This window comes from Pantoea sp. sgz302252 (genome assembly GCF_047713085.1).
GTDB lineage: Bacteria > Pseudomonadota > Gammaproteobacteria > Enterobacterales > Enterobacteriaceae > Scandinavium.
On the sequence record NZ_JBLFJW010000036.1, the window covers coordinates 1 to 51,404 of the forward strand.

The 51,404-nt window shown below is 53.9% G+C and carries 46 protein-coding genes and 4 pseudogenes; 42 read left to right on the top strand and 8 right to left on the bottom strand.

The features are described from left to right. The 29 genes and pseudogenes from ACLW56_RS21250 to ACLW56_RS21390 all read left to right on the top strand — a co-directional run. The coding region (locus ACLW56_RS21250) for an IS3 family transposase (RefSeq protein ID WP_330985694.1) at positions 1–883 on the top strand (883 nt) is incomplete at its 5' end. Positions 884–1,382: 499 nt separating this feature from the next. Further along, on the top strand, positions 1,383–1,964 hold the full coding sequence (gene tssL, locus ACLW56_RS21255; RefSeq protein ID WP_330985695.1) for a type VI secretion system protein TssL, short form: 582 nt from the start codon (positions 1,383–1,385) through the stop codon (positions 1,962–1,964). Positions 1,965–1,991: 27 nt separating this feature from the next. Next, the gene (locus ACLW56_RS21260) at positions 1,992–4,376 is read left to right on the top strand and encodes a type VI secretion system tip protein VgrG (RefSeq protein ID WP_330985696.1); all 2,385 of its coding nucleotides are present in this window, start codon (positions 1,992–1,994) and stop codon (positions 4,374–4,376) included. A 9-nt stretch (positions 4,377–4,385) separates the two neighbouring features. After that, on the top strand, positions 4,386–5,144 hold the full coding sequence (locus tag ACLW56_RS21265; protein ID WP_330985697.1) for a DUF4123 domain-containing protein: 759 nt from the start codon (positions 4,386–4,388) through the stop codon (positions 5,142–5,144). 4 nt (positions 5,145–5,148) lie between these two features. Next, a complete protein-coding gene (locus ACLW56_RS21270; RefSeq protein ID WP_330985698.1) occupies positions 5,149–5,664 on the top strand; it encodes a DUF3304 domain-containing protein in 516 nt (171 codons plus the stop codon). Positions 5,665–5,716: 52 nt separating this feature from the next. Continuing rightward, entirely contained in the window at positions 5,717–6,223 is a 507-nt protein-coding gene (locus ACLW56_RS21275; RefSeq protein WP_330985699.1) for a DUF3304 domain-containing protein, read from the top strand. Then, the gene (locus tag ACLW56_RS21280) at positions 6,208–8,505 is read left to right on the top strand and encodes a DUF2235 domain-containing protein (protein ID WP_330985700.1); all 2,298 of its coding nucleotides are present in this window, start codon (positions 6,208–6,210) and stop codon (positions 8,503–8,505) included. The genes ACLW56_RS21275 and ACLW56_RS21280 overlap by 16 nt, the downstream gene beginning before the upstream one ends. Before the next feature lie 2 nt (positions 8,506–8,507). Continuing rightward, positions 8,508–8,765 carry a PAAR domain-containing protein gene (locus ACLW56_RS21285; RefSeq protein WP_330985735.1) on the top strand — a complete coding sequence of 86 codons (258 nt, stop codon included), beginning with the start codon at positions 8,508–8,510 and terminating at the stop codon, positions 8,763–8,765. After that, positions 8,762–9,907 (top strand): hypothetical protein, encoded by a 1,146-nt coding sequence (locus ACLW56_RS21290; protein WP_330985701.1) that lies wholly within the window; start codon positions 8,762–8,764, stop codon positions 9,905–9,907. Before ACLW56_RS21285 ends, ACLW56_RS21290 begins: the two co-directional genes overlap by 4 nt. Further along, the gene (locus ACLW56_RS21295; RefSeq protein ID WP_330985702.1) at positions 9,888–13,241 is read left to right on the top strand and encodes an ImcF-related family protein; all 3,354 of its coding nucleotides are present in this window, start codon (positions 9,888–9,890) and stop codon (positions 13,239–13,241) included. The genes ACLW56_RS21290 and ACLW56_RS21295 overlap by 20 nt, the downstream gene beginning before the upstream one ends. After that, entirely contained in the window at positions 13,238–13,780 is a 543-nt protein-coding gene (locus ACLW56_RS21300; RefSeq protein WP_330985703.1) for a DUF3304 domain-containing protein, read from the top strand. Before ACLW56_RS21295 ends, ACLW56_RS21300 begins: the two co-directional genes overlap by 4 nt. Next, positions 13,768–14,274 carry a DUF3304 domain-containing protein gene (locus tag ACLW56_RS21305; RefSeq protein WP_330985704.1) on the top strand — a complete coding sequence of 169 codons (507 nt, stop codon included), beginning with the start codon at positions 13,768–13,770 and terminating at the stop codon, positions 14,272–14,274. The genes ACLW56_RS21300 and ACLW56_RS21305 overlap by 13 nt, the downstream gene beginning before the upstream one ends. Beyond that, entirely contained in the window at positions 14,259–16,571 is a 2,313-nt protein-coding gene (locus ACLW56_RS21310) for a DUF2235 domain-containing protein (protein WP_330985705.1), read from the top strand. Before ACLW56_RS21305 ends, ACLW56_RS21310 begins: the two co-directional genes overlap by 16 nt. An 8-nt stretch (positions 16,572–16,579) precedes the next feature. Next, the gene (tssJ, locus tag ACLW56_RS21315; RefSeq protein ID WP_330985706.1) at positions 16,580–17,104 is read left to right on the top strand and encodes a type VI secretion system lipoprotein TssJ; all 525 of its coding nucleotides are present in this window, start codon (positions 16,580–16,582) and stop codon (positions 17,102–17,104) included. A 32-nt stretch (positions 17,105–17,136) separates the two neighbouring features. Then, complete coding sequence (locus ACLW56_RS21320; protein WP_330985707.1) at positions 17,137–17,739, top strand: CDP-alcohol phosphatidyltransferase family protein; 603 nt, start codon at positions 17,137–17,139, stop codon at positions 17,737–17,739. Beyond that, positions 17,732–18,661, top strand: a complete 930-nt coding sequence (locus tag ACLW56_RS21325) for a phosphatidate cytidylyltransferase (protein WP_330985708.1) — start codon at positions 17,732–17,734, stop codon at positions 18,659–18,661. The genes ACLW56_RS21320 and ACLW56_RS21325 overlap by 8 nt, the downstream gene beginning before the upstream one ends. 9 nt (positions 18,662–18,670) lie before the next feature. After that, entirely contained in the window at positions 18,671–19,303 is a 633-nt protein-coding gene (locus ACLW56_RS21330) for a lysophospholipid acyltransferase family protein (protein WP_330985709.1), read from the top strand. Then, positions 19,300–21,063 carry a bifunctional alpha/beta hydrolase/class I SAM-dependent methyltransferase gene (locus ACLW56_RS21335; protein ID WP_330985710.1) on the top strand — a complete coding sequence of 588 codons (1,764 nt, stop codon included), beginning with the start codon at positions 19,300–19,302 and terminating at the stop codon, positions 21,061–21,063. The genes ACLW56_RS21330 and ACLW56_RS21335 overlap by 4 nt, the downstream gene beginning before the upstream one ends. After that, positions 21,056–22,378 carry a phosphatase PAP2/dual specificity phosphatase family protein gene (locus tag ACLW56_RS21340; protein WP_330985711.1) on the top strand — a complete coding sequence of 441 codons (1,323 nt, stop codon included), beginning with the start codon at positions 21,056–21,058 and terminating at the stop codon, positions 22,376–22,378. The genes ACLW56_RS21335 and ACLW56_RS21340 overlap by 8 nt, the downstream gene beginning before the upstream one ends. Beyond that, a complete protein-coding gene (locus ACLW56_RS21345) occupies positions 22,360–22,764 on the top strand; it encodes a hypothetical protein (protein ID WP_330985712.1) in 405 nt (134 codons plus the stop codon). Before ACLW56_RS21340 ends, ACLW56_RS21345 begins: the two co-directional genes overlap by 19 nt. A gap of 6 nt (positions 22,765–22,770) precedes the next feature. Next, complete coding sequence (gene tssF, locus ACLW56_RS21350) at positions 22,771–24,555, top strand: type VI secretion system baseplate subunit TssF (RefSeq protein WP_330985713.1); 1,785 nt, start codon at positions 22,771–22,773, stop codon at positions 24,553–24,555. Beyond that, the gene (gene tssG, locus ACLW56_RS21355) at positions 24,552–25,586 is read left to right on the top strand and encodes a type VI secretion system baseplate subunit TssG (protein WP_330985714.1); all 1,035 of its coding nucleotides are present in this window, start codon (positions 24,552–24,554) and stop codon (positions 25,584–25,586) included. The genes tssF and tssG overlap by 4 nt, the downstream gene beginning before the upstream one ends. Continuing rightward, the gene (locus ACLW56_RS21360; protein ID WP_330985715.1) at positions 25,573–27,045 is read left to right on the top strand and encodes a hypothetical protein; all 1,473 of its coding nucleotides are present in this window, start codon (positions 25,573–25,575) and stop codon (positions 27,043–27,045) included. Before tssG ends, ACLW56_RS21360 begins: the two co-directional genes overlap by 14 nt. A 36-nt stretch (positions 27,046–27,081) precedes the next feature. After that, entirely contained in the window at positions 27,082–28,251 is a 1,170-nt protein-coding gene (locus tag ACLW56_RS21365) for an IS256 family transposase (protein WP_330985716.1), read from the top strand. A gap of 775 nt (positions 28,252–29,026) precedes the next feature. Next, positions 29,027–29,647, top strand: a complete 621-nt coding sequence (locus ACLW56_RS21370; protein WP_330985717.1) for a DNA-binding protein — start codon at positions 29,027–29,029, stop codon at positions 29,645–29,647. Between the two features lie 265 nt (positions 29,648–29,912). After that, positions 29,913–31,034, top strand: coding sequence for a cupin domain-containing protein (locus tag ACLW56_RS21375; RefSeq protein ID WP_330985718.1), 1,122 nt, complete (start codon positions 29,913–29,915; stop codon positions 31,032–31,034). A gap of 150 nt (positions 31,035–31,184) precedes the next feature. Continuing rightward, positions 31,185–32,151, top strand: a pseudogene (locus tag ACLW56_RS21380) (IS5 family transposase). Between the two features lie 70 nt (positions 32,152–32,221). Then, positions 32,222–32,317, top strand: a pseudogene (locus ACLW56_RS21385) (hypothetical protein); the annotation flags it as partial. Positions 32,318–32,408: 91 nt separating this feature from the next. Then, positions 32,409–33,059, top strand: coding sequence for a helix-turn-helix domain-containing protein (locus tag ACLW56_RS21390; RefSeq protein WP_330985719.1), 651 nt, complete (start codon positions 32,409–32,411; stop codon positions 33,057–33,059). Between the two features lie 70 nt (positions 33,060–33,129). Here the strand turns inward: ACLW56_RS21390 and ACLW56_RS21395 are convergent, their stop codons facing one another. After that, positions 33,130–34,218 (bottom strand): cellulase family glycosylhydrolase, encoded by a 1,089-nt coding sequence (locus ACLW56_RS21395; protein ID WP_330985720.1) that lies wholly within the window; start codon positions 34,216–34,218, stop codon positions 33,130–33,132. A 198-nt stretch (positions 34,219–34,416) separates the two neighbouring features. Between ACLW56_RS21395 and ACLW56_RS21400 the strand changes: the two genes are divergently transcribed. The 9 genes and pseudogenes from ACLW56_RS21400 (at position 34,417) to ACLW56_RS21440 (ending at position 43,362) form a co-directional block, all read left to right on the top strand. After that, positions 34,417–35,430, top strand: a complete 1,014-nt coding sequence (locus ACLW56_RS21400; RefSeq protein ID WP_330985721.1) for a LacI family DNA-binding transcriptional regulator — start codon at positions 34,417–34,419, stop codon at positions 35,428–35,430. Between the two features lie 362 nt (positions 35,431–35,792). Further along, entirely contained in the window at positions 35,793–37,217 is a 1,425-nt protein-coding gene (locus ACLW56_RS21405; RefSeq protein WP_330985736.1) for a mechanosensitive ion channel family protein, read from the top strand. Then, the gene (locus ACLW56_RS21410; protein WP_330985722.1) at positions 37,214–38,341 is read left to right on the top strand and encodes a BamA/TamA family outer membrane protein; all 1,128 of its coding nucleotides are present in this window, start codon (positions 37,214–37,216) and stop codon (positions 38,339–38,341) included. The genes ACLW56_RS21405 and ACLW56_RS21410 overlap by 4 nt, the downstream gene beginning before the upstream one ends. A 29-nt stretch (positions 38,342–38,370) precedes the next feature. After that, positions 38,371–39,327, top strand: a complete 957-nt coding sequence (locus ACLW56_RS21415; RefSeq protein ID WP_330985723.1) for a hypothetical protein — start codon at positions 38,371–38,373, stop codon at positions 39,325–39,327. Next, a complete protein-coding gene (locus ACLW56_RS21420; RefSeq protein WP_415378057.1) occupies positions 39,327–40,457 on the top strand; it encodes a BamA/TamA family outer membrane protein in 1,131 nt (376 codons plus the stop codon). Before ACLW56_RS21415 ends, ACLW56_RS21420 begins: the two co-directional genes overlap by 1 nt. After that, positions 40,457–41,563: a DUF4056 domain-containing protein gene (locus ACLW56_RS21425; RefSeq protein WP_330985724.1), complete on the top strand. Its 1,107-nt coding sequence runs from the start codon at positions 40,457–40,459 to the stop codon at positions 41,561–41,563. Before ACLW56_RS21420 ends, ACLW56_RS21425 begins: the two co-directional genes overlap by 1 nt. A gap of 136 nt (positions 41,564–41,699) precedes the next feature. Further along, positions 41,700–41,814 (top strand): annotated as a pseudogene (locus ACLW56_RS21430) (hypothetical protein); the annotation flags it as partial. Positions 41,815–42,008: 194 nt separating this feature from the next. Further along, complete coding sequence (locus ACLW56_RS21435) at positions 42,009–43,052, top strand: DUF2157 domain-containing protein (protein WP_330985725.1); 1,044 nt, start codon at positions 42,009–42,011, stop codon at positions 43,050–43,052. A 142-nt stretch (positions 43,053–43,194) separates the two neighbouring features. Then, positions 43,195–43,362, top strand: coding sequence for a hypothetical protein (locus tag ACLW56_RS21440; RefSeq protein ID WP_330985726.1), 168 nt, complete (start codon positions 43,195–43,197; stop codon positions 43,360–43,362). Positions 43,363–43,399: 37 nt separating this feature from the next. Here ACLW56_RS21440 and nfsB read toward each other — a convergent pair whose 3' ends face one another. The 3 genes from nfsB to ACLW56_RS21455 form a co-directional block, all read right to left on the bottom strand. Continuing rightward, the gene (gene nfsB, locus ACLW56_RS21445; RefSeq protein WP_330985727.1) at positions 43,400–44,053 is read right to left on the bottom strand and encodes an oxygen-insensitive NAD(P)H nitroreductase; all 654 of its coding nucleotides are present in this window, start codon (positions 44,051–44,053) and stop codon (positions 43,400–43,402) included. Between the two features lie 121 nt (positions 44,054–44,174). After that, on the bottom strand, positions 44,175–44,543 hold the full coding sequence (locus ACLW56_RS21450) for an MmcQ/YjbR family DNA-binding protein (protein WP_330985728.1): 369 nt from the start codon (positions 44,541–44,543) through the stop codon (positions 44,175–44,177). Continuing rightward, entirely contained in the window at positions 44,540–45,121 is a 582-nt protein-coding gene (locus tag ACLW56_RS21455) for a TetR/AcrR family transcriptional regulator (RefSeq protein WP_330985729.1), read from the bottom strand. The genes ACLW56_RS21450 and ACLW56_RS21455 overlap by 4 nt, the downstream gene beginning before the upstream one ends. Positions 45,122–45,311: 190 nt before the next feature. Here ACLW56_RS21455 and ACLW56_RS21460 point away from each other — a divergent pair, with 190 nt between their 5' ends. From ACLW56_RS21460 to ACLW56_RS21470, 3 genes are all read left to right on the top strand, one after another. Continuing rightward, on the top strand, positions 45,312–46,412 hold the full coding sequence (locus ACLW56_RS21460; protein ID WP_330985738.1) for an MBL fold metallo-hydrolase: 1,101 nt from the start codon (positions 45,312–45,314) through the stop codon (positions 46,410–46,412). A gap of 32 nt (positions 46,413–46,444) precedes the next feature. Beyond that, positions 46,445–46,786: a RamA family antibiotic efflux transcriptional regulator gene (locus ACLW56_RS21465; RefSeq protein ID WP_330985730.1), complete on the top strand. Its 342-nt coding sequence runs from the start codon at positions 46,445–46,447 to the stop codon at positions 46,784–46,786. A gap of 129 nt (positions 46,787–46,915) precedes the next feature. Further along, positions 46,916–48,235 (top strand): alpha/beta hydrolase-fold protein, encoded by a 1,320-nt coding sequence (locus tag ACLW56_RS21470; protein ID WP_330985731.1) that lies wholly within the window; start codon positions 46,916–46,918, stop codon positions 48,233–48,235. On the opposite strand, the gene ACLW56_RS21475 is transcribed toward ACLW56_RS21470, so the two are convergent. Together ACLW56_RS21475 and ACLW56_RS21480 are read right to left on the bottom strand one after the other, a co-directional pair. Then, complete coding sequence (locus ACLW56_RS21475) at positions 48,221–48,460, bottom strand: DUF1158 domain-containing protein (RefSeq protein ID WP_415378058.1); 240 nt, start codon at positions 48,458–48,460, stop codon at positions 48,221–48,223. The two genes, ACLW56_RS21470 and ACLW56_RS21475, sit on opposite strands and share 15 nt — an antisense overlap. A 53-nt stretch (positions 48,461–48,513) precedes the next feature. Beyond that, positions 48,514–49,629, bottom strand: a complete 1,116-nt coding sequence (locus ACLW56_RS21480) for a YbdK family carboxylate-amine ligase (protein ID WP_330985732.1) — start codon at positions 49,627–49,629, stop codon at positions 48,514–48,516. Between the two features lie 128 nt (positions 49,630–49,757). Here ACLW56_RS21480 and ACLW56_RS21485 point away from each other — a divergent pair, with 128 nt between their 5' ends. Then, on the top strand, positions 49,758–50,459 hold the full coding sequence (locus ACLW56_RS21485; protein WP_330985733.1) for a GNAT family protein: 702 nt from the start codon (positions 49,758–49,760) through the stop codon (positions 50,457–50,459). Here ACLW56_RS21485 and entD read toward each other — a convergent pair. Both entD and ACLW56_RS21495 read right to left on the bottom strand, forming a co-directional pair. Next, on the bottom strand, positions 50,439–51,092 hold the full coding sequence (gene entD / locus ACLW56_RS21490) for an enterobactin synthase subunit EntD (protein ID WP_330985734.1): 654 nt from the start codon (positions 51,090–51,092) through the stop codon (positions 50,439–50,441). The genes ACLW56_RS21485 and entD overlap by 21 nt on opposite strands. Positions 51,093–51,184: 92 nt before the next feature. Further along, positions 51,185–51,404 (bottom strand): annotated as a pseudogene (locus ACLW56_RS21495) (IS110 family transposase); the annotation flags it as partial.

Consider the following 51,404-nt stretch of genomic DNA (forward strand, 5'->3'; position numbering starts at 1 on the left):
CCGCGACATACTTCGCGAAGCGCCTGAAATGAAGTATGTCTTTATCGAAAAACATCAGGCTGAATTCAGCATCAAAGCGATGTGTCGGGTGCTGCGGGTCGCCCGTAGTGGCTGGTATGCCTGGCGTCTGCGTTGTCATCAGACAAGCCCGGGTCAGCAGTTCCGGCTTGTCTGCGATGAGGCTGTCCGTAAGGCATTCACTGAGGCAAAACAACGCTATGGTGCGCCGCGTCTCGCTGAGGAGTTGCCGGAGTACAACATCAAAACCATTGCCGCCAGCTTGCGTCGTCAGGGACTGCGGGCAAAAGCGAGCCGGAAGTTCAGCCCGGTCAGCTACCGCGCACATGGTCTGCCGGTGTCAGAGAATCTGCTAAAACAGGATTTTTACGCCAGCGGCCCGAACCAGAAGTGGGCAGGCGACATCACGTACTTGCGTACCGATGAAGGCTGGCTGTATCTGGCGGTGGTGATTGACCTGTGGTCACGTGCCGTCATTGGCTGGTCGATGTCGCCGCGAATGACGGCACAACTGGCCTGTGATGCGCTGCAAATGGCACTCTGGCGGCGTAAACGTCCGGAAAATGTGATTGTTCATACGGACCGTGGTGGTCAGTATTGCTCATCGGATTATCAGACCCTGCTGAAACGCCATAATCTGCGCGGGAGCATGAGCGCAAAAGGCTGCTGCTATGACAATGCCTGCGTGGAAAGCTTCTTTCACTCACTGAAAGTGGAATGTATCCACGGAGAACGCTTTGCCAGCCGTGAAATAATGCGGACGACGGTATTTAATTATATCGAGTGTGATTATAATCGCTGGCGTCGCCACAGTGCGTGTGGCGGTCTCAGCCCGGAACAATTTGAAAACCTGAATCTCGCTTAGGGCTGTGTCCACATTACGTGGGTAGGATCAATAGCGCCAAAGGAACAATATAACTAATCTGACAAGCCACCTCCATACATGCACAATCGTTGTTATTGGGAAGTGGTCCTTAAGTTTTAGTTAGGGCTGCTAAAATATTTTCAGGGAATGATTTTCAATAATATATATTTCGTGAATGTATTTGCTTTCTGAATAAAGTGGTAAATTATTGAATTGTCTTTTGGGATATTTTCAGATTATTTCCAGTTCCGCCTGTGGCAAGGCTTGTGAGGTTGAAGTACTATTCCAGTTACACTTTGTAACACCCGTTTCATTGCTCGTCCGATTGCGCACAAATACCATCATTGATAATGAGCCTCATTCTAATCATGGACATAGCTGCGTGACTTTAACGAGTTCCGGGACGGATATACAGGCACAACCCATCACACCTTCATTCATCGATATTATATTTCAGGATACGTGGCTCCTCGCTTTAGCCATCAGGAATATTCCCGGTGTGGTTGTTGATAAAGCCCTCTATCAGCATTGTGAAAAAATGGTCGAGCAAGTTCAGGAAAAACTCCACTCCGCTGGTGCGTCCAATACTTTTGCCGACGAAATTAAATTTGCACATTGTGTATTTCTGGATGAGGCAGTAATGACTCAGCCAGATACCGATGTATCTGTTTGGTGGGCTGAGACGCCATTGCAGGGGCGTTTTCTGGATAATATTCATGGCGGCGAATACTTCTATGAACACATCAAAAAGCTGCTGAGAGAGCCTGCGCCATCTGAAGCCATTCTTACTTGCTATCACCGCATGCTGACGCTGGGCTATCAGGGGAAATATTACCGGGATGGTGGCGAAGAAAACGAAGAACGGCAATCTCTTCTGAAGCAGCTGCGTGAGCAGTTACCTGTCAGCAAAGACAAAATCAACCATCAGATATTTGTTTGCAACCGCCGCCCGGACATTCGTTTCTGGCGACGTTCGCCGTGGGTGATGCAACTTTTGGGATTACTGGCGATTGTGGCCGTGTCCTGTGCGATGAGCACTCATCTGCACTATTTGCTCGGTCAGTGGTACACGCTGAGCTGATAACAACTGACCAGGGAGAAGCAGGTCATGAGCGAAAATACGTTTACCCTTCAGGGGAGCAAAACTCCGGTCTACAACCACTATCAGCTGAAAGTGCCGGAGCTGCAAAAACAACGCCCTGACATTCAGCTGTCGGTGCTGCGATTCAGCGGCGAAGAAGTCCTGAATACCCCGTGGCGCTACTCGATTGAGCTGACCAGCGCGACTCCCGATATTCCTGCTGATGTGCTGATCAATACCACGGCGCAACTCCTGTTTTACCCCGATGGCAAGCCCTGGCAGGCCGTAACCCCGCGAGTGATGCGGGGGGTCATTACATCATTCCAGCAGTGTGAGCGTTCTGCCGATACCACGCGTTATGTGGTGGTGCTCGAAGCCAGCCTGGCATTGCTGCGCAACAGCCTGACCTATGCGGTGTACCAGAACAAAAGTGTCATTGGGGCCGTCGAAGATATCCTGAAACGCTGGGAGTTCTCCAGCCTCGACTACCGTTATCAGCTGAACACGCAGTACCCGGTGCGGGAGTTCTTTATCTCCTACGCTGAAAGCGATCTGGCCTTTATTCAGCGCCACCTGGCCCGTGTTGGCGTGTTCTTCTATTTCGCCTGGGATGCAGAAAATCAGCGTGATGTTCTGGTGCTGGGCGATTCCGGTTACGCCTTTAACGATGGCCCGAAAATCGCGTTTCGCCACCCATCCGGTCTGTTTGATGGGGGGCTGGAATCGCTGTGGGATGTGACGGTCAACCGCCATACGGTTGCCGGGCAGACGCGGGTGAACGATGAATACTACCGCGAAGCCCAGAGTGATATGCAGGTACAACTGGAAACCGATCTGGATAAGCCTGCGCTCACCGGCGAAGAATACCGCTACGGCGAGCACTACAAAGAGCAGGGCAGAGAAGCCGCAGAGCAGCCGGAACAGGGGCGCTGGTTCGTTAAACGCCGCCGTGAGCGTCTGGTCACTGAGCAGGTAGTCTTTGACGGTAAATCTAACGGCATGGACATTCGTCCGGGCATGATTATCCACCCACAGGGTAAGAACTGGGAGGATGCACCGAACGGATTGTTAGTGGTATCGACTTCATCACAGCGCGTTTCCCGTGATACCGCCTACATTATCAGCTTTACTGCCGTTCCCAATCGCCAGCACCTTTCTTACCGGCCTCCTTTGCTGGCCCGGCCACACATCGCCGGTACGCTGCTTGCCAGGGTGACGAGTCCGGTAGAAAACGCGCAGTATGCCGAGCTGGATGAAACCGGGCGCTACCGGGTGCGTTTCCAGTTTGACCTCAACACGACCTGGCAGGCTGGCTTTGAAAGCCTTCCTGTACGGCTGGCAAAACCTTACGCCGGTAACGTTTATGGCTGGCATTTCCCGCTGATTGCCGGAACAGAGGTGATGATTGCCTTCACCAACGGTGATCCTGACAGGCCGTACATCCTCTGTGCCATGCATGACTCCCGGCATGAGGATCATGTAAATCTCTATAATTATCAACGAAATGTACTAAGAACTCCTGCTAACAACAAACTGAGATTTGAGGATCGGCGCGGGGCTGAGCACGTAAAAATTTCGACGGAGTATGGCGGCAAAAGCCAGCTGTCACTTGGCCATATCGTTGACAGTTCTCGTAATAAACGCGGCGAGGGTTTTGAGCTGCGCACCGACAGTACCGGTACACTTCGCGCCGGTAAAGGGCTGTTCCTTACCGCAGATGCGCAGGCTACGGCCACCGGTCAGGTGCTGGAAATGTCTTCGGCGATAAGCCTGGTCAAAGGGGCTATCAGCCAGATGGCTGACTGGCACACTATCACGCAGTCACACCACAACCTTCAGCCAGATGCCACGCACCTGAAAGCCTATCTTGCTGCTGCCGATCAACTGAAGTCTCCGGCCATGCTGCTGAGCGCCCCGCAGGGCATTGGCGTGGTCAGCCCGGAAACCGTTCTGGTTAACAGTGGCCAGACGCTGCACTTGCAAAGTCAGGGTGAAGCCAATATTGCCAGTGGGGAGCGACTCTCCCTGAACGCCAGCCAGACCATTTCACTGCTCGCGCAGCAGGAAGGGATGCGCATGGTGTCCGGTAAAGGGCCGCTGACCCTCGAATCGCATGGCGACCTTATGGGGCTAACGGCTCTGAAGGATGTCACCGTGCAGTCCACGCAGGGGGGTCTGCATCTTTCCGCAAAAAACGGCATTGTGCTGGGCTGTGGTGGCGGGTCGATTCGCATCACCCCGCAGGGCGCGATTGAAATCCATACCCCAGGGAAACTGAGCCTGAAAGGCCAGCACGTCTGGGATGCGCCAGCGAGCGTTGAAACACAGCTGCCGGAACTGCCGAAATCGGTGTGTAAGGACTGCCTGAAGAAAGCGCAGGAAGCCGCTGCCGCCTTTGCGGCGCGTGGATAAGGACAGGTAATGACAACGACACCGCCGGTAACGCTCAAAAAGCACATGCTCTGGATGCAACAGGCTGAATCCCTCTGTTCCGCAGCCGGGCAGGACTATATCGATGTTCTGGTAGATCAGGCCGGAACCGACCAGCCGCTGCAAAATGCCCTGCGCCAGTTATCGCCAGAGGCTCTCTGGTTTGAGCTGTTCGAGGGAACCCCGGAAGGGGGAACGTTGGAGTATTCCCCGATCGTCATGCGGCTGCATTTTGCGGTAACGAGTCACCGAATGTGGCTGGAGCAGCTGCTGGAATACTTCTCGGACACGCCACGCCTGACGCTGATTATCTCCCCCCTGGCCTTTGATCTGCTGTGCCGCCACTTGCAGGCCTTGTCGCAGGTGCAGTGGGAGGAACAAACCGGTCTGCTGCGGTTTTACGATAACCGCGTATTCCCCTCCTTGCTGGCCCACGTCCTCACCGCAGAGCAACAGACCGCGTTTACTGATATCGCGCTGTTCTGGGGCTGGAGAGACAGAGACGGCGAGATCGTCTGGAAGACGGGCAGTTTCTTACCGACGCGCACGTTGGCCGATAACCCGGAGTTAAGCCGGGTAGATGATGCTCAGGTTGGCCTGATGGGTTGCATCGGTGATGCCGAAACGCTGATGAAAGAAAAAAGCGTCAGCAATATCAGCCGGGAAAGCCATTTTGCGCAGTGCCTGGATATCGCCTTCAAAGCTAACGATGCAGGGTATTTCGGTGCGTTACAGGATTTTGAGGGATAACGCGATGAGGCTGCTCCGCAGTGCTTTACTGCTTAACAGCATGCTTATGGTCGCGCTGCTGAGTACGGGATGTTCACCGTCAGCGCGTTCGCCATCGAGCGCGGCAAACATCAGTGGCATCAACCATGTTGCGGGGCAGACCGTGAACTCGTTTACGGTCAACGGCTACGGCGGTTCGCTAACCGGTAACAGCTGCTGCATCATGCTGCCCGATACATGGCAGGCTGGCTTAAAAGCCAATATCCAATGGGAAGTCGACCCCCAGACTGCACCGTCATTTCCCGGCTATAAAGACCGCGTGAAATTTGATGCATGGAAAAAGGCTCTTGAAGGAAGTTTTCAGCTACATGAAACGACCGTTGATATTCCCAAATATGACCAGGCATGCGGCCTGACGGTTCACTTCTTGCCTTGTAATCAGGTCAAAGTGACCACCTCTTGCTACGGCTATGGTGCGCCTGAATATCCGGTGAAGGAGCCACTCAATATGAAGGAGCCTGTGTCATGTCCAGTGAATTAAGCCTGATTGTGCGTTTATCAGGACAACAAATTGATAAGGAAGGATTTCCGGGATGAAAATAAATCGCATGCTGAAGGTGTGTTGCGCATTCCTGATGGTTTTGGTTGCAGGGTGTGCAAGCGCGACTGATACGGCATCCAGTGCGGCTAACATCAGTGGCATCAACCACGTAGCGGTGCAGACCGTGAACTCATTTTCCGTGAATGGTTACGGCGGCACGTTAACCGGAAACAGTTGCTGCATTATGCTGCCCGATAAGTGGCGGCCTGGTTTAAAAGCCAATATTAATTGGGAGGTAGACCCAGATGCATATGCATCCCTTCCACCTTTGGGTACAGAAGAATACAAAAAGGCGTATGCGCAACATGCTGCTAAATACCAGCAGCACTCCACTATCGTAGATATTCCAAAATATGATCAAGCTTGTGGCCTAACGGTTCACTTCCTGCCTTGTAATCAGGTCAAAGTGACCACCTCATGCTACGGCTATGGTGCGCCTGAATATCCGGTGAAGGAGCCACTCAATATGAAGGAGCCTGCGTCATGTCCAGTGAAATGAGCCTGGCTTTACCCTGCTGGGCACCACCTGAATTCCCTGACGGTGGTCGCTTAACGCTGTCAGAAGCACAGGTAAATGCCAATTATAAAAAGCAGATGAAAGAGGCCGATGATTTTAAGGCGCAACTGAGTGCGCAGGTCGGCGTTAAGCTGGGCTTCACCTGTAGTCAGAGCCTGCACATCAGCCTGTTTTTCGATGGCACGGGCAACAATGAGCACAACGATACAAACGCCTCACCCTCTCACCCGACGAATATCGCCAAGCTGTTTCATGCCACTTACGCGAAGACAGCTGAAGCCGATGGCTATTTTGCCTATTACATTCCGGGTGTGGGTACGCCGTTCCCTGATATTGGGGAAATGGATTACAGCACCGATGGCCTGGCCTTTGCTGCCGGTGGGGAAGATCGTATTAATTGGGGCTTATTGCAGCTGGCCGACGCGCTGACTTTTGCCATTACAAAGCAGCACATTCCTGCACCCACGATGAAAGCCAGTCTGGCAGGGATGCGTGAGCCGTTGCCCTTCACGGGTGAAGTGAACCGCCGTCTGGCGATGAATAAGTTTTTGCAGCCGCTGGAAGCGCAAATCCCCACTCATCAGCCACACCTGATTAACGTCAAATTGTTCATCTACGGCTTTTCCCGTGGTGCAGCGGAAGCCCGTGCTTTTGTCAGCTGGTTGGCGCAGTTGCCCGATCCGAAAACGAAACTTCCATACGACAAACTGACGCTGGCCGGATTGCCGGTGAGTATCGAATTTTTGGGGCTGCTCGATACTGTTCCTTCAGTGGGTGCGGCGCACATCCTGCCTGGAGCCGCAGGTCATATGGGTTGGGCTGATAATACTCAACAGCTGCCCGATGAGGGCAAATTCCTTGGCCTGATCAAATGCTGTCGCCATTTCGTTTCTGCGCATGAGCAGCGCCTGTGCTTCCCGTTAGACTCCATTCGGCGGCCAGATGGCAGCTACCCGCCAAATACCCAGGAAGTTATCTATCCTGGAATGCACTCGGATGTAGGCGGTGGTTATCCTCCGCGCGATCAAGGTAAATCCTGTGGCGGTAGAGGTGAAATTCTTTCCCAAATAGTGCTGCATGATATGTATCTCGCAGCGTTTGAAGCTGGAGCACCACTAACCGTTCAGCCCTCTTCTACAACCGAATTGATAAAAGATAAATCGCCCTCACGGCTGATGAACGTCAGCACACGGGACGAATTCGAGTTCAGCAAAGAACTTATTAATCGTTTTAACATCTGGCGACAAACCCTCCTCAACACCACGTTGCAGGGCAATAGTGCTGATGCCGAAAGGCAGGAGGGGTATCGTGCCTATCAGCTGTCGCAAACCCTTGAGAGTGCCGTCACTGAGCAGATTGGCTGGATCACCGCCTGGCGTATTGGGCGCTATGCCCACGGCAGTCTCACCGCGCAATATTTCTACAAAAATGCGCCACAGCTGGATGAAGCTGGACTCGAAAAAGAGGCCGAGACGCATGATGAAAGAATGAAAGTCATCAGAGCGGGAAGGGCCAAAGTGCTAAAGGATCGCAAAACGCCTGATGTGAATAATCAGGGTATTCCAGACCTCGATCCAACCACTGCGCAGTACCAGCTGCGTGAAGCCGCCCGTGAGTTCCAGAGCGACTACAAAGAGTGGGGGCGCGACATCAACGGCAGCTTCATTGAGAAAACCAAACAGGTCGTTCTCGATGTGATCCCTAAACACGCTGTTTTCCTGATTAATGGCGATGATGAAGCCGCTGAATATGAGGAAATGAAGGCTGACGGCAACCGGTTATACCCACAGCTGTTCACCGATAAGCTGGGTACGGGAATCCGCACCCAGCCTCGCGCCGAATTACTGGCCCTCTACGACGAGCAGATCCACGATTCACGCGCCTGGTTTATGCAAAGTTCGCTGGGTGGCCGTGAACCCTGGGGCGGCTACTTCCGCTATCGCATGATCTACTGCGGCAACAAGGCCAATAAAAAGCTGCAACTGATCTCCGTGGAGGGCAAAGTCGTTGGCGCACAGCCGACCTCCAATCGGGTTGTGTATCTGGTCGAGCCAAAATCGGCGTACAAAGGTGAAGTCCACAAGGTGACGGATCTGGCTACAGGCACGACGCAGACCCTGACCGCCGGTGCGCAGTCGGCAGCAGGATATGAACCCGGCAGTGTCGCATCACAGACCCGCTCAGACACCATTAATGAGCAGCATCAGGCCATGATGAGTTCCTCCATCGATATGCTGAAAGCCTCGGGGGTGAAAGTCCTGTGAGCCTGAAAAAGCTGATTCGAGTAGGGGATGTGCTCAGGGAATACGGCGGCGAAGTGCTGAGCGGCAGCTATGAGGCCTTCGGTAAGCCGGTGGCCTGCGTGGGGGATAAAGCCCGTTGCAATAAGCATGGCATGACCAGCATTGTGCAGGGTACGTCCGGCAGTACGGTTAACGGCAAGGCTGTAGCCCTCGACGGCCACAAATGCGCCTGCGGCTGTACGCTGGTCAGTTCACTCAGCACGATGGATGTTCATGGATGATCTTCCCGCCGCGTTACCCTGAGTATGCCGAGCTTCATCCCGCTCGCTGGCGGCGATGGTGGATTGCACTGCCGGTAATTTTGTTTCTGGCCGCGATGGCGACGATGTTGCTGTGGCCGGAAGGTAAGCCCACCCGAACCCCTGACTTCTGGTTCTGGAGCCTGGTGTGTCCGTTGATTGTCTGGACTGTGGCCGTCGCGTTGCGCTGGCTGGTCTGGCTTCAGTCCGTTTCGAACCGTGAGACGCACAGGGAGGAAATAGCGTCTTCTGTCCGGGCCTGGTGGCGACACCGTTCGCGTGTGTTGCCGGTGGAAACCGTGATGCTGGTTACGCCAGTGGGCGATAAAGAGGCTGACCATCAGGCGCTTCTGTCGCCGCCGTTTCCCGTTGTGCCGGTATCGGTCGATGACACTTCGGGTAGTGCGCTGTTGCATTGCCCGAAGGTATTGGGGCTGGCAGGCCGGGAAAACCGCGCTGTACTGCTGGGCCGCTATCTGGCCCGTCTGGTGCTGACCCGCTTGCGCGAATCCAATGAAACCCGACCGGTACAGGTGTTTTGCTGGCTGGGCGATGAGCAGAGCCTCAACGCGTTCAGCCTGGTGCTGGAATCCGATGGTATTCGCCTGCCGGAAGACGTGCTTCAACTGCAAAGCGCAGCCGAACTGGATAAGGTCATTGATGCCATGCCCGACGATGAACAGGCGCTGCTGCTGTGCGCGGGTTTCGGTGAGGCAAAACCGTCAGCGGAATACACCGCTTCGGAGGCCGGATTTGCCTGGCTGTGTGGACACCAGGCAGAAGCCATCGTGACGCGCAGCGAAATACTCCAGCCTGATGCGGGGGAAACTCCGGCGCAGCTGACAGAGCAGCTTAGCCGCTATGCCAGTCTGCGCGGTTTGCCTGAAGGTATGCTGGCCGCAGATTCATCCTCGATGGATGCGCTTTTACCGTCCGGCTGGTCAGCTGTCGATTACGTTCTGATGCCGTGGCTGGGTAACGCCGGGCCGGTTACGCCTTTTGTCATGCAGTCTCTGGCCGTGCTGTCAGCCCTCCAGGGGCAGACCTGCGGCTGGACGGCGACATTGATGGAATCTCAATTTATTACAGGAGTTTGCGTTCCCCGTGGAAACCTCCCGCACTGAACCCCGTCATTCATTATTCTGGCTGGTCACTGGCTACGTCATCGCGATCACCCTGCTGGTATTGCTCGGGGCGCTGCTCTATTACTTTGCGGGAAGCAGCTTTGACCTGCCGGAACTGTTACCGGGGCAGATTGCTTTCCGGGCCGCGATGGTCTGGCTGGTGCTCATCTGGTTCTGTGCGCCGTTCATCCTGTGCTGGAAAGCGCTGGTTAAGCTCAAGGCTCGGGAAGCCACCGGCGTTACCGGGAATAAGAAACAACGGCCACCTGAAAATCAGCTGGTGAAAGACATTACCACCCAGTTGCGATTCCAGTACGGCAGGCGCTGGCGCAGCAAGGTGCGGATCATGCTGATTGTCGGGGAAGAAAACGAGGTGGAGCAGGCCATTCCGGGGCTGACGACGCAGCACTGGCTTGAAGGGCACGGGGCGCTGTTGCTGTGGCACGGTAGTCCGGTAGATGAACCGGATGCGGCCCAATTAAAAGCCCTGCGCAAAATTCGCCGCCGTCTTGCCGATGCGTTTATCTGGGTCGTGAATGCGCAGACCACTCTTTCTCATGACACCCTCGATACTGTCGCTCGCCAGCTGCAAAAACAGTATCACCAGTTGGGCTGGGAAGTGCCGCTGTGGTTGTGGGAAACCCACGCGCCGGATTGGGAACAACCCGGCCTGCCGATACAGGCCACTGGCTTCCTGTCAGCGCCGGGCGATGAGGCCGGGGATTTTCGTCATTCCCTGAACCAGCTTGAAGCAGCCCTGGTACGGCAGGGGATGCAGCAGACCCTCAATGACAGAAGACATACCTTCCTGTTGCAGCTGGCCCACAGCCTCCGTGATGGCGGCACCGAACGCCTGACGCACACGCTTTCACTGCTGGCAGAAGGCGCACGTTCTCTGCCGCTCGGCGGGATGGTTTTCAGCCCGGTCATCACCTCGGGAGCGGCCTCCTTACGGCATGCCTGGCAACCGGGTAAAGCCTGGCTTGATTTACTCGCGCAGCGCTGGCGAAAGCCGGTGGCAACCGGCGTGTCGTGGCGTAAATCCTTACTGCTGGCCTGCACCTGCCTGCTGGCGTTCTGGCTGGCGGCAACGGTCTTTTCCTGGGCGGCGAACCTGCGTCTGATGCAGGCCGATCAGCAGCTTGCACAGAAAGCCACGGATACACGTCAGCCACTGCCGAAACGGCTGATGGCGCTTTATCAGTTGCAACATGAAATTGAGCGCCTGCAACACCGTCAAAAATACGGTGCTCCGTGGTATATGCGCATGGGCCTCAGTCGCAACGATGATGTGCTTGAAGCTCTCTGGCCGTACTGGCAGCAGGCGGCGATGCCGTTACTGCGAGATGCGTCGGCACAGCACCTCTCTTCACTGATGAATACCTGGCGCAATCTGCCCCCTGATGATCCGCAGCGAGCCTCACAGTCGAAAGTGATGTATGACCTGCTGCGGGCCTATCTGATGCTCTCCCGCCCGGATAAAGCAGACCCGGCCTTTTTTAGCGCGACAACCATACAGTACTGGCCGCAGCGCGAGGGTGTGCAGGACGGCACCTGGCGCATGGTCGGCAACAGTATGCTGGCCTTTATGATGCAGAACCTTCCGGCCCATCTGGACTGGCGAACCACGCCTGATATGCGCCTGGTCAGCGGCATGCGTTCTGGCCTGTTGCGCCAGATTGGGGTCAGCAATGCGGAATCCACACGCTACCAGAAGATGATTGAGCAGGTATCCCGTGATTATGCGGATATGACGCTGAGTGCGATGGTGAACGGCACGGACAGCAGCCAGCTGTTCAGTACCGATGTCACCGTACCCGGCGTATTTACGCGTAAGGCCTGGGAAGAAGAAATTCAGCCTGCCATCGAGAAGCTGGCGAAATCACGGCGGGAAGAAATCGACTGGGTGCTGAGCGATGCCCTGCATTCCGGCGATGCCACCGGCACGGTTTCCCCTGACACACTGAAAGCCCGGCTGACGGCACGGTACTTCTCTGATTATTCCGGGGTGTGGCTTAAATTCCTCAACAGCCTGCAATGGCATCAGGCCGGAAGCCTGTCGGAGTCGATTGAACAACTGACCTTGCTGGCTGATGTGCGGCAGTCGCCGCTGATTGCGCTGATAAACACCCTGAACGTGCAGGGCCGTGCCGGGCAGACCGGGGGCGATCTGACTGACTCCCTGGTGAGTTCAGCCAAAAACCTGATCCACAGTGACAAGACCAATGCCGCCATACAGCAGGCCGGAAATGAGGCGCACGGCCCACTTGATGCGACCTTTGGCCCGTTACTGTCGCTGACGGGCGGGAACGGCTCACAGAACAGCCTGAGTCTGCAAACTTTCCTGACCCGTATCACCCGTGTTCGCCTGCGGCTTCAGCAGGTGACAAACGCGCCTGATCCGCAGGCGATGATGCAGTCGCTGGCGCTGACCGTGTTTCAGGGCAAAGCGGTCGATCTCACCGACACCCGCGACTACGGCAGTCTGATTGCTGCGAGTCTCGGTCAGGAGTGGAGCGGTTTCGGCCAGACGGTCTTTGTGCAGCCGATGCTCCAGGCCTGGGAGCAGGTACTTTCCCCGACCTCGGAGAGCCTCAACAGCCAGTGGCAAAGCGATATCGTGACCCCGTGGAATGCATCGTTCGCAGACCGCTATCCGTTTACCGACCGCCAGAGCGAGGCTTCTCTGCCCGAGCTGGCGCAGTTTATGCGCTCAGACACCGGGCGTATTGCGCAGTTTATCCAGACCCGTCTGGGTGGCCTGCTGCGACTTGAGGGGGATAAGTGGGGGCCGGATGCGATGAACAGCCAGGGGCTGACGTTTAACCCGGCGTTTCTCACCGCGCTTAACCGCCTGACCCGTGTCGCTAACGTGGCCTTTGCACATGGCGACGTGGAGCTGCATTTCCAGCTGATGGCGAAGCCTTCCCGCGATGTGGTGGAATCCGACCTGACGCTGGACAGGCAGAAACTCCAGTATTTCAACCAGGAAGAAAGCTGGCAGACCCTGACCTGGCCGGACAACCGCTGGCAACCCCAGACCACGCTGACCTGGCGCACGGTGAAAACCGGCGCTCGACTCTATTCCGATGAGCCGGGAAGCTGGGGCTTTATTCGCCTGCTGGATAAAGCGCTGGTCACAGATCTGGGTGACAACCTCTATCGCGTGGCCTGGATCACCCCGGACGGCGTGGCGCTGAACTACCAGCTGCGCACGGAGCTGGGTAAAGGGCCGCTGTCGCTGCTCGACCTGCGCGGGTTTGTGCTGCCATCACAGATTTTCTCGTCCGGTGGCGCTGCCGCTGCGGGAATCCGCACTGGAGGTGAACAATGAATATCCGTTCAAAACATGTTTTATCAAAAGGAGCCTGCATCATGTCTGGCTTAAAATATGCTTTTCTGCTGCTGATACTGTTTGTTTCTGGTTGCTCACATGCCAGTGATGAGGGGTATACCGCTGGCGACTTACGAGGTTTTAACCATATGGCCGACAGCGGTGTTAACTCGTTTTCAGTCAATGGTTACGGCGGGACACTGACGGGCAACTCGTGTTGCATCATGCTTCCAGATGAATGGAAACCAGGATTAAAAGCCCATATCGAGTGGGAAGTTGACCCGAACCCAAATGTCATTTTACCCCCCTTAGGAACTGATGAATTCCGTGAAGCATATGCTCGACATAAAACTAAATATCAACAGCACAGCACCATCGTTGATATCCCTCAATACGGCAAAGAGCGCTGTGGTTTAACCGTCCACTTTTTGCCCTGTAACCAGGTGAAAGTGACAACGGTTTGCTCAGGATACGGTACGCCAAATTACCCGATTAAAGAGCCTCTGAATATGAAGGGGCCTGCATCATGTCCGGCTTAAAATATGCTTTTCTGCTGTTGATACTGTTTGTCTCTGGTTGCTCAAGTGCCAGTGATGAGGGTTATACTTCAGGAGATTTACGAGCAGTCAATCATATTGATGGTATTGGAATCAATGGATTTTCTGTGAATGGGTATCATGTTCCAGGATTGGGTGGTGGTTACTGCTGTATTCAACTTCCAGAAAAATGGAACTCAGGATTAAAAGCTCACATAGAGTGGGAAGTTGACCCTCATACGGCCCCTGCATTTCCGGGTTATAAAGATAGGGTCAAATTCCAGGTTTGGAAAAATGCCCTGGAAAGCAGTTTTCAAACACATAGCACCACGGTTGATATACCTCAATACGGCAAAGAGCGCTGTGGTTTAACCGTCCACTTTTTACCCTGTAACCAGGTGAAAGTGACAACGGTTTGTTCAGGGTACGGTACACCAAATTATCCGATTAAAGAGCCTCTGAATATGAAGGAGCCTGCATCATGTCCGGTGAAATGAGTTTAGCGAATCCTTGCTGGGCACCACCGTTATTTCCCGAATCCGGGCGTTTACCCTTGAGTGAGCAGCAGGTTAATACCAATTATAAAAAGCAAATACAGGAAGAACTGGACTATAAAACCCGGTTAGGGGAGAGCAAGGGGCGGAGAGCGGGGTTTGCCTGCTGTCGTAGTCTGCATATCAGCCTGTTCTTTGATGGTACAGGGAACAATGAGCACAACGATACGGAGATAGCTAAACCGCCGCATCCGACAAATATTGCAAAGCTTTACCATGCAACCTACCAGGATGCAGAAAGAGATGGCTATTTTCGCTACTATATTCCCGGCGTAGGCACTCCGTTCCCTAAAATTGGTGAAATAGATTACAGCGACGATGGCCTGAAATACGCCACAGGCGGGGAAAATCGTATTAATTGGGCGCTATTAAGACTGGTTGACGCGTTAAGCTATGCAATCACCAAGGGCGCTAAGCGGCTTGACGATGGTGTAGCCAAAGGGATGCTGCCGGGGATGTGTGCGCATGCTCCGTTTTCGGGGGAGGTGAACCGCCGCAATGCCATTAATCCACTGTTGAAAGCATTGGTAGCTCAGGCTAAAGAGAGTCAGCAACCCCATCTGCTGGGCGTTAAGCTGTTTATCTATGGTTTTTCACGCGGTGCTGCGGAAGCCCGAACCTTTATTAACTGGCTGACGCAACTGCCTTCTCCCGATAAAGCCGCAGGATACCAACCCATCACGCTGGCCGGATTGCCGGTTAGCATCGAATTTGTCGGCTTACTGGATACGGTCGCATCAGTTGGGGCGGCGCATATCGTGCCTGGAGCCGCAGGCCATATGGGCTGGGCGGATGACACTCAGCCCCTGCCCGATGAAGAAAAATTCCCCGGACTGATTAAATGCTGCCGTCATTTTGTTGCCGCGCATGAGCAGCGCTTGTGTTTCCCGCTGGACTCTATTCGCCGGGCTGATGATGGGAGCTATCCGTCTTATTCTAAGGAAGTGATTTATCCCGGTATGCATTCGGATGTTGGGGGCGGCTACCCGCCGGGCGATCAGGGCAAATCCCTCAACGGTACAGAGGAAGTGCTATCCCAAATTGTTCTTCACGATATGTATGCTGCTGCGTTTGAAGCTGGAGCACCTCTAGCCATTGATCCTTCATGTTCAACGGAACTAATAAGTGGAATCTCACCATCCAGAGAAATGGACGGTAAAACTCTGCTGGAATTCGATGTAGGCTCCCAATTAGCCAATCGCTTCAATATCTGGCGACAAACCCTGCTTAATACGACTTTGCAGGGTAACGAGGAAGACGCGGATAATAACGGCGGCTATCGCCCCTACCAGCTTTCCCAGACCCTTGAAAGCGCTGTCATCGAGCAGATTGGCTGGATCACCGCGTGGCGTATTGGCCGCTATGCCAATGGCAGCGTACTGGCTCAGAATTTCTTCGATAAAGCCCCACAGTTGAAAATTCCAGGGCTGGAAGACGAAAAAGTTGCACATGATGCGGACGTGAAGAAACTGGCAGAGCGTCGAGCTGAAGCAAAAAAAATGCGTAAACCGCTGGATGAGAGCTTGCAGGGCAAGCCTGGACTTGACCCGACCAATGCACAGTATCAGTTGCGTGAAGCCGCCCGTGAGTTCCAGCATGACTACAAAGATTGGGTGCGTGACATCAATGGGCAAAGCGTCTGGGATAAACCCCTCCAGATAGCGCTGGACGTTATCCCTAAACACGCTGTTTTCCTGATCAATGGCGATGATGAAGCCGCTGAATATGAGGAAATGAAAGCAGACGGCAACCGGTTATACCCACAGCTGTTCACCGATAAGCTGGGAACCGGGATCCGTACCCAGCCCCGTGCCGAGTTACTGGCTCTCTACGATGAACAGATCCACGACTCCCGCGCCTGGTTTATGCAAAGCACCCTGGGTGGCCGTGAACCCTGGGGCGGCTATTTCCGCTATCGTATGATCTACTGTGGCAACAAGGCCAATAAAAAACTGCAACTGATCTCCGTGGAAGGCAAAGTCGTTGGCGCACAGCCAACCTCTAACCGGGTGGTGTATCTGGTTGAGCCAAAGTCGGCGTACAAAGGCGAAGCCCATAAGGTGACGGATCTGGCTACAGGTTCAACGCAGACCCTGAGCGCCGGTGCGCAGTCGGTAGCCGGATATGAACCCGGCAGCGTTGCGTCACAGACCCGCTCAGACACCATTAATGAACAGCACCAGGCCATGATGAGTTCTTCCATCGATATGCTGAAAGCCTCGGGGGTAAAAGTGCTATGAGGCTGAGAATGTGCACCTTTTTCTTCTGGAATACTTGTTTACTTTGCCTGTGTGCCTCGCTGTTGAGCAGCTGTGGCCTGTACCAGAAAACAAAGCAGGGTACTCAGAGCGTGGCGAAAGCGATTTTCTATCGGCAGGTGGAGACGCTGCACCTGAGTTTCGCTGCCCGGAGCGCCATCAACGCCGATGACGCGCAGCAGGCGATGCCGTTGCGTATCCGCGTCCTGCAACTGAACGACCGCAAGACCTTTGATAATACGGAGTATACCGACCTGCTGGCACAGCCGGACGTGGTGCTGAAGGACTCGCTACTGATTTCGCGGCAGGTAACGGTTAACCCCGGCCAGAAGGTCAACCTTGATATACCGATGGACGAAAAAGCACAGTTTGTGGCGGTGGTCGGCCTGTTCCGAAAACCTGACAGAACCCGAGGCACCTGGAAGCAGCTGCTGAGCCGCGACGCTCTTGACCCGGATGAGCCGCGCGTCATTGAAGTCCGTAATAACACATTGTTTTTACGACCATTGAAATAGAAACCCGTCAAACACAAGGCAGGAGCCATAACGTGACGTTGTATGACATCAAACCTAAGTTTCAGAATTTACTTCGACCCATCGTTGTCAGATTGCATGCCAGGGGGGCGACGGCAAACCAGGTCACGCTCCTGGCCATGCTGGCCTCGGTCCTGCTTGGCGGCGTGCTGATGTGTTTCCCGAAACCTCTGTTTTTTATCTCACTGCCAGTCTTCTTATTTTTCCGTATGGCATTGAATGCCATCGACGGCATGTTAGCGCGGGAGTTTAACCAGCAGTCCAGGCTTGGGGCCATTCTCAATGAGGTCGGCGATATTATCGCTGATGCTGCGCTCTATCTCGCGTTTGCTTTTGTGACCGGGGTTTGCCCGTGGCTGGTTGTGCTGGTGGTGTTGCTGTCGTGGCTGACAGAGTTTTGCGGCGTCATCGCCCAGACCCTGACGGGCAGCCGAAATTATCGTGGCCCGATGGGTAAAAGTGACCGTGCCTTTGTGTTGGGGGCATTAGGTCTGTTTATCGCGCTTTGGCCGCAGTACACCATTGTTGCCAATATCGTCTTTGGTATCTCGGCTGTTCTGCTTGCCTGGACCTCTGTCAACCGCTGCCGTAGTGCGCTGGAGGCCACCAATGCCTGATTCTCTGCACACGTTGTATTACTGCCTTGGCGGGATCTTCAGCGTTTTAGTGCTGGCGACCGTCATCATCTTTGTCTTAAAAAAGTGCCGCCCACAGCGTGACTGGCTGGAACTCCAGCAGCGTATCAACAGCTGGTGGGTTATCGTTGGCCTATTTTCGCTGGCGATGCTTTCCCCTAAAGGGCTGGCGCTCACCTTCTTCGGCTTTCTCAGCTTCCTGTCCCTGAAGGAATATCTGACGCTGGCTCCGACACGCCGCTCTGACAACGTGCCATTGCTGTGGATGTATGCCGCGATCCCGCTGCAATACATCTGGGTGGGCATGTCGTGGTACGGCATGTTCATCATCTTCATCCCGATTTACGTCTTTCTGTTCCTGCCTGCCCGTATGGTGCTCGTTGGCGATACGAAAGGGTTCTTACACTCAGCCTCCGTCATGCACTGGGGCATGATGACCACCGTGTTTGCTTTAAGCCACGTCGCGTTCCTGATGATGCTGCCAGGCGTGGATACCAAAGCGGGCGCACTGCTGGTGATCTTCCTGGTGGCGACCACCGAGCTTAACGATATTACGCAATATCTGTGGGGAAAGACGCTTGGCAAAATCAAGGTCACGCCGAAGGTCAGCCCGAATAAAACGCTGGCCGGATTGCTGGGCGGCGTGCTGACCACCACGCTGCTGGCGGCCATTTTCGGCCCGCTGCTGACGCCGATGAACTGGATCCACTCGCTGGGTGCCGGGGTGATAATCGGCCTGAGCGGGTTCTGCGGCGATGTGGTGATGTCGGCCATCAAGCGTGATTTTGGTGTGAAAGACTCCGGAAAATTGCTGCCAGGTCACGGCGGCATCCTTGACCGTCTGGATTCGCTGATTTACACCGCGCCGCTGTTCTTCCACTTTTATTACTACTTCTACGTATAAGGGGCGCAGATGAACCGTTTTCTGCGCTGGATCTTTACCCTGTGCATTGCGTACCCCGTGGTCTGGATTTGGCTGGGCGTTCGCGTCTCCGGTCGCAAAAAGCTGCCTGTGGAAGGCCCGGCCATTATCGTGGCGAATCACAACAGCCATCTGGATGTGCTGACGCTGTTCACGTTGTTCCCCCTTTCAACGCTGGTGAACGTGCAGCCGGTGGCGGCGGCAGACTATTTCCTGCGAAACAAAGTGATTGGCTGGTTTGCCCTGAAGGTCATCGGCATCATTCCTGTTTATCGCGGAGCCCACCAGGCCAATCCGCTACAGGCCTGCGTTGATGCGCTGGCAGCAAAGAAAATTGTGATTATTTTCCCCGAAGGCACGCGCGGAGAGCCGGGGAAATTCTCAGAGATCAAATCCGGCATCTGGCACCTGAGCCAGCAGTGCCCGGAGGTGCCGATTATCCCCATCTATATGCACGGGCTGGATCGCTCAATGGGCAAAGGGCAGAAAATCCCCGTACCGTTTTTTATCGACATCTTCATCGACGAACCGCTGTTTTACGACGCGGATAAAGTCATGTTTAAACAATCGTTATTCACTCGTTTCGTCACATTACAACAGCAGGCGACAAGGAAAATCACATGAGCCAGGAAGCGCGTTTATTTCAGGAAAGTACTTTCTCAACCAGCGATGGAGAGTCGCTTTATTTTCGCCATTGGCCTGCAACAGAAGGCCACGGTAAGAAAGTGATTGTGTTTTTCCACCGTGGGCATGAACACTCTGGGCGTCTGCAGCACATTGTCGATGAGCTGGTCATGCCCGATACGCATTTCTACGCCTGGGATGCTCGCGGCCACGGTCAGTCGCCGGGCGCTCGCGGATACAGCCCGAGCCTGGCTCGCTCTGTTCTGGATGTGGATGAGTTTGTGCGCTTTGTAGCGAAGGACGCGCAGGTGAGCCTTGAGGATATCGTGGTGATCGCCCAGAGCGTGGGGGCTGTTCTGGTCTCCACCTGGGTTCACGACTATGCGCCGAAAATTCGGGGGATGGTGCTGGCTTCTCCTGCCTTCAAGGTCAAACTGTATGTGCCGTTCGCCCGTACTGGCCTTGGGTTGATGCAGCGTATCCGCGGCCTGTTCTACGTCAACTCGTACGTGAAGGGGAAATTCCTTACTCACGATCCGGAGCGTGTCGCCAGCTTTGAGCAGGATAAGCTCATCACTCGGGCAATTGCGGTGAACATCCTGCTCGATCTCTACAAAACGGCTGAGCGTATTGTGTCCGACTCTGCCGCCATTACGCTGCCGACTCAATTGCTTATCTCCGGCGATGATTTTGTGGTGCACGCAAAGCCACAAAAACAGTTCTACGCCGGTCTGCGCAGCGCCATCAAAGAGCAGCATATTTTGCCTGGCTTCTATCACGACACGCTGGGTGAAAAAGACAGAGCTCTGGCCTTCGATAAAATGAAAACCTTTATCGACAAGCTCTATGCGGCAAAACCTTACACCTTCGATTACAGCCATGAGGACCAGTGGAGCCCGAGCGCCGACGCGTACCGCGAATTACAGGCACCGCCAAAAGCCCGCTCGCTGGAAGGCATGTTCTATTCCTCATTGAGCTATGGCATGAAAACGGTCGGCAGACTCTCAAAAGGGATGCGTCTGGGCTACGAGACGGGCTTTGATTCCGGCAGCACACTGGATTATGTCTACCGTAACTACCCGGAAGGCAACGGTATTCTGGGGCGCATGATTGACCGGCACTACCTGAACAGCATTGGCTGGCAGGGGATCCGGGTACGAAAAGTCAATATCCAGCAGGTCATAGAGCAGGCGGTCACCCGGCTTAAAGAGAGTGATATGGCGGTACGCGTGGTGGATATTGCCGCCGGGCACGGGCGTTATGTGCTTGATGCGCTCGAGAAACATCAGGATATCGAAAGCATCCTGTTGCGTGATTACAGCGACCTGAACGTCGAAAAGGGCCAGGCCATGATTGAAGGGCGAGGGTTAAGCCACGTCGCTCAGTTCAAAAAGGGCAATGCCTTTGACTATGACTCCCTCGCCACGCTTGAGCCTGCTCCTACACTGGGGATCGTTTCCGGGCTGTATGAACTCTTCCCGGATAATGCCTTAATCAAAGCCTCGCTCGCCGGGCTGGCTGCAGCAATCCCGCCTGGCGGCGTGCTGGTCTACACCGGGCAGCCGTGGCATCCGCAGTTGAAGACCATCGCTTATACCTTAACCAGCCACCAGAACGGCATTCCGTGGATGATGCGTGTGCGCACGCAGAAAGAGATGGACACGCTGGTGGAACAGGCGGGCTTCGAGAAATGCCATCAGGTGATTGATGAGTTTGGTATTTTCACCGTCTCACTGGCCGTGAGAAAGCAGCATGGCTGAGTCCGCGCTCATGCAGAATAAAGCCAGCCTCTGGAAACAGGGGCTGTGCTGGCTGGTGCTGTTAGGGCCGCTGTTTTTCCTCAGCTATGGGCAGGTGAATCAGTTCACGGCCACGCGTCATGATGTGGGGAGTATGGTCTTCGGTTGGGAACATGCTATCCCGTTTATGCCCTGGACCATCGTGCCCTACTGGAGCATTGACCTGCTGTATGGCATTTCGCTGTTTATCTGTACTTCAAAGCAGGAGCTGACCCGCCACGGCTGTCGGCTGCTCGCCGCATCGCTGATTGCCTGCGTCGGCTTTCTCCTTTTTCCGCTGAAATTTACCTTCATTCGTCCGGAAACGCAGGGGATGTTTGGCTGGCTGTTTCAACAGCTCGAACAGTTTGACTTGCCTTATAACCAGGCCCCGTCGCTGCATATCATCCTGACATGGCTGCTGTGGCTGCGTTTTCGTCAGCATCTGGGGAAGGGCGCAGGGCTGCTTTCCGGCGCGTGGTTTTGGCTGATTGCGGTGTCGGTGCTCACCACCTGGCAGCACCATTTCATCGATGTGGTGAGTGGGATTGTGGTCGGGGTGATGATTAGCTATGCCATTCCGGTCGAAGGCCACTGGCGGTGGAAGCGCCCATCAGCTCACGCCGCACGGATCGCAGCAAAATATGGTGCTGGTGGAATAGTGTTTTTACTGGCGGGATTGTGGCTCCCCTACGGATTTATTTTGCTGTGGCCTGCAGCGGCATTATTGATGGTGGCGGTGGGCTATGCCGGACTTGGCGTGTCGGTGTTCCAGAAAAATAATCACGGCGATGTATCCCTCTCTGTCCGCTGGCTGTTGTTCCCCTATTTAGCCGGAGCATGGCTTTCAAAAAAATGGTTTTCCCGACGAATATCTCTGAGCAACATTATTTACGACGGTGTGGCATTGGGCCGCTTTCCGGACAGAACTGTGGCGCAGGGCGCAGTCCTCGATCTGACGGCTGAGTTTCATAAAGGCCGCTGCAAAGCAGGGCATTGGCAAGCTTATCCGCTGATGGATTTGGTGGTACCAGGTGTATGGAATGTCCGCCAGGCCGTGATGAAGCTTAGTCAACTGCAGCAGAGACATGAAAGTGTGCTGGTATGCTGCGCCTTAGGTTTATCCCGCAGTGCAACGGTTGTAGCTGCCTGGCTGCTAAGTGAAGGCCATGCCGGATCCGTTTCGCAGGCTGTGGCGTTAATCAAATCCCAGCGCCCTCAGGTAGTGCTTACGCCCGCCCATCTTCAGGTTCTGGAAACGTTCAGCAAGGAGCTGCAATGTCAGACATCACAATGACAAGCCGAATCATGCAAATTCATCAGTCGAGCTGGCGTTACTTTGCTGCGCTGACGCTGCCACCTTTGGGGCTGATCTTCAACCTGTTGTTTTCAGCCGATTGCGTGTTGCTGATGGGACTCTTTTTGCTGACTCATTATTACTGCTGGCGGTTGTGGCTGGATGAGCGACTTTTTCAGCTTATTGAGCGTGAAAGCGATCTCACTGAATTTGATAGCGGGATGGCGCATTTGTGGCCCAAAAAGACGGGGAATACTATCCGTACGTTGGCTGAACGCTGGCGTGGGGCAAGGAACCTTTTTTATCGGGCGATGTTCTCGCTAATGGCGCTGTGGGGAGTCTCATTGTGTACGGTCCTTTACCAGGCTTTAACGTTGGTGGATTAACCCGTTATGAATGACCATGAATTTCTGAAATATTTCGACGGCGAAATGCGCTGGCTGAAAGCGGCAGCACGGGAATTTGCTGAACAACACCCGGAAGCCGGTCGGCGGCTGGGTATCGACAGACAGTCTCACAAAGCTGATGATGCTGTAGAACAGCTGTTCCAGGGTTTTTCGCTGATGATGGCCCAGTTGCGCCGTAAGCTGGATGACGATATCCCGGAGCTGACAGAGCCGCTGCTGGGTCATCTGCTGCCGATTGCTAACCGCACCCAACCCTCGATGGCCGTGGTGGAGCTGACCCCGGAAATGGTTGCGCAGGTCAGGGATGTGGTGATCCCTGCTGGCACAACACTACTGACCCGGCCAATGGATGATACCGGTCTGCGCTGCCCGTACCGCACAACGGACGAACTGGTGCTTCACCCATTAAAGCTGCACAACGTCCGGCGACAGTTTCACACGGACGGTCATCAGGTTCTGACCCTGCGGTTTTCATTCAGCCAGTACGCTGACCCGTCTCAGACGGATTTAAGCCAGATCCCGCTCTATATCCACGGTGATCGACCCTTGCAGTCAATGCTGTATCTGGCCCTGACTCATCATGTCTCACACATCACTGTGCGCCTGCCGCAGACCGGCAATCCCGATCCGCAGCCGTTTCATGGCAAGCTGTCGTCGCGCTGGCAACAGAACTGGTCGTCAGTCTGGCCGGAGAGCGACAGTCCGGCGCTGTGTGGTGAAGTACGCCCGTTACTGGAATACTTCAGCTTCCCGGCCCGGTTTGCGTTCTTTACGCTGACGGGCCTTGAAACGCTGCCGCTCGGCGAAGACTGTCAGCATTTTGAGCTTGAATTTCATCTGAGCAAGCCACTGAACCGGGATATTCCTGTGCCGGAAGATATTCTGCGTATCCACTGCGTACCGCTCATCAATTTGTTTACGCTCAACGCTGAACCCCTGAAGGTGGAGCCAGCAACGCTGGATTACCGGCTGCGGCCACACCGGCTTCGCGATCATCACACTGAAATTTACAGTGTGGATAAGGTGGCCGCGAGCGAGACGCTGGACAAGCGCCAGTATGTGCCGTATCGGCAATTCCGGCACAAGGGCGGGATGTTGCAGCGTAAAGAGAGCTGGCCTGAACGGTACTTTCATACCCGTATCTGGCGCGGTGTAAGCGGCCTGCATGAGACGTTGCTGATGCTGGGCGGTACGTCCGGGGAGCAGGATCTTCACGAAGAAAATGCCACGCTATTTATGAATATCACCTGTACCAACGGTAATTATCCGCGTCTGGCACTCGATGCCGCAGTCTTTGATGGCGTAACCACGACCGGCAATCAGACGCTGCATTGTCAGACCCGCCATGCGCCCTCGATGCCGTGTTACCCACCGTTATCACAGCTGCACCAGTGGCATATCATGGCGCAGCTGCATCCCCGCGCCCTGAGTCAGATGATAAGCGATGCAGAAAATCTTCAGGCGGTATTGCAGCTGTTCAACTGGACAGACGATGAGAACAACGGTCGCCGGATAGCGGGTATACGCCAGGTCAGCTATCAGCAGGCGTTCAATTCGTCTCAGCACTGGCATGGGGTACGTATCCGTGTTGAGCTGGACGAAACACCGTTCAGTGGTGTGGGTGATGCACGGCTGTTCTGCGAATTGCTGGAGCAGTTCTTTACACAGTACGCCAGCGTTATCCGCTTTACGCAGCTGACGGTGGTGCTTACCGAGTCCGGTACGGAATGGGCGTGGCCGGAGCGTCGGATTGACAGGGTGCTGATGTGAACGACGCTGAAGACAAGAAAGCGTTGCCGCCTTTCTGGCTGGACAGCGACGGTAAAGATCAGACCGCCCGGTTCAATTTTTATCGCTTCTGTCAGCTGCTGGAGAAGGCTGGCGGGAAGTCGCTGGGTACAGGTTTATATCCTGATAGTGACCCGGTGCGCTTCAGGCCCGATCCCCACTTAGGCTTTCCATCCGGCGAGCTGAAGCGTACTGAAATCGACCCGGATAACCCGGATGCCCCACCGACTGTCAGAACAAAATTTCTGGGATTGTACGGCGTAGATTCTCCGCTGCCGACTGCCTACATTGACGATATCAACCAGGGGCGGGAAGGGGCTGATGCAATGGCCGCATTCCTCGATATCTTCAATCACCGGCTGATGACGCAGTTTTACCGTATCTGGAAAAAATACAGTTACCCGGCAACGTTTGAAGAAGGCGGTACGGATAAGTTCTCCCGCAGCCTGATGGCGCTGACCGGCGTGACTCACAGCAGAGAACTTCCTCCGTCGCGATTGCTGGCAATTTTGCCGCCGATGCTGCATCCCACGCACACGACAGAAGGCGTGGCAGCGGTCATTCGTAGTCAGGCGCCGAATACACAGGTAAAGGTTATCCCGCATCATCCGGTCTGGATGCCGGTGGCTGAACGTGCGCGACTGAAAATTCATGAGGGAATGACGCTGGGCGAACGCCCGATTCTGGGGGATGAAGTTGAAGATGCAAACTACTGTATGCGCATTGAAATGACTACCGAGGATGCCAATGAGGCGAAAGGGTGGATGCCACGGGGCCAGCTGCGCAAGGATGTGTTTGCGCTGCTGAAGACGTACCTGGGATGCGACTACGATGCCAGCCTGCATTTGACCATCCCGGTTCGCCTGCTGCCCCGTCCGAGGCTTGGCGACCCGGCTCTCTTTTCGGGGTACACCATCATGCTCGGGCTTCGGGATGACAATGAAGATCAGATGCCGCAGACGATGCGGATGAGGGTAGGGAAATTGCGGGGGAGGGATTTTGACGAAGATTGAATTTCTGGAGCAGGCGCGTAATGAATCCATGGCCCGGCGTGAACTAACGATTCAGTCTCATGCATTGCTTGTCGTACGAACGTTGGATTCAATTTATCACGCCCTGCAGCGCAATCCCTGGGAAGGCGTCGAATTCGACGCGCTTGCTGCGATTATGCATCTTTTTGACACCATGCTTTATTATGCTGAACGTGAACGCCAGCCGGGTATGACTCGTAAAGAAGCTGAGTTGTGTCTGTTGGAGCATCTGAAGGAGGCTTACCCGGAGCAAGACGCTTCGCAATACGCCCTAGTATCCAGCCGGATTTTTGCAGCAATCAAAGATCCCTTTCGTCTCCGATACTACAACTTCACCGAACGGGTCCATTCCGAAGAGCAGATTATTCGTCTGATACGCCACGATCAGGTGCCTGGATCAGATGACATTTTGTGGTCACTGACCGACGAAGGCATGCTGTTTTATACCTTGCGCCTGGATGAAACACCGATAGAGCGAGCGGCTATTCTGGCCTGGAGAACGCTCAAAACTATACGCCGCGGTGAGATCGACAAAGCGGTACATCAGGTCCAGTCAACACAGCGCCAGCTAGAGCAATACTTGATAGGTATGCGGATGAAAGTACGCGCAGCCCAATCGGGGGATCTCAGCGCATCCTATACACAAGATATTAGCCCGGTACTCAGTGACTCTTTCGATAAAACGCGGGAAGTGCTTGAACATATTAGGAATACTTTGTCGACCATTACCGAAATGTTGGCTGATGGGCGCTCGGAATTGCATCCCGACAAGTTGCAACAATTACGTAAGGCGCAGGAGATTTTCGACGAGGTTTGCTCATTTACTCAACGTTATCAAGATCGTTTGATCGACGTAAACAAAGATTTTGAACGAGCTCGTATGAAACTCATTATTCCCAGAGACAATACGCTTTTTCGAGAGACCCTGGAAAAGGGGGCGCTTAAGCCATTGTTGGCGCATACGCCAAGAACGGTCGAACATAAAATTGATGGTCTGGTTGAAAACCTTCTGCCTCCCCGAAGCAAAGATGACGATCAGAACACACTGTTCGATCTTGAGACGGTATTGAACCTTTATCTGGATAGATTTGAACAAACACTTCCGCACGAGATACAAGACCCCAGCGAACAGCCCACTCTGATTGAATCCACTCTACGTGGGATACCCGAGCCCGTCATTAGGCACTGCAGTGCCTGGGTTAGTCATCGTTTAATGCAGAGAGGACGCGTCAGTTTTACTGATGTTTTCGATGCCTATGCGAAGCATGAATTGTCAGAAGTCGAGCAGCAGGTTTGCTTGCTCCATATTGGCAGCCTGGCTGCCAATAGTGACCCTGCGATACAGGTAGATATTGGTACTTTGCCAATTAAAACAGCACTTTGGCGAGCTGATGATTTAACACTAATGGCAGTTACCTCTACACAATCCTTTGAGGAGTAGTTATGGACGACAAAATACAGCAGCGTGCTAAACGCTATGCCGAGATCGCCACACAGGCGGTTAACCGGGAAAGATGGCATCTTAACGCCACTCATCAAACAGTTAACTGAAGCCGCACTGGCTGCTGAACTTGACTCACATCTGGCTCAGGATGTTGAAGCCAACCGTAAAAACGGTTCTGGCAAAAAGACCGTTAAAGCATCCACCGGAACCTTTGAACTGGCCACTCCCCGCGATCGAAATGGTACTTTTGAACCCCAGTTGGTGAAGAAGCACCAGACCACACTTTCCGATGAGATCGAGCGCAAGATCATCCGCATGTTTGCTCTGGGCATGAGCTACAAAGATATCAGTCAGGAAATCGAGGATTTATACGCTTTCAGCGTGTCCAGTGCCACTATCAGCGCGATTACCGACAAAGTAATCCCTGAGCTCAAACAGTGGCAGCAACGCCCGCTGGAAGCGGTATATCCTTTCGTCTGGCTGGATGCTATCCACTCTAAAATCCGCGAAGACGGACGTTATCAGAGCAAGGCGGTCTACACGGTTCTCGCCCTGAATCTGGAAGGCAAGAAAGAGATCCTCGGTCTGTATCTGTCTGAAAGTGAGGGCGCTAATTTCTGGCTGTCGGTACTGACCGATCTACAAAATCGTGGAGTGAACGATATTCTGATTGCCTGCGTGGATGGCCTGACGGGGTTCCCGGAAGCGATAAACAGCATTTACCCTGATACTGAAGTCCAGTTGTGCGTTATCCATCAGATCCGTAACTCGATAAAATATGTTGCCTCGAAGCATCACAAGGAGTTTATGGCTGATTTAAAGCCGGTTTATCGTGCGGTATCAAAAGAGGCCGCGGAAACCGCGCTGGACGAACTGGAAGATAAATGGGGGGCGCAATACCCGGTGGTACTTCAGTCATGGCGGAGAAAATGGGCTAATCTGTCGTGTTACTTCCGGTATCCGGCAACGATCCGCAAGGTCATTTACACGACAAACGCCATTGAATCAGTGCACAGACAGTTCAGAAAGCTGACGAAAACGAAAGGTGCTTTCCCTAATGAAAACAGCCTGTTGAAGCTCCTTTATCTGGGATTAATGAATGCGCAGGAAAAATGGACAATGCCGATCCAGAACTGGAATTTGACATTGTCCCAACTGGCGATTTATTTTGAAGGTCGCCTCGATAAAGTGATTACGTTGTAATGATTTTTTAACGTGACACAGAATTCTGAACGCTCTCTCAATCAGCGCGACATCAGACCTTATGGCCAGAAGTGCGCGGATCCCTGCTAAAGTTATGTCGCTTATATTCGATAAAAATGGATGTGAACGATGGCTATCAAGGTTTTAACCCTGGACGACTATCAACTTGCAACATAACAGCTGGATTTCCTGCAGCAGTACGCCCATTCTTCTATTTCACAGTATCGGGCATTAATTCTATATCGGCTTGTTAGCGGGCAGTGGATAGAAATCTGATTTGTTCGGTATTCCCTTATTCACAAATATCTTCAGCAACAGAAGCTACCATTTTAATGGCGTGGTTGCGCATGAGCATGCGCCTCAGCATGGAAGGAAGGGTTACCACTCGTGCACAATCAGCATGCGATCCTGGGAGAGCCGAACTTCGCTGATTCTGGGGTGTGGAGGAGGCGCGGCGATGATCAACCTCACCTGGATTCCTCCTTCACTCGTTGCTAGTGTGCTTTCAATGGGTAAAAAAATAAGTAAAACAATCAATAACTTTTTCATTCTACATCGCTGCAAATCTCGTCGGGAAAACACATTCTTTTTTTCTGCTGGGGTATTTTAACAGAGTGAGCAGCATCTTCATCTAATGAAAAAGGTCGAAAAAGACTGCGATTTTCCTTGCCACTCACTCCCTATTTGTTGAGCAATGTTCCTTAAACAGGGTAAATTAAGCGCTGACAAATCAGCCGGTTCGGATGGCAGATTCAAAGGAGAAGTGAGGGAACTCATGGGCAATCGCGTTGACTATCAGATTGAGAAATACGTGTTCACGGAAGTGAACGAATCGCCGCGTATCGCTCGCCAGTGGGCTGAAGTGGTTGAGGAATGTCGTGAGGAAAAAGCAGGCAGTGAAGAACGCCTGCGAATTGCCTTGCTCAATGTGGACTATGTCAGCAGCTTCGAATTGCCTTTTCGGCTGCTCTTGATTCGCACGCCTCAGCTTATTGAACGCCTGCGCAATGAGCTGCAGCTCAATCAAAAAACGGTGCTGGTGAATGACAAAAAACGCTGTCAGATCTACAGCCTGAAGGCCGATTTAAGTCAGGTGCCGGATGACGTTCGCTACCGTTTTTCGAACCGTATCCGTCGCAACGAAGAGGGCGTAGAAGCGAACTTATTGCCGCAGATAGCAAAGCAGGTGAAAGATCCAAAACTGCGTTTGAAGCTGGCGCTGGAAACCGGGCTTACCGTGAATGCGCTCGATGGGCTTTTCTGGTTGGGCAGCCAACGTATTGCGGCTGATGTCTCTACGCTGCGAACCACAGGCATGAACATCACCACGTCTGAGGTTGAGGTTTATGACGACCTGACAGCGACGACCCGAACCATTGCGGCCTATCGACTTTAGTGCTTTAACGCGGCTTTTGCTTCGGTCAGCTCGCTCAGTGCCTCTTGCAGTTTACGCTCTTGCTTTTCAATTTTATCGCTGCGCCCTGAAGCAACTTTTTCTGACAAAAAGGCAGTGTAAGGGGGCGTTCTTAACGGTTTCTTAAATGCCGCACAATATGTACGGAAAAACTGTCATTTTTTCACCAACCCTTGACCCGCAGCAAGGATGGCGAAAGGGAACTCTCGCATACTCCGCGCGTCTTTCCTTTCCCCGGTGCGAGTGTATGACTTACCAACTGAATCTGAACTGGCCAGAGTTTTTAGAGAAATACTGGCAGAAAAAACCTGTGGTCCTGAAGAACGCTTTTCCTGGCTTTGTTGATCCGATAACGCCGGACGAACTGGCTGGGCTTGCGATGGAGCCCGAAGTCGACAGCCGTCTGGTCAGCCATCAGGACGGCAAATGGCAGGCAAGCCATGGTCCCTTCGAAGATTTTGAAGGGCTGGGTGAAACCGGTTGGTCACTGTTGGCACAAGCGGTAAATCACTGGCACATGCCTGCGGCCGAGCTGGTGCGTCCTTTCCGCGTGCTGCCGGAATGGCGTCTGGACGATCTGATGATCTCTTACTCGGTGCCGGGCGGTGGCGTGGGCCCGCATATCGATAACTACGATGTGTTTATTATCCAGGGCATGGGTCGCCGCCGCTGGCGTGTGGGCGATGCGCTGCCAATGCGTCAGTTCTGTCCGCATCCTGCGCTTCTGCATGTTGATCCTTTTGAGCCGATTATCGATGTCGAAATGTCGCCGGGCGATATCCTTTATATTCCGCCAGGCTTCCCCCACGACGGCTACACCTATGAAGACACGCTGAATTATTCCGTGGGCTTCCGCGGCCCGAATGGTCGCGATCTGATCAGCAGTTTTGCCGATTACGCGCTGGAAAACGATCTGGGCGGCACGCACTACAGCGATCCTGATCTCACCGTCCGTGAACACGCCGGTCGGGTAGAGCAGTATGAGCTGGATCGTTTGCGCGAGCAGATGATGGCGGTTATCAACCAGCCGGAAGATTTCAGGCAGTGGTTTGGTCGCTTTGCGTCTACGCCACGTCACGAGCTGGACATTGCGCCAGCAGAACCGCCGTACGAGCCAGCAGAAGTACAGGAAGCGTTGCTCGGTGGTGAAAAATTGATTCGTCTGAGCGGCTTGCGAGTGCTGAATGTTGAAGGCGCATTCTTTGTGAATTCAGAGCGTTTGACCCTTGCTGATGCCAAAGCAGCAGATGCTTTATCCCGTTATACTGAAGTAGGCCAGGATGAATTAGGCGACGCCGTACAGCAGGCTGAATTCGTAGAAGCGCTAACAGGACTCATTAATCAGGGCTATTGGTTCTTCGAAGAATAACATTCATTCCTGAATATTATTTTTAACCTTTAAGAGGGTGGTGATGTAAATATCATCACCCTTTTTTATTTGAGCTAGCGTTATCAGAACGTCTTTTTATGGCATTAAGGCAGTGAGGGGCTTTGTTGAATAAATCGAACTTTTGCTGAGTTGAAGGATCAGATCACGCATCATCCGGCAACACTGGTCGTTCCGTGGCAAAGCAAAAGTTCAAAATCCAACTGGCCCACCTACAACAGAGCCCTCATCAACCGTGGCTCCCTCACTTTCTGGCTGGACGATGAAGCGATTCAGGCCTGGTATGAGTCGGCAACGCCTTTATCACGGGGAAGACCTCAGCGCTATTCTGATCTCGCCATCACCGCCGTTCTGGTGATTAAACGCCTATTCCGGCTGACCCTGCGGGCTGCGCAAGGTTTTATTGATTCCATTTTTTCCCTGATGAACGTTCCGTTGCGCTGCCCGGATTACAGCAGTGTCAGTAAGCGGGCAAAGTCGGTTAATGTCAGTTTCAAAGCGTCCACCCGGGGTGAAATTGCACATCTGGTGATTGATTCCACCCGGGCTGAAGGTTTTTGGGGAAGGCGAATGGAAAGTCAAAAAGCACGGCAAAGAGCGCCGTCGCATATGGCGTAAGCTGCATCTGGCTGTTGATGGCAACACACATGAAATTGTCTGTGCAGACCTGTCGCTGAACAACGTCGCGGACTCAGATGCCTTCCCGGGTCTTATCCGACAGACTCACAGAAAAATCAGGGCAGCAGCGGCAGACGGGGCTTACGATACCCGACTCTGTCACGATGAACTGCGGCGTAAGAAAATCAGCGCGCTTATCCCTCCCCGAAAAGGCGCGGGTTATTGGCCCGGTGAATACGCAGACCGTAACCGTGCAGTGGCTAATCAGCGGCTGACCGGGAGTAATGCCCGGTGGAAATGGATAACAGATTATAACCGTCGTTCGATAGCGGAAACGGCGATGTACCGGGTAAAACAGTTGTTCGGAGGTTCACTGACGCTGCGTGACTACGATGGTCAGGTTGCGGAGGCTATGGCCATGGTGCGAGCGCTGAACAAAATGACGAAAGCAGGTATGCCTGAAAGTGTGCGTATTGCCTGAAAACACAACCAGCTACGGGTTACTTACCCGAAATCTGATTTAGTCAACAAAGCCCGCGGCAGCGACAGAAACGTTAATTTTCAGTGCGAAATATTATAAAACAGCCACGACGGTTACCGCAGGAACAGCAAATGCGGCAGCTACGCTGAATTTGACGTATAATTAGAAAAGATAAATTGATCAACTTTATGTTCTCTTTCTTATTATTGGCGGTGTGTATTATGTTACCAACGCGAGCGAAATACCATGGGGGGAAGATGTCTGAAGTAGTCTCAGACGATGAGAACATCAAATCGGCAAATAAACCGATTCATGATTTCCACGTAATAATGGATACGTTATATCCTCATGCTAAACCGGTTGTCTGCGCGAAAAATAAACGGCTAGAATTTACCCGAACCCGTCCACAGTCTTGCTATCTGCTGTATGAAGGGTTTGGCCTGGTGCATCGGGCCAGCGATGGGCTGGTGTTGGGAACAATCAAAGCGCCTTATATTATCGGCATTGCCAATATTTTTACGCCGCTGGAAGAGCATTACTACTGGCGAGCCAGCAAGACGTGCTCCATTTTAGTGGTTGACGCTGAACATGTGCGCGAAGTGATTGAAATGAACCAGTTATGGGAAAATTTCGCTCGGGTATTAAGTTATATTGTGCATTATCTGAGTGGGCACAGCGAAAGGCTGGTGGCGCAAAATGGTTATCACCTCGTGTGTCACCAACTTATTTCTCTGATGAATGAACCTGAATATGTCAGAGTGAAAATGAGCCCCTCAAAATATATTATTGACCGAACGTTACTGTCGCGAAGCTATGTGATGAAAATTCTCGCAGAATTAAAACAGAGTGGACGTATTGTTGTGACAGATAAAATGCTGGTGGAAGTGAAGGATCTGTTTAATGAGTAAAAGGTTGCGGCAATGTGCGTACCTTTACACCCGGCGGTGGGCCGCCGGGCTGCTGTCATCAATATTATTATTAACGGGAAGGATGCAGACCGATGCGGCTCAGTTTGCGCACCAGCGCCATCTCCGCTTGTGAGAAAGGAATGCCGTTTTCTTCAAAAACGTCATGGAACCACAGGCGGCAATAGTCCGGTGAGTTAGTCATCACTACCGGCCACGGCAGCCAGGTCTGGGTCTTACCGCGCACCAGCCCCCATTGATACGGCGCCACATTGGCGGCATGCATCAGCGGCAATTGTTCTTCAATGGTGCTGCCTACATGACGCGCCAGCCATTCCGTGCAGAATATTGGGCGGCCCAACTGTTCCAGTTGATGAATGATGGCGACCATTCTCGCGGTGTTGGTGTAAGCGTGAAAACTCACCACGTCGGACAGCGTCAGCGCGGTCTGATCCAGCGGATGCTGATAGAACGTTTCGCCTTCCACTTCAGGCGGCAAGCGCCACGCACAGACAGTAAGTGGTTGCTCCGGGTTTTCATCACGCCCCCACTCGAACGCTTTGCGCATCAGTTCGTGAGCGTACTCTTCTAGCTTTTCGTCGTACTGCACTTCCACGGTGCCGGTGGCGAAAATGCCGCGGTTGCCCGGCTCGTTGTACAAATCCCACAGCAGCACGCGCTTGTCGCTGCGGAATTCACGCACGATGTCACGCACATAGCGTTCGATTTGCGGCCATTCATCCCGATTGCACACTTTCGTACGCCCCGGGCTCGCGGCGGCCTGACTGTTGTGCTTGCCCGGAACGGGCGCTTTTTGTGGGCCAAGATACGGTTCATCGCCTGAAAAACCGCAGTCGTCCATCAGCGTCAGCATGGTGCGAAAACCGTGTTTATCCGCAATCTGCAAAAACTGATTGATGCGGGCAATCAATCCGTCGCGGTCATGCTCCCAGACAATAAACGGCAGGTTGATGCGCAGGCTGTTGTAGCCCGCTTCAGCAGCCCAGCTGAGTTCGCGCTCAATAGTTGGGGCATCGAAGGTTTCTTTCTGCCAGATATCTGTCCAGTTCACCGCCGTCGACGGCAGATAGTTAAAGCCACACAGCCAGCCCTGCTGCTGGTACCAGGCCTGCGCCTGTTCCTTTGTCCACTGTTGTTTCATGATGACCTCTCTGCTGATAATATTAGCTAATAAATATTAGTTGGCGCATTCATGAGCAATTACGATGAGCAGAAAAAGCGACAACCCTCACAAAGTTGGCGATGCTGAGAGGAAGAAACGTGATCGGCAACGCACAGCACTGCCACCCGCCGGAGATGATGGGTATGATGGGCAATCAAAAAACCGTGGGCAGGGACTATGAAGCGGAAAAATAAAGTCACCATGAATGATATTGCGCGCGCCGCCGGGGTGTCTCAGGCCACGGTATCGTTAGTGCTTAATCAGTCTCGCAATATCAAACTCAGCGACGAAACGCGCCAGCGGGTGATTAGCGTGGCAGGGGAGCTGGGTTACGATCGCCTGCCAGCCATTCATTCCCCGCGTAATCAGGAAGAGATCGCGCTGCTGGTCAGTTCGCTGCAAAGTTACGATCCTTTTATCGACGCTATCAGTCAGGCGCGCGATGCGGCCTGGCGGAGCGAAGTGCTTCTCACGGTGTACGATTATGGCGATGACACGGAGCTGGCGCTGAACATCATTCGCCAGTTAGAAAAGCGTAACTGCGTGGGGATTATTCTGGCCTCGCCGGTGACCACGGTGGTGGCATTGAGCGCTTTTCAGGATTGCACCACGCTACCGCTGGTGTTGCTCAACCAGCGCGATCCGGATTCCCCACTGCTGCCGTCATTCGAACCGGATGACTACGCCAATGCTTTTCAGGTCACCCGACATCTGGTGAATCAGGGCGCAAAGCGCATCGCACACATTACCGGTGAAAGCTGGATGGAAGCCACGCGCCAGCGTCTGGCGGGCTATCAGGCGGCGCTCACGCAATCGGGCATTACGCCGCAGGATGAATGGGTGCAGCAAACCAACTGGCAGTTCAACGAGTCTTATCAGGCCACCGTGGCGTTGCTCTCTCAGGCCGAACGCCCGGACGCCATTTTTTGTGCCAGTGACTGGCTGGCCATTGGCTGCTATCAGGCGATTTCCGACCATGGATTACGTATCCCGGACGACGTGCTGGTGGTCGGTTATGACGACCAAAAAATCTCCGAGCAATTAACACCACCGCTCACCAGTATTCAGTTGCCTTATGGTGAACTGGGCAGACTGGCGGTGGAGTATCTCTGCAATGCTGAAGATGCAGCCACGCATTTAATGCTGGCCGGGCGTTTGAAAATACGGCGTTCCAGCCAGCAAAATTTATAGTCAATCCCCGAATAGGACAGCCATGCTGCTAGTGGTGGATAACAATCTGTATGTTGAAGCCAACTTCACGGAAAAAGACTTTACTCACATTCGCGATAATCAGCCTGCGGAAATCAACGTCGACCAGGCTCACCCATGATGTTCAGGCCTACACGGAAGTGGGCAAAACCTGGGATAACGGGGGCGATTCCAGCCTCGACGCTGACCTCTCCACATTCGTGGGAATGAAAATCCGTTTCTGAGGTGTCTTGAATTAGCCTAAGGCTGGTCTATGCTCAACAAAGAGTAAGCCAGCTTTTTGCTTTTGAGCTTATGAATAATAACGAAAATATTCACTTCTGCGGGTGTTGATTATGAACAGGATGCGGCATGTTTTGGTGGCGTGGATCTCATTGTTGCTCACGTTTCCGCTTTTTGCCGCTGAGCCCCGGCAGCAGCCGACCGATCAGGAACGGGCGCGGACGGTGTATATTTTCCATCAACCCATCGTCATGCTGCAGGCCACCTTTGGCCTCAGTACGCCAGAAGAGCGCGTGCTGCGCATTCGTAATACGCTGCGAGCTTTTACTCGCGAAGATGTCAGTAAACCGCTGACCATCGAACCCATCACCCGCTACAACCAGCCTGCGCGGCTGTTCCTGATGAACGGCAAACCTATCATGCTGCTCAGCCAGGCTGACCTGGATGAAGGCGACGATTTAACGCTGGATCAGGCCGCGCAGCGAGTGCTGGCGCGAATGGAGTTGCAGCGTACCGCGTTGCGTGACCAGTACAACTCCGGCTATCTGGCGCTGGCAGTGGTTAAATCATTATTAGGCGCAGGCGTTCTGGCGCTGTTTTGTTATGGCGCTTACCGTGCCTGGCGCTGGGTGCGGCGTTATAACCGCCGCATGTTGCTGGAAAAGCGTGGCATTATCCCGCACAGCTGGCGGCGTTTTCTTGGGGCCATTGAGTCAAAACTGTTTGGCCTGTTGATGATCCTGCTGAGCCTGGCGGCGGCCTACCTGTGGATCGGCTGGATGTTCAGCCTTTTCCCGTGGACCCGGGTGTGGGGCGAATCGCTCGGCGCCACGCGCAGGCTGATTTCCGTCATGGTCTGGTTATTCGCTTTGTCTGCCGCTTACCCCTTTTTACCCGGAGCCAACTCGCTGGCCTTCAAAGGCATCAGTGTCTTTTTCGGTTTGATGCTAACGCTGGGCTCGGCCGGATTGATGAACCATGCCATGAGCGGTCTGGTGCTGATTTATTCCCGCGCGTTGCGTAAAGGCGATGTCATTCGCATTGCGGATAACGAAGGGCTGGTGAGCGAAATCGGCATGCTAGCCACCAAAATCATCACCCGCGAAAATTATGTCGTGACCGTGCCGAATGCGGTGGTGGTCAGCGGCAAAATCACCAACCTCAGCGCACAGAATCCTGGTGGGGGCGTCAATCTCACCACCAGCGTCACTATCGGCTATGACTCGCCCTGGCGGCAGGTTCACGCCATGCTCGAACTGGCGGCTCGTCGGGCCGACGGTATCGACCACAGTCAGCCTCCGATCGTGCGCCAACTGAGCCTGATGGACTGGTATATCTCCTATGAATTGCAAGTGCAACTGCTGCCGGGAACCTCGCTGGCGATGGGGCGCAATGCGCTGCACAGCCATATTCAGGATGTCTTCAACGAATTTAACGTACAGATAATGTCGCCAAACTTTGTGCTGCAACCGGAAGGGGCCGTGATGGTCGCCAAAGAGAACTGGTATGCGGCCCCGGCCACACTGCCTCAAAGGACCGATGCATGAAAAGGCCCCGGCTGGGATGGCTGCTGATGCTGCTGTTGTATGCCAGCACAAGCCCGGCGGCGAGCCTCTTTGACCCGGAAGACGGGATGCTCGATATGAGCGCTTATCTGCGGGATAACCCGTACGGATTCCTCCCCGTGCCGGTGGTTATCACCGAACCGGCGGTCGGTTACGGTGGCGGTCTGTTTGGGCTGTTTTTGCATGGCAAAGGGACTCAGCAAGGAGGGCGGTATATTCCGCCTGCCTTCAGTGCCTTTGGTGGCGGCGGGACGCAAAACGGCACCTGGTTTGTCGGCGGCGGGCATCGCCACACCTGGAATAACGATCACATTCGCTGGCTGGGCGGCGCAGGCTACGCCAACATCAACATCGATATTTATTCGGGTGATGTCGCCGGATTTGGCCACGATAAGGCGATCAACACCACCTCCAAAGGCTACGGCGGCATGCAGAAGTTGCAGTTTCGCGTGGGGGATTCCCCGGTGTTTGTCGGTGTGAGTCAGGTTTGGGTCAACCTTGACGTGTCGGCAGACAACAACCCCGTTATCAATAAAGTCTGGAAACGCGTGTTGGGCGACAACAGTACTTCGTCGGCAGTAGGGCTGGTGGCGGAGTATGACACCACCAACAACCTGTTCTGGCCGAGCGACGGGCTTTCGCTGAGCGGAGAGTACCGTTTTTACAGCAGTTTTTTGGGGGGCGACTATCGTTATAACCAGCTTGAGCTTGACGGGAAGTATTTTATGCCGCTCAGCTCAACCCTGACGCTGTCGCTTGCCGGCAACTATCAGTCTCTGACTCACAGCGATGCGCATCTCCCGCCGATGGCGCGACCGTATATCAAGCTGCGGGGGATCTCCAGCTATCGCTATCAGGGCGACTATGTTGGCACGGTGCAAACCCAGCTGGCCTGGAATGTTACGCCGCGCTGGGTCGTGCTCGGTTTTGTCGGCGCAGGCAGCGCCAGCGACGAAGCCAGCCACCTGTTTGATGAAACTCAGGTCGCCTGGGGAACAGGGTTTCGCTATTTGATTGCCCGGGAATACGGGCTGCATACGGGAGTAGACGTCGCTTTTAGTGATAGTGAGCAGGCAGTCTATTTTAATGTCGGTTCCGGGCTGTAACCGGGGCGACGACCTGACGAGAAATGATGATGAAATGGAACCGAATCCTGGTATCGCTGGTGCTGCTTTCCGGGGCAGCCTGCGGTGCGACAACCACGAGCACTGCGACAGACGACGCAACCTCAAGCGACAGTATGTTCCCTATTTGGGGTGATGAAGCGCGTGCGCACGGGTATTCCATCCCGCTGCCTTTTGGCGTCAACCTGAGCTATATGAACATGCGTCAGGGTGTAAACGTAGAGAGCATCGCGCTGAGTGGGCTGCAAATCGGCGCGAGGCCGATTCCGGATGACATGTTCATGATTGGCGTGGGCGATACCCGTGAAAAAAGCGAGACCGAAAACCTGCGTCTCGACATGTGGGTGTTTCCGTTCCTGAACGTCTATGGGATTGTTGGGCATACCAAAGGATCGTCGGTATCGCAGATCTCGGTCAATGCCGATCCGTCGCAGTACGGTCGCCTTGATCCTAATCGCCTGATTGCTCAGGCGGTTCACGCCGGATATGAAAGCGGCGCATTGCAGGATTTAAATTTCACCCTCAACTTTGAAGGCACCACTTACGGCACGGGCGTGACGCTGGCGGGCGGCTATCAGAACTGGTTTGGGCTGGTGGATACCAACTACACGCAGACCAGCTTCGACATTCTCGACGGGAAAATATCAGCCCTGACTGTGTCGCCGCGCGTAGGCTATCGCTTTGAGTTTCAGGGCATTTCCGGGCCTTCGCATCTGGGCATCTGGATTGGCGCGATGTACCAGGACGTTGAGCAGGAATTTAAAGGCAACCTGTCAGACCTCAACCTGCCTTCCGCACTGGACGGCGTGGTGGAGAACGGGCGCTTTGATGTCAAACAGCATCTCACTTCGCCGTGGAATATGCTGGTGGGCGCGCAGTATGAAATTACTCAAAACTTCAACGTGTTGACCGAATTTGGCTTTAACGACCGCAACAGCTTCTTTATCGCGGGTGAATACCGATTCTAATGAAAAAATGGATGATGGCGGCGTTGGGCATCATTAGCGTCAGTTGGACGCCCGCAACGCGTGCCGCGCTGGATGAAAAAACCATTGATGACTTCCTGGGAAAACTGGGCGCAGACAATCAGTACGATCCCAGCAAAGGCATTGACTGGAGCGTGTTGCCGGGGCCGTTTTACACTCCGGAGCTTCGCCTTGGGTTAGGCACGGCGGTGGCCGGGATTTACCGTATCGACCCGAAGGATAAAACGACACAGAACTCTTCGCTCTCCTTCACCGGTTTTGTCAGTACCAGCGGGGCGCTGGGAATAGGGCTGCATAGCTATACGTTTTTCACTGACGACCGCTGGCGGCTGTTTGTCGATGGTGCCGTTGCTAAAGTCCCGACCAAATTCTGGGGGGTGGGCTACGACGCAGCCCAGGGCAGCTCACAAAAATACGACAACAATTCGATTCAGGTGCATCCGCAGTTGATGCGCCAACTGGCTCCGAATTTATATCTCGGCGCGGGCTGGGATTTTTCAGCCATGGATGCCCGTGTGGATAATCCCCAACCGGGCGATAAATTCTCGCAGTATGCTGACTCCACCACGCCTGTCAGTTCTGGCGCGACCCTCAGCCTGAATTACGATTCCCGCGATGTGATTACCCGGCCGCAGCACGGGCAGTATATCAGTATTGAATACAGCTATTTCGACCCAACGCTTGGCTCGGACACTCATTTCACCGCCACCCAACTGCAATACAATTATTATCATCCGATAGATGATAAACGCGTGCTGGCGTTCGATTTGTGGGGGCGCTTTACTCACGGTGATGTACCCTGGGACAGGCTCTCTCAGGCTGGTGATGACAGCCGACTTCGTGGCTATTATCAAGGGCGCTACCGCGATAACGATGTGGTCAGCGGCCAGGTAGAATATCGGCAAAAACTGAACTGGCGACACGGCTACGTGCTTTGGGCTGGCGTGGGGGCGCTGGGAAGTTCGCCCGCAGATTTAGGCGATCACCCGCTGTTGCCCACGGTCGGTGTCGGGTATCGTTTCGAAGTGAAGCCGTCGATGAATATCAGGCTTGATTTAGGCTTTGGCCGGGAAAGTGCCGGTTTTTATTTTCAGGTTGCGGAGGCGTTTTAATGCGAGGGTGGTGGCTGGGTCTGATGATGTTGAGCAGTACAGCGATGGCGGCAGAAACCTTGCTGCCGATAGAACACGCTCATCGCGTTTCGCCGGTAGTGCAGAAACTTTCTGCGCCTGAATCGCTGCGCCCTTGCTGTGCTTTTGGTTACGATCTCAATGTCCGCGCGGTGGGCGTGCCGATCCCGGTGTATCAGATTGGCAACGTGCTGACGCTGGATGGCTTAGGGCATCATCATTACAACGACAGTGCGCTGGGGGCGGTGAAAAACCTGGTTGGGCTGAGCGATGAGAAAAGCGGCCTGATCTACACCTATCGCGGCGGCTTTATTGATATCGCCCACGTGCGCGACACTGCCGACAACACCTTCTATTTATTCTCTGAAATCTACCCCAAACTGGGGCAGCAATGGCGACTGTTCTACAGCGAAGAATTAGGGCTGCGTCGTATTCAACTGAATGCCTTCACTCCGCCCGCGGGCATGACGCAGCGCTATACGCTTGCGGCCTGGCTCGCAGGGAAAATCGGGTTCGAACTGGCGCAGTGGCATGAGATTGCGCAATGGTACGGTTTTCAGTCGGTGCCAGGCTTCTCCGAGGAGATATCGGCGTTTTCACCCGAAGATCTCTATTCGAATTTGCTCGGGGCCAGGCTTGCGATTAACGTTATTCTGCAAGGCCATGCAGGCTCGGTTGAGGATTACAACAAAGCCATGGATGCCGAATTACACAACGCTCTGGTCGGGCTGGATGTTGCTACACGAGAAGAGACTGAAAAGAAATTCCGCGAAATTGACGGTGACTGGTGGAACAGCAAACGCAGAGTGCCGGATAAATTCCTCGTGCTGAAGCGCAATTATTCGCTGAGTGATAGCCGTGTACCCACACCGGTGCCATTTGAAAAAGCCGAACCGTTCCATTTAATGATGCCGGAAACGGTGGTGCGGTATCGACTTTCTACGCTAGGTGAACTGCAAATTCACCAAGGACACGATGTGGAACGCTTGCCAGCGCCCGCTGATTATTATTCTCCCGAGGAATTTCAGGGGCTGGCAAATAAGGCTGAAGCTGCCGACAAGACGCAATTAGAACGCATGCAAAAATAATCAGCAGGGTGTAATAATAAACAACTCTTTTGCTGAAGAAATAAGCACCTCTTGCTATCAGTTCTAAGCAAAGCGTAGTGTGAAACAAGGGGGGAGTGCCGAAAGGCACCCTCAGACTGCTGTGCCTTTTCCCACACGTGTCGCGTTGAATGCGAACCAGAACGAAATGGTCCGGGGGAGAAAGCTACGGCACGTACATCTTCCAGGGCGAACCTCGCACCATGAAGGTGTCGATGAGCTACGATTTCTGATAACCCAACAACCCGGCGTTCGTCGGGCTGATATCACTTCCCCTCTATTTCAGTGGTCATGATGATCGCTGAGAGAATAAGATGCAAACTTCAGGTAAGAGATTCCCATTGGCACTGGGGACGAGAATGCGCTGTCATGCTCCTCCCTAAGAGGGCCGCACCGAAACAGAACGGATAAGTCACGGAGAAACAGGATGAAGGTCACCCGCAAGCAGGAACGTATTATTCGCCGGGCTTTAGCTGACTGGCAGGGAGAAGGGGAGCTGAGTGAGGCTGAACACCAGCGTTTGGCGGCAACGCTTCGCCCTACGGCTTTTGACTGGCGACGACTGAGCCGTTACGCCTTTTGGATTTCCATCGCTTGTGTATTGATTGCGCTGGCAAGCCTGTTTGCGGACAGCGAGCTGATGGCGTATTTGCTGGCGCTTTTTTCTTTCTCTGGTCTTTCACGCATCATTTTGCCTGGCGTTCTGGCAGCCGTCTTTTATGGGTGGGGTTTTCGGCGGCAGCGTCGGGAAACCCAATGGCATTACAGCACTGAAGCTATCTTGTTCCTTGGCGTGGTGTTCACTGCGCTGGCACTTTGGCAGCTTGGTGAACGGCTGGATAACGGCAGTGGGCATATCGCGCCGCTGTTCCTGCTGGGCTGTGCGGTTTACGGCGCGGTGGGCTGGTTTGCTCGTTCCTCACTGGTATGGCTGTTTTTCCTGCTGGCTTTGGGCAACTGGTTTGGCGCAGAAACGGGCTATGTATCCGGCTGGGGCGCGTACTGGCTGGGCATGAATTACCCGATTCGCTTCGTCCTGTTCGGCGGCGCATTGTTGATGGGGTGCGTGCTGCTGACACGTATTTTACAGGCACGCCAGCTGTTGACTGTCAGCAAGGCCATGGGCCTGACTTATCTGTTTATCGCCCTGTGGATCATGTCGATTTTCGGTAACTACGATCTCGATAGCTGGAGCAGCAGCTCACATGCAGAGCTGCTTCCGTGGGCATTGCTGTTTGCCGTTGCTGCCGGGGTGTGTATTTATATCAGCCTGAAAACCGATGACGGCATGCTGCGTGGCTTCGGCCTCACGTTCCTCGCCATCAATCTCTACACCCGTTTCTTCGAGTATTTCTGGGATGGCCTGCATAAAGTGGTTTTCTTCCTGATTTTAGCGGCCTCGCTGGCCGTTCTGGGGCGATATGCCGAGAAAATCTGGCACGCAGGAATGTATCACGCTGCAAAAAAGTAAAATTCTTCTGAAGCCAGTTCCCCATTTTCCTCGCGAGTTCCTGCACTTTTCTGCCTGATACGTTAACGTTCAGGCGAAAAGTGCAAATTTAGCCTTTAAGGCAATTTGCCTTATATGCTAAGTTCTCAGGGAGAAGAGCGATATGTTTCATCTGGAAAGTCACAAGGCGGTCAGGGAAGAAATTCTGGCTTTACCGCTGATCGTTCAAGCCAGGTTCTATCGTCAGCTTGAAAAGCTACGGGTGAATCCGACAGCACTGCGGTATGCGCTGGCATGTGGCGTTGAAAATCCGATCATTAAGCTTTACTGAAAGACGCCCGACGACAGACCATCGCCGGGCAGCGAGATTAGATCTCGGTCACTGTAGTGCTCTGCGGCAGACGGGATTTTGGCAGGCTGGCGTTGAAGTCTTCCACGCTGTGACGGCCAACCGGCACCACCACCACGCTGGTGAAGCCTTTTTCTTTCAGGCCAAACTCTTCATCCAGAATCGCGGCATCAAACCCTTCGACAGGCACCGCATCCAGGCCCATGGCGGCCACGCCCAACAGGAAGTTACCGACGTTCAGATAGACCTGTTTCTGCATCCAGTGGCTGTCATCTTTCAGCTCTTTGCGGTGCAAATCGGCGAAGAAGGTGCGGCCTTTGTGGTTGCCCGCTTTGGCTTCCGGGGTGGCGAAACGGCCATCTGCATCTTCCTGATCGACCACTTTTTCCAGCCAGGCATCGTCCATCGCGGTTTTCGCACAGAACACCACCACATGAGAAGCATCCAGCATTTTGCGTTCGTTGAAAACGAAACCGCCCGCGGCAGATTTTGCCACGCGCGCTTTGCCTTCTTCAGTGCTGGCGACAATAAAATGCCACGGCTGGGAGTTGGTGCTTGATGGGCTGAACTGCAGCAGGGTTTTCAGATTTTCAGCCTGCTCGGCGGTCAGCTTTGCGCTGGCATCAAAAGCTTTGGTTGAGTGGCGTTTTAAAGCGACGGAAATGATGTCCATGATGGCTCCTCAAAGGGGTAACACCGCGTAGCGGGTGCGTTCAGTGGGAGCAGAATACAGCGCAAGCTGCGAAAAGATAAGTCTTAAATATCCGATAACACTTGTTGTTAAAAACAGAAAATCACACCGGACGCATTATTTTTTGCTGCCGTTTAGGCAGCTTATCCACCACGCAATGCCAGGAGTCGTCGATGAGCGCTTCAACCAGCTCGGGGCTGATATCCTCGCCGCCATAGACGGTTATCCAGTGTTTTTTATTCATGTGATAACCCGGCCCGATGCTCTTATAAATTTCCTGATGTAACAGCACGTTATCCGGTCTGGCTTTGAGATTGATGATGGGTTGACCGCGCAGCGTCAGGGCAATCATGAAGATTTTGCCGCCAACCTGGTAAACGTCGTATTCAGGGCCAAACGGCCACGCTTGCTCGGTGAAGGGCAGTTCAAGGGCGAACTGGTGTGCGTGTTTGACCACCGCTTCCCCGTTCATGAGACGCCTTCCTCAGCCAGTGCCAGCCACATCGCTTCAAAACCCAGTGCGGTCAAATCACCTGCACGTTTCGGTTCATGGCTGGCAAACTCAATGGTCGTTTCGGCAAGGGACAAGAAAAGTGCATCGCCAAAGGCGCGGTAGGATTCAGAGAGAAACACCTCGCGCACCGAACGCTCGCAGAGCTTATTGAGTTCCGGGAACATGTCGGAAACCTGCTGTTTGGTGTCAGCGGTGATTTTCTCGCTGACGGTCATACGGCGAATGGCTTTGTGGCCAATCGGGTTTTGCACGCCCCAACTGATATAGCTGTTCCAGATGCAGCGGGTGAAATCTTTCGGCGTCACGGCATTGCCAATGCCGGCAAGCATGGTCTCGCACAGAGAGCTTTTCAGGTGCAGATAAAGCGCATTGAGCAAGTCGTCTTTAGTGGCGAAATAACGAAACAGCGTTCCCTCGGCAACCCCGGCATTACGGGCAATCAGGGCAGTCGATGCCGCGATGCCCTGCTGGGCGATGGCGACCGTGGCGGCCTCCAGCAACGCTTGTTTTTTGTCTTCACTCTTCGGACGAGCCACTACACTTTACCTCTCAGTCTGTAAAAGACGTCGATTGAAACATGCCGCTTGCAGCACTTCAACGGCGAATGTCAAAAATTGAAAATCGTCTTGACGACTTTCCTCTCTTTTCTATAATGAGTGCTTACTCACTCATAATCAAGTTTCTTCCCACAGCGTCTCCAGGATGGAGTCTGTCTACGGTCAGGATATGAAGCGTCTTCTGTTAAGTGTGGTCGTCATTATGTTAATTGCCAGCGCTGCAAGTTTACCGTTTGTCCTCAATGCCGGGTTTGGCAAAGCGCCACAGGGCGCGCAGCTCAGCACAGTCGAACGCTCCGCAAACTATCGCGACGGTCAGTTTCACAACCAGCAGCCCACCCCGAGCTGGTCCGGGCAAAAAAGCATGCCTGCCGCAATCTGGGAATTTCTGACCGTCAAGCGTGAAAATGCTCGTCCACAGCAGCCGTTACCGAGGGTGAAAACCGATCTTGCGAGCCTGCCGGTGCAACAAGATGTGATGATTTGGCTCGGGCATTCTTCCTGGTATTTGCAGCTTTCCGGGAAACGCATTTTGATTGACCCGGTCTTCAGCAGTTATGCTGCACCGTTTTCCTTTTTGAATAAAGCCTTTGCAGGGGACTATCCCTGGAGTGCGGCGACAATGCCGGAGATCGATCTGCTGATTATCTCGCACGATCACTACGACCATCTGGATTACGCCACCCTCAAAGGGCTGATGCCCAAGGTTAAGCGTGTGGTGACGCCATTGGGCGTGGGGTCGCATCTGCGCTACTGGGGAATGGACAGCGAGAGAATTACCGAAGCGGACTGGAACCAGAAAGTTGAGATAAGCGACTCGTTGGCCGTCCATGTGCTGCCTGCTCGCCACTTTTCAGGCCGCGGCCTGAAGCGTAACCAGACCTTGTGGGCGAGCTTCATGTTCGTCACGCCAGAACAAAATATTTACTACAGCGGTGACAGCGGCTATGGCCCGCATTTCAAGGCCATCGGCGAGCAGTTTGGTCAGGTCGATGTAGCCATCATGGAAAACGGCCAGTACGACCAGGACTGGAAGTACATTCATATGCTGCCAGAAGAAACGGCGCAGGCAGCGGTTGATCTCAACGCCCGTGCTGTGTTGCCAGGCCATGCCGGACGTTTCGTTCTTGCGAAACACACCTGGGATGACCCGTACAAACAACTGACCAAAGCCAGTGAAGGGAAAGACTATCGCCTGTTAACACCGGTTCAGGGTGAACCTGTTTGGGTTGCTAATCGCGACCAGCAATTTCGTGCCTGGTGGGAATAATCACCGGGCCATTCAGAGGAGGGGAGGAAGGTATGACGATTTCCGCTCAGGTTATTGACACCATTGTCGAGTGGATTGACGACAATCTGCACCAGCCACTGCGTATTGACGATATCGCACGTCATGCGGGGTATTCAAAATGGCACCTGCAACGCCTGTTTGTCCAGCAAAAAGGGGAGAGTCTTGGACGCTACATTCGCGAGCGCAAGCTGCGACTGGCAGCAGAAGAACTGCGAGAAACCGATCAGAAAGTGTATGACATTTGCCTGAAGTACGGCTTTGATTCGCAACAGACGTTCACCCGGGTCTTTACCCGAACGTTTAAACAACCGCCTGGCGCCTGGCGTAAAGAACACCAGAGCCGCGCACACTAGCCCCCTCTACAAGCCCGTTTAACGGGCTTTTTTTATGTCTTCACGGCAAACCCACAGTACAAATGTTATTGAAAGCAATTCCTATTTGCATTAGCGTGATGCGCAATGTTGAAAAGGGAAACAAGCACAATGAAGATGGCGTGGAGTGGCTTACTTATTGGGCTAAGTGCAATGCCCGCAGCGGCAGTAACCTGCGAATCTCCTTCGGCTCAGGGAGAACAAAAAGGGAAGTTGGATGCCAGCGGGGAAGTGTGTTTCGAACGTCCTTTGCCGACAAGCCCTTTGTTGCAGCAACTGGCGAAAACCCTGAAGCAGGGCGGCTCCACAGCCGATTTCTGGCAAGCTCGTCAGCAGGAAGGCACGCCGTTGGTGGAGCCCGTTGATGTTAAACATAAACGCGTCACCTTCCTTTGGCGCGGCGCTCGCAACAACGTCTTTATTCTTGGTTCCCCTGCGGGCGATCACGACCCACTCTTCCGACTAGGGGATTCCGACGTCTGGTTTCACAGCTATGTGGTGCCCGCAGACACCCTGATGCAATACAAACTCGCGCCTGATGTCCCACTGATTGAGGGGAACATGCGTGAAAAGCAGCGTGCGATGTTGGCCAGTGCCCAGGCCGATCCGTTGAATCCCAATACGCTACAGCCTCAGCAAGATCGCTGGAATCGTTCTTCTCTGTTGGCGCTCACCCCTTCACGATACTGCAGCCTGTCGGCCATGAAGGCACCGATTAAGTCTGGCTCGCTAACCCGCCATCAACTGCACAGCGATTTTCTTGGCAACACCCGGGAAATTACGCTCTATCGCCCAAGACTGCCGCAGCCCGCACGCTGGACGTTGCTGCTTTTTGACGGCAAGCAATATCAGGACGATTACCATTTCGCCAACATTCTCGACGGCCTGATTGCCCGTCATGTGTTGCCGCCTGTTAACGTGGTGTTTATTGATTCATTGGATCACGCACGCCGCAGCGCCGAACTGCCACCCAATCCCCATTTCGCCGATTTCATGGCGCACGAGCTGCTGCCCTGGCTCCATCGTCAGGGGCTGAATATGCAGCGGCAGAAAACCATCGTGGCAGGATCGAGTTACGGCGGGCTTGCCGCCTCGTGGGTGGCGTTACGCTATCCGCGCTTGTTCGGGAATGTGCTCAGTCTTTCCGGCTCTTATTGGTGGGCGCCGAAAGGGGAAGCCGCCAGCTGGCTGACACGTGAATACCAGCGCACGCCGCGCTATCCGGTGCGTTTCTGGTTACAGGCGGGAACTTTTGAGGCCAGTGGCCCCGGCGGTGGCAACTACAAACACACGCTGGAGTTTGAACAGGTGCTGCGTGAAAAAGGGTATCGCGTGAGCTTTCACCCTTCCTCCAGCGGCCATGATTATGCTGGCTGGTGCGAAGCGCTGGTGGAAGGAATGAGGGAATTCACCGGATTAGCGAGAAGGTGACAGCCAGCGTCGCCAGACGTAACGAATGACGAAAAACTCAATTGTGCCAAGCACCAGGAACCAAACGCAAAACAGCAGCGTATAGAGCTGGTTCAAATCCATCAGGTGGAAAACGGTCACCAGATTTTGCGCCACTGTCAGCCCCAGGGAAGGGGCGGGCAGCAGCAGGCAAGAGAGAAACGCCATCAGTAAAATGCCACCGGCGGTGATCAGGGAGTCGAGCATAATAATTATCGTAAGCCAAAAAATGAGGCCTGATGATACCTTAAGTTCCTGCCTCAGGCGGCCCAAATTTCGCAGTGTTTTTCCACCAGTGAAATCAACGATCCTCCTCCTGCGATAAACGCTCTCATCTTATCGGCCTCGCTATGACCTTGTTTTACCAACAGGGAAAGGGCCTCGATGGCGCTGCCTGCCTGGTGCGTTTCGGCCCACGGGGCAACGGTGTCCAACAGGCGTTGAATCTCTTCGGCAAGCGTTTGTTGTTCGCCGCTATGAACGTCGGTCAGCACGCCTTCGAGCCCGTATCGGCAGGCCTGAAAACGGTTAAATTTATACAGCAGGTAATCGCGTTCCTGATGCTTAAAGGGCCGGGTTTCGAGCAGCCAGCGGGCGGTGGCCTGAATCAGCCCGGCAATATTGACCGCGTGACCCAGGGTCAGCGGCGTGTCCATCACACGCACTTCCACCGTGCCAAAATGCGGGCTGGGGCGAATGTCCCAGTGCAAATCTTTAATGCTGTCAATCATGCTGGTGTAGCTCAGCCGACGAAACAGCCCTTCAAACTCCTGCCAGTTCGTCACCCAGGGCATGGGCCCCATATCGGGAAACGCGGAAAAAACGTTGAGGCGCGAAGAGGCAAACTTGCTGTCAGCGCCCTGAAGGTACGGCGAGGCGGCACTCAACGCGATAAAGTGAGGGACAAAGCGCGAAAGCCCATGCAGCAGATAAATCGCGTCATCGCCGTTCGCACACCCCACGTGGACATGCTGGCCGAAGACCGTTGCCTGTTGGATCAAATAGCCAAACTGTTCCAGCGTTCGCAGATAACGCTCGTTATCGCACACTTCCTGGCGTTGCCATTTCTGAAACGGATGCGTGCCACCGCCACAGATTTGCACATGCTGACGAGAAGCCGCCTCCAGCACTGTCTGGCGAATGGCAGAAAACTGCGCGCTGGCCTGGTGGATATCCTCACAAACGCCCGTTGCGATCTCCAGCATGCTCTCGGTGATGTCATGCTTGATTTCGCCTACGGTGACTGCCTCTTTTATCTGCGCAATCAGCGCAGAAGAGTCCTGGCTCAGGTCAAATCCCGGTGGATTCACCACCTGTAATTCCAGTTCAATGCCTAAGGTAAACGGGGTGGAAACGTGGAAATCGGGGAGCAGCATGGGCATCTCGGCGCGTGGAGGGATGTCTGAACAGTATTGTCTCGCTCAGACATCTGCGCCACTTCCCCGGCCAGAAAGCTGTGCTGGGGTATGCTATAACGGGAAGACATTTGCAAAGAGGGGGCAACGTGGCAGAGTTGAATGAATACGGGCAATGGGTGGGTGATCGAGTCCCTGACTGGAAGGGAGCAGAAACCCTGGTCAGAAAGGCGCTGACAGGACGAAGCTGCCAGCTGCAACCACTGAACGCGAGTCAGCATGCTGCCGATCTATTTGATGCTTTTGCGCAGGTGGGCGACGATCGCGACTGGACGTGGCTAGGCAGCGAGCGCCCTGCAACAATAGACGCCACTCATGCCTGGTTGCAGGCAAAAGTCGACGATTCAGGTTTAGTGCCGTTTGCGGTAATCGATTTGCATTCGGAGCGCGCCGTCGGCGTGGTGTGCCTGATGGCTATCGACCAGGTACACGGCACTGTCGAAATCGGTCACGTAAGCTGGTCAGTACGAATGAAACGCAGCACGTTGAGTACGGAAGTGGTTTGGCTGTTGCTCAAAGAAGCTTTTGCCTGCGGCTATCGCCGTGTGGAGTGGAAGTGTGATTCCCTCAACACCGCCTCCCGAAAAGCCGCGGAACGTATTGGTTTCACCTTCGAAGGGCGCTTTCGCCAGCGAATGGTCCGTAAAGGCCGCAACCGCGACAGCGACTGGCTGTCGATTATCGACGGTGAATGGCCGGACATTGAGAAAGCGCTACAAGCGTGGCTCGCGCCCGATAATTTTGATCAACAAGGCCAGCAGCTACATAAGCTAGAGAGTTTTCGCCAGTAGCGTCACCACCTGCTGATCCAACCGCTGCCAGACGATTGAGTGATGCTGCCCGTCAAGTGCTGGAGCGAATGCTGCCGTCGTTTTCAGGGTGATCTGTCGCTCGCTTAAGCCAATGATTTGCGCGCCGGTAAAACCAGGCATTCCGGAGGTTGCAGAAGAGAGCGCTTTGAACAGGCTTTCTTTAGCACTGAAGGCGAGCGTCAGCGCTAAAGGGAAGGGCAGGTCGCGGGTTTGCAGAATCTGCTCTTCAGCCAGATTGATGATGCTGGAGGCGATCTCCGTGCACAGCGCTGGCGTAAAAATCTCTTCGATATCAAGACCGACAACGCTTTGACTCACCACGGCCAACGCCGTGTTTCCGCAATGGCTGATACTGCCAAACCAGTCTTCAGGCCAGAGCGGCTGGCGCTGCTCGCCGATATCGGCAATGTGCCTGATCCCCTGTTCCCGCAAGGCGTAAAAGGCCGCTAATCGCCCGGCAAGGTGTTCGGCTTTACGCTTTCTTCCCGAGTGCGCAAGTTTGACGTGATGCGGCAGCCACAGGAGATCCGCGTCGGTGAACGTATCAGGCTGGAAGTCGATTCGGTGCAGGGTGAGGTTGGCTAACGGAAAGGTGTTGTGTTGAGCATTCATTGTGAGTAACCCCTCTCCCTGACCCTCTCCCAAAGGGAGAGGGAATTTGATTTTCTCCCTCGCCCCTTTGGGGAGAGATACCGTCTTGCCGGTCATCCGGCAAGTGGTATCTCAGCATTAAATTCGCGTCCGGATTTCACCACGCCATAGGCCAGCTGCAGCAGTTTTCTCATCCCTGCACATACCCGTTCTTTTCCTGTCTTCCCTCTCGCTGACAGCCTTTCCATCAGGTTTTTCACCACCTCATTGTACCTTCCTGCCACAACCGCTGGCATATACAGTGCGCTGCGCAACTCTGCATTACCCACTTTC

What these genes read in the sequence shown, in the direction of transcription:
- ACLW56_RS21260 (WP_330985696.1), top strand. Translation starts at nt 1,992, where the DNA reads ATGAGCGAAAATACGTTTACCCTTCAGGGGAGCAAAACTCCGGTCTAC.
- ACLW56_RS21265 (WP_330985697.1), top strand. Translation starts at nt 4,386, where the DNA reads ATGACAACGACACCGCCGGTAACGCTCAAAAAGCACATGCTCTGGATG.
- ACLW56_RS21270 (WP_330985698.1), top strand. Translation starts at nt 5,149, where the DNA reads ATGAGGCTGCTCCGCAGTGCTTTACTGCTTAACAGCATGCTTATGGTC.
- ACLW56_RS21275 (WP_330985699.1), top strand. Translation starts at nt 5,717, where the DNA reads ATGAAAATAAATCGCATGCTGAAGGTGTGTTGCGCATTCCTGATGGTT.
- ACLW56_RS21280 (WP_330985700.1), top strand. Translation starts at nt 6,208, where the DNA reads ATGTCCAGTGAAATGAGCCTGGCTTTACCCTGCTGGGCACCACCTGAA.
- ACLW56_RS21290 (WP_330985701.1), top strand. Translation starts at nt 8,762, where the DNA reads ATGATCTTCCCGCCGCGTTACCCTGAGTATGCCGAGCTTCATCCCGCT.
- ACLW56_RS21300 (WP_330985703.1), top strand. Translation starts at nt 13,238, where the DNA reads ATGAATATCCGTTCAAAACATGTTTTATCAAAAGGAGCCTGCATCATG.
- ACLW56_RS21305 (WP_330985704.1), top strand. Translation starts at nt 13,768, where the DNA reads ATGTCCGGCTTAAAATATGCTTTTCTGCTGTTGATACTGTTTGTCTCT.
- ACLW56_RS21310 (WP_330985705.1), top strand. Translation starts at nt 14,259, where the DNA reads ATGTCCGGTGAAATGAGTTTAGCGAATCCTTGCTGGGCACCACCGTTA.
- tssJ (WP_330985706.1), top strand. Translation starts at nt 16,580, where the DNA reads ATGTGCACCTTTTTCTTCTGGAATACTTGTTTACTTTGCCTGTGTGCC.
- ACLW56_RS21325 (WP_330985708.1), top strand. Translation starts at nt 17,732, where the DNA reads ATGCCTGATTCTCTGCACACGTTGTATTACTGCCTTGGCGGGATCTTC.
- ACLW56_RS21330 (WP_330985709.1), top strand. Translation starts at nt 18,671, where the DNA reads ATGAACCGTTTTCTGCGCTGGATCTTTACCCTGTGCATTGCGTACCCC.
- ACLW56_RS21335 (WP_330985710.1), top strand. Translation starts at nt 19,300, where the DNA reads ATGAGCCAGGAAGCGCGTTTATTTCAGGAAAGTACTTTCTCAACCAGC.
- ACLW56_RS21340 (WP_330985711.1), top strand. Translation starts at nt 21,056, where the DNA reads ATGGCTGAGTCCGCGCTCATGCAGAATAAAGCCAGCCTCTGGAAACAG.
- ACLW56_RS21345 (WP_330985712.1), top strand. Translation starts at nt 22,360, where the DNA reads ATGTCAGACATCACAATGACAAGCCGAATCATGCAAATTCATCAGTCG.
- tssF (WP_330985713.1), top strand. Translation starts at nt 22,771, where the DNA reads ATGAATGACCATGAATTTCTGAAATATTTCGACGGCGAAATGCGCTGG.
- ACLW56_RS21365 (WP_330985716.1), top strand. Translation starts at nt 27,082, where the DNA reads ATGCCGAGATCGCCACACAGGCGGTTAACCGGGAAAGATGGCATCTTA.
- ACLW56_RS21370 (WP_330985717.1), top strand. Translation starts at nt 29,027, where the DNA reads ATGGGCAATCGCGTTGACTATCAGATTGAGAAATACGTGTTCACGGAA.
- ACLW56_RS21375 (WP_330985718.1), top strand. Translation starts at nt 29,913, where the DNA reads ATGACTTACCAACTGAATCTGAACTGGCCAGAGTTTTTAGAGAAATAC.
- ACLW56_RS21390 (WP_330985719.1), top strand. Translation starts at nt 32,409, where the DNA reads ATGTCTGAAGTAGTCTCAGACGATGAGAACATCAAATCGGCAAATAAA.
- ACLW56_RS21395 (WP_330985720.1), bottom strand. Translation starts at nt 34,218, where the DNA reads ATGAAACAACAGTGGACAAAGGAACAGGCGCAGGCCTGGTACCAGCAG.
- ACLW56_RS21400 (WP_330985721.1), top strand. Translation starts at nt 34,417, where the DNA reads ATGAAGCGGAAAAATAAAGTCACCATGAATGATATTGCGCGCGCCGCC.
- ACLW56_RS21405 (WP_330985736.1), top strand. Translation starts at nt 35,793, where the DNA reads ATGCGGCATGTTTTGGTGGCGTGGATCTCATTGTTGCTCACGTTTCCG.
- ACLW56_RS21410 (WP_330985722.1), top strand. Translation starts at nt 37,214, where the DNA reads ATGAAAAGGCCCCGGCTGGGATGGCTGCTGATGCTGCTGTTGTATGCC.
- ACLW56_RS21415 (WP_330985723.1), top strand. Translation starts at nt 38,371, where the DNA reads ATGAAATGGAACCGAATCCTGGTATCGCTGGTGCTGCTTTCCGGGGCA.
- ACLW56_RS21420 (WP_415378057.1), top strand. Translation starts at nt 39,327, where the DNA reads ATGAAAAAATGGATGATGGCGGCGTTGGGCATCATTAGCGTCAGTTGG.
- ACLW56_RS21425 (WP_330985724.1), top strand. Translation starts at nt 40,457, where the DNA reads ATGCGAGGGTGGTGGCTGGGTCTGATGATGTTGAGCAGTACAGCGATG.
- ACLW56_RS21435 (WP_330985725.1), top strand. Translation starts at nt 42,009, where the DNA reads ATGAAGGTCACCCGCAAGCAGGAACGTATTATTCGCCGGGCTTTAGCT.
- ACLW56_RS21440 (WP_330985726.1), top strand. Translation starts at nt 43,195, where the DNA reads ATGTTTCATCTGGAAAGTCACAAGGCGGTCAGGGAAGAAATTCTGGCT.
- nfsB (WP_330985727.1), bottom strand. Translation starts at nt 44,053, where the DNA reads ATGGACATCATTTCCGTCGCTTTAAAACGCCACTCAACCAAAGCTTTT.
- ACLW56_RS21450 (WP_330985728.1), bottom strand. Translation starts at nt 44,543, where the DNA reads ATGAACGGGGAAGCGGTGGTCAAACACGCACACCAGTTCGCCCTTGAA.
- ACLW56_RS21460 (WP_330985738.1), top strand. Translation starts at nt 45,312, where the DNA reads ATGAAGCGTCTTCTGTTAAGTGTGGTCGTCATTATGTTAATTGCCAGC.
- ACLW56_RS21465 (WP_330985730.1), top strand. Translation starts at nt 46,445, where the DNA reads ATGACGATTTCCGCTCAGGTTATTGACACCATTGTCGAGTGGATTGAC.
- ACLW56_RS21470 (WP_330985731.1), top strand. Translation starts at nt 46,916, where the DNA reads ATGAAGATGGCGTGGAGTGGCTTACTTATTGGGCTAAGTGCAATGCCC.
- ACLW56_RS21475 (WP_415378058.1), bottom strand. Translation starts at nt 48,460, where the DNA reads ATGCTCGACTCCCTGATCACCGCCGGTGGCATTTTACTGATGGCGTTT.
- ACLW56_RS21480 (WP_330985732.1), bottom strand. Translation starts at nt 49,629, where the DNA reads ATGCTGCTCCCCGATTTCCACGTTTCCACCCCGTTTACCTTAGGCATT.
- entD (WP_330985734.1), bottom strand. Translation starts at nt 51,092, where the DNA reads ATGAATGCTCAACACAACACCTTTCCGTTAGCCAACCTCACCCTGCAC.